Here is a 56,160-nt window from a genome sequence, read left to right on the forward strand (position 1 = left end):
GACGATCAGATCGCGTTCCTGGTAGACCATCTGCCCCAGCAGGAGGACCACGCCGAGAAAGGCGAGCAGCGCCATCAGCCCCCGCACTGCGGGACGCTGCCAGAAGCTCTTCGCAGCTTCGGCGCCGAAGAATGGCGGCATCTCGGCAACCATGGGCTCGGTCGAGGGTTCGGGCTCGCTGGCGGACAGCACCACGGGCGCAGTCTCGACAGTCGCGACCTTCTGCCCGCGGGCCTTGGCCTTCGCGATCTTTGCGGACTTGGCGCGCGCGCGGCGCAGCGCCTTCTGCAACTGGACATTGCTCCCATCGTCCGGTATGGATCCGGCGTCGGTCGGCACCACTGCCGATACAGGCGCGGGCACCGCGGCTGCGGGAAGGGATGAAGGCAGCGAAAGATCGATATCGGGAAAGGACAAAGGAGGCGGCACGGGCGGACGCACCGCAAGGCGCCCTTCGTCTCCGAGCGACAGCATGTCCGCGTCGGGCCACGCCACATCGGGAACCATCTCGCGAGCAGGCGTGTGAGCGCGATCCGCATCATCGTCATAGGCGGCCAGCGGGGCCGCCGACACCGACTCGGGCGCTGGAAGCGCCTGGACTGCAGTCAGCGCCTCGTGCAGATCGTCGTAGAAGTCCGTCTCGGCATCGGCCGAGATGGATTCGCCCTCCGGCTGCTGCGCCCCGGCAGGCGGCTCAAAGGCTTCTGCAGACTCAATGGGGGCCGCCACATCGCCAGGAATCGCCTCGACAACCTCATCGGGCATCGGCGCATCGAGCGCGGATGAAATCGGCGGCGCGGGGGTCTCCACATGGAATTCGGCCGCATCCTGCAGATCCACAGTCGCGTCGAAGACCTGGCTGCAGCGCCCGCATCTCACCCATCCGTCAGAGATGCGAAGCTGGTCCCTGACCACCTTGAACGGGGTGGCGCACGCGGGGCAGCGGGTGACCAGACTCATGAGGCGCAGATTGTAGGGTCGCCTCCTCGTGAGGCACGGCGAGACCAGGGCCGGCTAGAGCCGCGCCGTCATCAGGATCCAGCCGTCCTCGCTGTCCGAGACTTCGAGCGATGCATAGGGTGCGTAGGCCTGCTTCAGTTCGTCGGCCTGCCGCTCGAGGATGCCGGCCAGCACCAATGACCCGCCCGGCGCCACATAGCCGCACAGCAGCGGCGCAAGCACCTTGAGCGGCGTCGCGAGAATGTTTGCCAGCACGACACCATAGCGGCCGCTCGCGGCCTCCGGCAATCCGGCATTCAGGCGGACGTCGTTTGCTTCGGCATTGAGCCGCGTCGAATCGACCGCGGCCTCGTCGATGTCGACCGCATCGATGTCCCTTGCGCCGAACTTCGCAGCGCCGATCGCCAGGATGCCGGAGCCGCATCCGTAGTCGAGCACGCGCTGTCCGGCGAGATCTCCGCGCGAAGCGGTCCAGCGCAGGCACATGCGCGTGGTCGGGTGCGTTCCCGTTCCGAACGCCAGGCCCGGATCCAGACGGATGACCTGTCGGGCTTGCGCGGGCGGCTCATGCCAGGTCGGAACGATCCAGAACTCGGGCGTGATCTCGACCGGCGCGAACTGCGACTGCGTCAGCCGCACCCAGTCCTGCTCGGGCACGTCGACCACGCCGGTCACGCTGCACCCGTCGAAGAAATCCTGCGCGGACAGCACTGACGCGGCCTCCCGCGCCTGTGCCTCGGTCGAGAACAGCGCGATCACCCGCGAACGCTGCCAGCCCTCCTTGGGCGGCGGCATGCCAGGTTCGCCGAACAACGCCTGCTCCGCATCGGTCTGTGCATCGGCATCCTCAACGGAAACGCTCAGCGCGTCGAGCGCGTCGAGTGCGTCGCTGATGATTTCGACACTGTCTTCCGGCGCAAGCAGACGAAGTTCGAACACTGAAGACTCCGGCCTGGGCGTGCTCAGCGCTTGTGCGCGGCCAGCCACTCTTCCAAATAATGGATGTTGGTGCCGCCATTCATGAAGTTGGCGTCCACCATCAGTTCGCGGTGCAGCGGCATATTGGTCAGGATGCCTTCAATCACCGTTTCGTTGAGTGCCGTGCGCATGCGCGCCATGGCCTGCTCGCGCGTATCGCCGTAGACGATGATCTTGCCGATCATCGAGTCGTAGTTCGGCGGCACGAAGTAGTTCGTGTAGGCATGCGAATCCACGCGCACGCCGGGCCCCCCGGGCGGATGCCACATCGTGATGCGGCCCGGCGAAGGCGTGAACTTGTATGGGTCTTCGGCGTTGATGCGGCACTCGATCGCGTGGCCGCGCATCTCGATCTGGCGCTGCGTGAACGGGAGCTTCTCGCCCGCCGCCACCATGATCTGCGTCTTCACGATGTCGATGCCGGTGGTGAACTCGGTGACCGGGTGCTCCACCTGGACACGCGTGTTCATCTCGATGAAATAGAACTCGCCGTTCTCGTAGAGAAACTCGAAGGTGCCGGCGCCGCGGTAGCCGATCTTCTTGCAGGCCATCGCGCAGCGCTCGCCGATCTTCTCGATCAGCTTGCGCGGAATGCCCGGCGCGGGCGATTCCTCGATGACCTTTTGGTGGCGGCGCTGCATCGAACAGTCGCGTTCTCCCAGATACACCGCGTTCTTGTGCTTGTCGGCCAGCACCTGGATTTCGATGTGGCGCGGATTCTGGAGGAACTTCTCCATGTACACGGACGGGTTGTTGAACGCCGCGCCGGCTTCCGCCTTGGTCATCTGGATCGCATTGATCAGCGCCGCCTCGGTGTGAACGACGCGCATGCCGCGCCCGCCACCACCGCCGGCGGCCTTGATGATCACCGGATAGCCGATGGCGCGCGCGATGCGCTTGTTGGCCGTGGCATCGTCTGACAGTTCGCCGTCGGACCCCGGCACGCAGGGCACGCCGGCCTTGATCATGGCCTGCTTGGCGGACACCTTGTCGCCCATGATGCGGATCGACTCGGGCGAGGGGCCGATGAACTGGAAGCCGCTCTGCTCCACCCGCTCGGCGAAGTTCGCGTTCTCGCTCAGGAAGCCGTAGCCGGGGTGGATGGCCTCGGAATCCGTCACCTCGGCAGCCGAGATGATGGCGGGCATGTTCAGGTAGCTTTGCGAGGAAGGCGCAGGGCCGATGCACACTGCTTCTTCGGCCAGCTTGACGTATTTGGCTTCGCGGTCGGCCTCCGAATAGACCATGACCGCCTTGATGCCGAGCTCGCTGCAAGCGCGCTGGATTCTTAAGGCGATCTCACCGCGGTTGGCGACCAGGATCTTCTTGAACATGGTCACTCGATGATGAACAGCGGTTGGCCGTATTCGACCGCCTGGCCGTTCTCGCCGAGGATCTGGGTGATGGTGCCCGACTTGTCGGCCTCGATCTCGTTGAGGATCTTCATCGCTTCGATGATGCAGAGGGTGTCGCCCTCCTTCACCTGGCTGCCGATTTCAACGAATGCAGGGGCTCCCGGGCTGGACGAGCGGTAGAAGGTGCCGACCATCGGCGACTTGACTGCATGTCCGGTGATTGCCGGTGCGGCGGCCGGCGCGGGCGCGGGCACACCGGCGAGGGCGGGCGCGGCGGCCGGCGCAGCAGCGACGGTCTGCACGTACTGGACCGGTGCGGCGGGTCCACCCTTGACGATCCGGACCTTCCCTTCGGTTTCGGTGATTTCCAACTCGGAAATATTGGATTCAGACACCAGATCGATCAGTGTCTTGAGCTTGCGTAGATCCATGGGACTCCAGCCTCGGCCTTGCCGGTTATTAGAACGTAACTCGCCTGAATTTCGGCTTATTTCGGCGTTTTACCGCCATCTGCCAAATTGGTCGGGCCGGATTCTAGCCGCGAACTCAAGCGCGGCGCCACGTTTGCAGGTCGCTCGGGTCGAGCCTGCCCATTTTACGCGCCGCCACCGAACCCGCACCGTCGACGACGATGGTGAACGGCAGGCCACCCGAGGTGTTGCCGAGATTCTTGACCAGTTCGGTGCCCTGCAAGCCCGCCAGGCCGATGGGATAGGCCACCGGCGTCTTCTCGAGGAACTTGCGCACGGCACTGGGTTGGTCGATGGCCAATCCGATAACTTGCCAACCGTTGCCGCCGTTTTCTCGCGAGAAGGCGTCGATCATCGGCATTTCCTCGACACACGGCGGACACCACGTGGCCCAGAAATTGATCAGCAGGGGCTTGCCGCGCAAACTGGCCAGCGCGAGTTCGCCGCCCTCCGGCCGATCGAAGCGCTGCGACCAGAATGCATCATCCAGGCGCTCGGCGCCCTGTCGCGAAGCCCTGCTTCGCCACCAGGCGCCACCGACGCCCGCAGCCGCCGCAATCACCGCGATCCCGCCGTAAAGCAGGCCGCGCCGCGTCGATCCTCTGCTCATCCATTTTCCTTTTCAATCAGCCGCCGAAGCGCTGCGAGGTTGCCACGCGGCGCGCGACCCTGCGAATCGGGCTTGAGCGCGCCCCTCAGGTCGTCGAGGTCGTAGACCATCAGATGCACGCCGACCTCTTCGCCGAGCGCACGGCTGGCCGCATGGAGACTGAGCGCCTCCACCTGCTCGCCGTGAAAGCCCGTGACCATGCGCGGCTCGTAGTCCACGTGGTGATCGATCAGGGCAATTTCGGCTGATTTCGAGTCGTCGCAGAAGAGCTGGATATAGATGTCGGACAGCCGCGTCGCGGTGCCGTGCCAGACAGCGCCACCGATATGCGGACGAAACTCCGCCATGTGCTCCATCCATTCGAGCGCGAGCACGCGCAAGGCATGCAATTCCTTCGGCTGCGTGTCGGCGCAATAGAGCCGAATGTAGTCGCGCACCTCCGCCTCGATCTCGTCGTTGTTCGGCAGCGCGGTGCGCGCAGGCAGGCCCAAGTCGCGCAGCGCACGGCGTTTCGCTGGGCCGTACTCCAACCCTTCCTCGACAACGAGGCGAGCCGCAGTCGCGGCGATTTCCTGTTTGGAATCGTCCATCGGGTCATTTTGCCCTCAGTAGCGCGCAGGCAGAAGGCCAGGGGCCCGCGCCCCTACCGCATCCCTAGAATTGGCCGATGCATATTCACATTCTCGGCATCTGCGGCACTTTCATGGGCGGCGTTGCCGCGCTGGCGCGCGAGGCCGGCCACAAGGTGACCGGCTGCGACGCCGGCGTCTATCCGCCGATGAGCGATCAGTTGCGCGCGCTCGGGATCGACCTCATCGAAGGCTTCGGCGCGGACCAGATGGCTTTGAAGCCCGATGTTTTCGTGATCGGCAACGTGGTTTCCCGTACGCGGCTGGCGGACGGATCGGCCAAGTTCCCGCTGATGGAAGCCATCCTCGACGCAGGCGCGAACTACACCAGCGGCCCCCAATGGCTGGCAGAGCATGTGCTGCAGGGCCGCCACGTGCTGGCCGTTGCCGGCACACACGGAAAGACCACCACGACGTCCATGCTGTCCTGGATCCTCGAGCGTGCCGGACTGGCGCCGGGCTTCCTGGTGGGCGGGGTGCCACTGGACTTCGGGGTCTCCGCCCGCCTCGGTCGCGGCGAGAAATCCACCTTCGTGATCGAAGCCGACGAGTACGACACCGCCTTCTTCGACAAGCGCAGCAAGTTCGTCCACTACCGTCCGCGCACCGCGATCCTGAACAACCTCGAATTCGACCACGCGGACATCTTCGACGACCTCGCAGCGATCGAACGGCAGTTCCACCATCTCGTGCGAACCGTCCCGGGCAGCGGCCGGCTCGTCGTCAACGCGACCGAGGAAAGCCTGCGCCGCGTTCTGGCCCAAGGATGCTGGAGCCAGCTCGCGCGTTTCGGCGCCGGCGGCGAATGGCAGGCGCAGGGTGCGCACGACGCTTTTGAAGTGCTGCGCGGAGGTGCCCCCGTCGGCCGCGTCCGGTGGGCGCTCACCGGACAGCACAACCAGATGAACGCGCTCGCGGCGATCGCCGCTGCAGAGCATGTCGGCGTCTCGCCCGCCGCCGCCGCGGACGCGCTGGACAGCTTTCGCAACGTGCGTCGCCGCATGGAGCTGCGCGGCGTGGCGGATCGCCCGGAAGGCGCGATCGCGGTGTATGACGATTTCGCCCATCACCCGACCGCGATCCGCACGACCCTCGACGGCCTGCGTCAGAAGCTGGTCGCGGACGGACGGAAGGCAGACCGCATCCTCGCTGTCTTCGAGCCCCGCAGCAACACGATGAAGCTGGGCACGATGGCAGCGCAGCTGCCCTGGAGCCTGGAATCGGCCGATCTGTCGTTCTGCCACAGCGGCGGACTGGACTGGGATGCCGCGGCGGCACTCGCGCCGTTGGGCAAGCGTTCGATCGTCGCTGGCAGCATCGAGGCGCTGGTCCCGCAGGTGGTTGCCGCCGCCCGCCCTGGCGACCACATCGTCTGCATGAGCAATGGCGGCTTCGGCGGTGTGCACGACAAGCTGCTTTCCGCACTGCGCGCATCGCAGTGAATGACCCGCAGGACTAACATCCGCAACATGCGCGCCCAAGAGCTCATCAAGACCCTGAACCTGCAGCCCCACCCGGAGGGCGGCTGGTACCGCGAGATCTACCGCTCATCGGCGCGGGTCCAGCCCAATGACGGCCGGCCTTCGCGCGACGCGCTGACGACCATCTATTTCCTCCTTGAGGCGCACCAGCATTCGCGCTGGCATCGCGTGCAGTCCGACGAGGTGTGGATTCATCTCGAAGGCGCGCCGCTCGCCCTCTGGACCAGCGACGCCGCCTTGCGCACGCCACCGGCGCACGTGCGGCTGGGGCCGGTCGACGTCCACGGCACGCGACCCCAGCACACCGTTCCGGCCGGTCAATGGCAGGCCGCGCAGCCGATCAAGTCCCAGGGCGACGACGACTACACGCTGGTGAGTTGCACCGTCGGCCCGGGTTTCGATTTCGATGATTTCTCTTTCATGCGCCCCGACGGCGATGAAGCCGCCCTGCTGCGGCATCACTGGCCGGAGCTGGCTGCGCTGATCTGAAGCGCAGCCGCCCGATTCACCCGCGGCGGCGTTTGACCGCCTGCGACAGCACTTCGAGCACCTGGGTCGAATCTTCCCACCCCAGGCACGCATCGGTGATGCTCTTGCCGTATTCGAGCCCGGCGATGGGATCCTTGCCCGGCGTGAACTTCTGCGCGCCGGCGTTCAGATGGCTTTCGATCATCAGCCCGAAGATGCTGCGGCTGCCGCCCGCAATCTGCCCGGCGATGTCCTTCGCGACGTCGATCTGCTTCTGGTGCTGCTTGCTGCTGTTGGCATGGCTGCAGTCGACCATCAGCGTCGGATGCAGCTTGGCGGCCTCGAGGTCCTTGCACGCGGCCGCCACGCTCGCGGCGTCGTAGTTGGGCGCCTTGCCGCCGCGCAGGATGACATGGCAGTCCTTGTTGCCGTTGGTCTGCACGATCGCGACCTGGCCGTTCTTGTGCACCGACAGGAAGTGATGGCCGCGCGCCGCCGCCTGGATCGCATCGGTGGCGATGCGGATGTTGCCGTCGGTGCCGTTCTTGAAGCCGATCGGCGCCGACAGGCCCGAGGCAAGCTCGCGATGCACCTGGCTTTCGGTCGTGCGTGCGCCGATCGCGCCCCACGAGATCAGGTCGCCGATGTACTGCGGCGAGATCACGTCGAGGAATTCGCTGCCCGCCGGCAGGCCCATGCGGTTGATCTCGATCAGCAGCTGGCGCGCGATGCGCAGGCCTTCGTCGATGCGGTAGCTCTCGTCGAGGTACGGGTCGTTGATCAGGCCCTTCCAGCCCACCGTGGTGCGCGGCTTCTCGAAGTACACGCGCATGACGATCTCGAGCGTGCCGGCGTACTTGTCGCGCTCGGCCCTCAGGCGCCGCGCGTACTCGAGCGCCGCCGCCGGATCATGGATGGAGCACGGCCCCATCACGATCAGCAGCCGGTCATCCTTGCCGGCCATGATGTTGTGAATGGACCGGCGGGTGCCGGTGATGAGGGTTTCGACCTGCGTCCCCCGGATCGGGAAGAAGCGGATCAGGTGTTCTGGAGGGGGCAACACAGTGATGTCCTTGATGCGTTCGTCGTCGGTCCGGCTGGTCTTTTCGACGTTCGCATACCAGGTGTCGCTAGCGGCGGCTTTGGAGCTCATGTGTTGTTCCTTCGGGTGTGTCGTGAATCGTGAGGGCAATAAAAAACCGCCGGGCTTTTGGCACCGGCGGTTTGGGGAGGTTCTGTCTGTCTGCTTGCTTTACGCGCGCGCCTCTCGTCCGCCGATATTCGGGAACCAAAAGTAGGCAAAGTAATAAGCGCGGGCTGCGGACATGGGAAAAGAATGTAGCACAGGCAAGAAAGAAACGGTGAACTCGTTCACGCCGTCCCGCCGACCGTGAGGCCATCGATGCGCAAGGTGGGCTGGCCGACACCGACCGGCACGCTCTGGCCTTCCTTGCCGCAGGTGCCCACGCCCGAGTCGAGCGCCATGTCGTTGCCGATCATCTTGACGCGCGTGAGTGCGTCGGGGCCGTTGCCCACCAGCGTCGCGCCCTTCACCGGGTACTGGATCTTGCCGTTCTCCACCCAGTACGCTTCGCTGGCCGAGAACACGAACTTGCCACTGGTGATGTCGACCTGACCGCCGCCGAAGTTGACCGCGTACAGCCCCTTCTTGATGCTCGCGACGATTTCATCCGGCGCGTGGCTGCCGCCCAGCATGTAGGTGTTCGTCATGCGCGGCATCGGCGAGTGCGCATAGCTTTCGCGCCGGCCGTTGCCGGTGGGCGCGGTCTTCATCAAGCGAGCATTGAGCGAATCCTGGATGTAGCCCTTGAGGATGCCGTCCTCGATCAGCACGTTGCGCTGCGTCGGATTGCCTTCGTCGTCGACATTGAGCGAGCCGCGGCGGTCGGCGATGGTGCCGTCGTCGAGCACCGTCACGCCCTTGGCGGCGACCCGCTCGCCGATCCGGCCCGAGAAGGCGCTGGAGCCCTTGCGGTTGAAGTCGCCCTCCAGCCCGTGGCCGATGGCTTCGTGCAATAGGATGCCGGGCCAGCCGGGGCCGAGCACGACGGTCATTTCGCCGGCCGGCGCGGGGCGCGAATCCAGATTGGTGAGCGCGGACTTGACCGCCTGGTCGACGTACTCGGCGATGTGCTCGTCATCGAAATAGGCCAGCCCGAACCGGCCGCCGCCGCCGCCCGATCCGACTTCGCGCCGCCCGTTCTGCTCGGCAATCACCGTCACCGAGAGACGCACCAGCGGACGCACATCCGCCGCCAGCGTGCCATCGGCGCGCGCCATTAGCACCACGTCGTATTCGCTCGCGAGCCCGGCCATGACCTGCGAGACGCGCGGATCGCGCGAGCGCGCCAGCTTCTCGACCTTTTCGAGCAGTTGGACCTTGCCGGTGCTGTCGAGCGTGGCGATCGGGTCGATGCCGCCGTAGAGCGAGCGGCTGCCCGCGATCTTGCGTGCCGGCGCCTTGACGCGCGCCGAGCGCCCGGCGGCCGAGATGCTGCGCACCGTGCGTGCCGCATCGAGCAGCGAGGCTTCCGAGATGTCGTCCGAATAGGCAAAGGCGGTCTTTTCGCCGCTGACCGCGCGCACGCCGACGCCCTGGTCGATGCTGAAGCTGCCGGTCTTGACGATGCCTTCCTCGAGGCTCCAGCCTTCGCTGCGCGTGTACTGGAAGTAGAGATCGGCGTCATCCACCTTGTGCGCGGCGATCTCGGCGAGCGCACGCGAGAGGTGCGATTCGTCGAGACCGAATGGCGTGAGCAGGAGTTGCTGCGCCGTGGCGAGGCGCTCGATGGTGGGTTCGCGGGAAATCATCAAGGGATTCTAGGCTCGCCCCCAGGCTGCGCGCACTTCGTGTCGCTTCGCCATCCCCCGACCGGGGGCAACACCGGCGGCCCGGCGGAGCCGGTTCCGCGGTATTCCACGAACGGGCCGGGCTTCGCCGGCCGGCTTCAGGTCTGGACCAAGCGCTTGGCGCGGGCGATGGACATCAGGATGCCGAGCCCCAGGCCCAGCGTGACCATCGCGGTGCCGCCGTAGCTGATGAAGGGCAGCGGCACGCCGACGACGGGCAGGATGCCGCTCACCATGCCCATGTTCACGAAGGCATAGGTGAAGAAGATCATGGTGACCGCGCCGCCCAGCAGGCGCGAGAAGAGCGTCGGCGCGTCGAGCGCGATGATCAGGCCGCGGAAGATCAGGAAGATGAACGAGGCGATCAGGAACAGGTTGCCGACGAGACCGAACTCCTCGGAGTACGCCGCGAAGATGAAGTCGGTCGTGCGCTCGGGGATGAACTCGAGGTGCGTCTGCGTGCCCTGCATGAATCCCTTGCCGGGCACGCCACCGGAGCCGATCGCGATCATCCCCTGGATGATGTGGAAGCCCTTGCCGAGCGGATCCTTGGTCGGGTCGAGCAGCGTGCAGACGCGCTGCTTCTGGTAGTCGTGAAGGATTCGCCAGTCGAAGCCGTCGGCACACAACTGCGATTCGAACCCGACGATCAGCGCCACCGCGATCAGTCCGAGCACCACCGGGGGCACGATGAGCTTCCAGGGCAGCCCCGCAAAGAAGATCACCGACAGCCCGGTCGCCAGCACCAGCAGTGCGGTCCCGAGATCAGGCTGCTTCATGATGAGCCCGACCGGCACCGCGAGCAGCACCGTCGCCACCACGAAGTCCAGCGCGCGCAACTGGCCCTCGCGACGCTGGAACCACCAGGCCAGCATCAGCGGCATCGCGATCTTGAGGATTTCGCTCGGCTGGATCACGACACCCACGTTGATCCAGCGCTGCGCGCCCTTCTTGGTGATTCCGAAAAGCGCGACCGCCACCAGCAGCGCCACGCCAAATACATAGAGGGGCGCCGCGAATTTCATCAGCCGCTGCGGCGGCACCTGAGCCACCACGAACATGATGCCGGCCGCGAGCAGCATGTTCCGGCCATGGTCCATGAACCGGGTGCCATGGTCGTAGCCGGACGAATACATCGTCAGCAAGCCGGCACCGGCGAGCAGGAGAACGGCAAAAAGGAGATACCCATCGAAACCCTGGAACACCGGCAAGAGGCGGCGTGCGAGCGAGGGCTGATGGAGGACGGCTGACATAGCCTTCGATTATCCCCCGCGCCAGCACCGAGCCCCACGGGCAGTGGGGCCGGCGACCGTTCGATGCACTCGGTCTTCGGGGTCATTCAGGGTGCGTTCGGATAATGGCCCTATGAATTCCGACCTGCCCATCACCCACCTGCTCTATCTGCACGGCTTCCGGTCCTCGCCGCAGTCCACCAAAGCCCGGCTGATGGCGCAGCACGTCGCCCGGCAGCACCCCGGAACGACGTGGTGGTGCCCCCAGCTCCCGCCATCGCCGAAGGCCGCGATCGACCTCGTGATGTCCGGGATCGCCGGCTGGCCGCGCGAATCGATGGGCGTGGTGGGCTCGTCGCTCGGTGGGTTCTATGCCACCTGCGTCGCAGAGAAGACCGGATGCCGCGCCGTATTGCTCAATCCGGCCGTCCACCCGGCCCGCGACCTGGCCAACCACATCGGCGAGCAGGTGGCTTGGCACGACCCCAGCGAGCACTTCTATTTCCGGCCTGAATACATCGACGAGCTGCGCGCGCTCGATGTCGGCCCGCTCACGCACCCGGAGCGCGTCTTCGCGGTCATCGCCAAGGGCGACGAGGTGCTGGATTGGCGGGAAATGTCCGGGCGCTATCCCGGAAGCCGGCAGAAGGTCATCGAGGGCGAGGACCACGCGCTGAGCGATTTCGAGCGCAGCCATCTGGGCGAAGTGCTGGCCTTCCTGAACCCCTCCTGAGCGCCCCGGGGGCCGGAAGCCGGTGCGCTGCGTGGGACAATCCGCGCCATGTTTGTATTGTTCGAAGAAGCCGGAAAGTACCTCGGCGGCCGCGTCCTCTCGGAGGCCGAAGCATCGGCCCAGGTCGAGCTCGAGACCGGCAAGCGCGTCAAGGTCAAGGGCGCCAACATCGTGCTGCGCTTCGAGAAGCCGGCCCCGGCCGACCTGCTGGCCGAAGCGCGCGCGCTGGCCGCCGGTGTCGATCTCGATCTGGCGTGGGAATTCGCGCCCGAAGGCGAATTCGGATTTGCGGACCTCGCCGCCGAGTACTTCCAGGCCCAGCCCACGTTGACCCAGCAGGCCGCGGCGCTGCTCGCACTCTTCGACGCGCCGCATTACTTCCGGCGCGCCGGCAAGGGCCGCTTCAAGAAGGCGCCGGCGGAAATCCTGCAGCAGGCGCTCGCCGCCATCGAGAAGAAGAAGGCCATCCAGGCGCAGATCGCCGAATGGTCGGCGCAGCTCGCCGCGGGCCAGTGTCCCGCCCCCGTGCGGGAACAGCTCTTCAAGATCCTCTTCAAGCCCGACAAGAACGCGCCCGAATACAAGGCCGTGGTCGAAGCGGCGCGCGCCACGCAGCGTCCGCCGCTCGAACTGCTGAAGCAGGCCGGCGCGATCGATTCGTCCTACCAGTTTCACTGGCACCGCTTCCTGTTCGAGAACTTTCCGAAGGGCACCGGCTTTCCCGCGCTCGACGCGCCCGCGATCGCGGACCAATTGCCGGTGGCAAAGGTCGAGGCGTTCTCCATCGACGACTCGCACACCACCGAGATCGACGATGCCCTGTCGGTGCAGGGCCTGGGCAGCGGCACCGTCGTGGTCGGCATCCACATCGCCGCGCCGGGCCTCGCGCTGGCGCCCGGCAGTGCGATCGACCAGGTCGCGCGCGCTCGCATGTCCACGGTCTACATGCCGGGCCACAAGATCACGATGCTCCCCGACCACGTGGTCGATGCCTACACGCTGCAGGAAGGCCGCGACTGCCCCGCCGTGTCGCTCTACGCCACCTTCGACGAAGCGACGCTCGAGCTGAAATCGAGCGAAACCCGCCTCGAGCGCGTGCCGATCGTCGCCAACCTGCGCCATGACCAGCTGGACACCGTGATCTCGAAGGAATGGCTCGAGGATGCGTCGGTACAGACCGGGAACACGCCCGAGATCGCCACGCGCGTTCGCGAACCGCTGACCTTTCTCTTCCGCCTTGCGAAGCATCTGAAATCGCAACGCGAGGTGGTTCGCGGCAAACCGGAGACCTTCACCCGCCCCGACTACACCTTCCGGCTCGTCGGCAACGAAGGCGAACCCACCGGCACGGAACAGGTGCAGATCTCCACGCGCCAGCGCGGCGCACCGCTCGACCTGATCGTTTCCGAGGCCATGATCCTCGCCAACAGCAGTTGGGGCGGCTGGCTCGCCGAACTGAGCGTGCCCGCCCTCTACCGCAGCCAGGCCAGCCTTCTGCCCGGCATCAAGGTCCGGATGGGCACGCGCGCCCTGCCGCACGCGGGCCTGGGCGTGAAGAGCTATGCGTGGAGCACCTCGCCGCTGCGCCGCTACACGGACCTCGTGAACCAGTGGCAGATCATTGCCGCCGCGCGGCACGGCAAGACCGCGGCGCTCGCCGCACCCTTCAAGCCCAAGGACGCTGACCTGTTCTCGATCCTTTCCGGCTTCGATGCCGCCTACAGCGCCTACAACGCGCACCAGGGCGGCATGGAACGCTTCTGGACGCTCAAGTACCTCGAGCAGGAAGGCATCACCGAGCTCGACGCCACGCTCATCAAGGACGTGCCGAACGGCGCGATGGTGCGCGCCGACACCCTGCCGCTCGTGTTCCAGGTGACCGGCACGCAGGGCCTGCAGCGCGGCGCGCGGGTGCGCGTCAAGCTGGGCGAAGTCGACGAGATCGCTCTGGATGTGCACGGCACCGTCATCGCGCGGCTCGACACTGCTGCGGCCGAGGCAGCACCCGAGGAAGAAGGCGGCGAAGACGAGGAAGAAGTCGCCGGCCCGATCGCGATCGCGGTGGACCTGACCGACAGCGAACCTTCACCGGAGGGAGCGCCCGCCTGAGGGCATCGTTCGACATGGCCAGCCCAGGAGAAGCCACCCCATGAAATTGCGTGATTTCAGCACGCTGCAGATCGCTCTGGGCTTGTCCGTTGTCGCCCACGCGGCCTTGCTGACCGTCCGCTTCGTGGACCCCGAGTCGTTCAACCGCGTCTTCAAGGAAACGCCGCTGGAGGTCATCCTGGTCAACGCCAAGACCAACGAGCGCCCCGACAAGGCGCGGGCGATCGCGCAGACCTCGCTGGCCGGCGGCGGCGATCTCGACAAGGGCCGCGCCACCAGTCCGCTGCCGCCCTCGACGTTCACCACCATCGGCGATTCGATGGAAGACGCGCAGCGCCAGGTCGAGACGATGCAGCAGCAGCAGATGCTGCTGCTGGCGCAGCTCAAGCAGCAGCTCGCCGCGATGCCGGCGACGACCGATCCGCGCAGCTCGGGCGACCCGAGCGAGGCCGCCGCGCGCGAAGAAAAGCGCCGCCAGCTGATCGAGCTGCTTGCGGAGATCGAACGCCGCGTCAACGAAGAAAACGCCCGGCCCAAGAAGCGCTACCTCAGCCCCGCGACGCGCGAAGCCGCCTATGCGGCCTACGTCGATGCGCTGCGCCGCAGGATCGAGGTGCGCGGCACCGAGAACTTCCCCGAAAACGCCGGCAAGAAGCTGTATGGCGAGCTCACGATGATGGTGACGGTCAATTTCGACGGCTCGATCCTCGCGACCGACATCGTCGAAAGCTCCGGCAACAAGATGCTGGACCGTCGCGCGCAGGCCATCGTCCGCAGCATCGGCAACTTCGGCAAGTTCACCGACGCCATGCGGCGGCAGACCGACCAGATCGTGCTGCCGTCACGCTTCAAGTTCACCCACGACGAGACGCTGGAGACCCAGCTCTCGTCCAGATGACGACGAACAAGGGAGACACCGTGGACCTTTACTGTGTGATGGGCAACCCGGTCGAGCACAGCCGCTCGCCGTGGATTCATGCGCGCTTTGCCGAACTGACCGGCCAGCAGCTCGACTACGGCCGGCGCCTCGTGCCGCTCGGCGGTTTCGAGGCTGGGGTTGAAGCCTTCCGCAAGGAGACTTCCGGCACCGCGCGGGGCTGCAATGTCACCGTGCCCTTCAAGTTCGACGCCGCGGCGCTGTCGCAGCACCTGACGCCGCGCGCCGCACTCGCCCGCGCTGTCAATGTGCTGAGCTTTCGCGAAGACGGCATCCATGGCGACAACAGCGACGGCGTCGGTATCGTCAACGACATCACGCTGCATGCGGGCGTCGCGATTTCGGGCGGCGATCTGCTGCTGCTCGGTGCAGGCGGCGCTGCGGCCGGCGTGCTCGGGCCGTTGATCGAAGCCGGGCCGCGCCGCCTGGTCGTGGCCAATCGCACGCTCGAGAAGGCCATCGCGCTCGTCCAGCGGCACGCGGCACTGGCACTGCAGCACCACGTGGTGCTCGAAGCGCAAGCGCTGGATGCCGTTCCCGGCTCGTTCGACGTGCTGGTGAACGCCACCGCCTCCAGCCTCGCCGGCGGCGAAGTGCCGGTGGCCGCCAGCGTGCTCAAGCGTGGCACGCTGGCCGTCGACATGATGTACGGGCCCGCCGCGGCCGGGTTCATGGGCTGGGCGCGCGAGCACGGCGCGGTGCCGCGCGACGGTCTCGGCATGCTGGTGGAGCAGGCGGCCGAAGCCTTCGAGACCTGGCGCGGCGTGCGGCCGCCGACGGCCGCGGTGCTCGCCGAGCTGCGCGCGATCGTCGAAGCCAAGTGAAGCCGGTCCTGCGCTGGCTCGGCTGCCTGCTGATCGCGGCCTTCGCGCTGCAACTCTTCTTCATCCTGCGCATCGCCGCGATGGCGGCGATCGATCCCGAATCGACCGCGTTCCAGCGTTCAGAAGCCTGGCGCGTTGCCGCGCAGGGCCGCGCCAACGGCGATCGCGAATGGCGGCAGCGCTGGGTGCCCTATGCGCAGATCTCCGATTCGCTCAAGCGCGCGGTGATCGCGAGCGAAGACAGCGAATTCATCTACCACCAGGGCGTGGAGTGGGAAGCCATCGAGCGCGCCCGCCAGCGCAACGCCAAGGCCGAGGAGATCGCCGCCAGGCGCGCTGCACAGATGCGCGCACGCGGCAAGGAACCGCGCCCGACGCAACTGCGCGGCGGATCGACCATCACCCAGCAGCTCGCGAAGAACCTGCTGCTGTCGAGCGAACGCACCATGCTGCGCAAGGCGCAGGAGCTGGTGCTCGCGACCACGCTCGAAATCCTGCTGAGCAAGCAGCGCATCCTCGAGATCTATCTCAACAACGTGGAATGGGGCGAAGGCATCTTCGGGGCCGAAGCCGCATCCCAGTACTACTTCCGCAAGCCCGCCGCGCGCCTCACCGCGAGCGAAGCGGCACGCCTTGCCGTCATGCTCCCGAGCCCGAAGTTCTTCGAACGCCGACAGGGCTCGGGCTACCTCGCGGGCCGCACCGCATCGATCGTCGCACGGATGCCGGCCGCCGAGTTGCCCTGAGCATCGGCGGGCAAGCCAAGCTTCCGCCCGCCCTTCAGGAACCGGCCCGTCCTGCCACGGGCCCGGACAGGACACCGCAGGGAGCAACATATGATCAGCCATGCTTGCCGCAAAGTTCATGGGATGGGGGTTGCTGTCCGCCATCCGCCTGCTCACGGGCGCCCAGGCGCGCTGGTGGGGTTGTCCGCCGAAAGCCGAGCAGCGCATCTACTTCGCCAACCATCAAAGCCATCTCGACCTCGTGATGATCTGGGCCGCGTTGCCACAGGAACTGCGCAGCATCACGCGGCCGATCGCCGCGCGCGACTACTGGGCGACCACACCGTTCAAGCGCTGGATCACGACGGAGGTGTTCAACGCCATCTACGTGGAGCGCGGCGGAAGCGCAGCCGTGGCGCCGCAGGCCGAACAGGCGACCCAGCAGGCCATCGAACAAGCCGTGAAACCATGGACCGTGCAAGGCGAACTGCCGCTCGCACAGGCCGAGGCGCCACCGGCCATTCCCGGAAGCGCCGAGGCGCTCGCCCCGCTTCAGCCGCTGATCGAAGCCCTGCGAAGCGGCGACTCGATCATCATCTTTCCTGAAGGCACGCGCGGCAACACCGGCGAACCGCAGAAGTTCAAGTCGGGCCTCTTCACGCTGGCGCAGATGTTTCCCGAGGTCGTGCTGGTGCCGGCCTGGATCGACAACGTGCAGCGCGTGATGCCCAAGGGCGAAGTGGTGCCGGTGCCGATCCTGTGCTCGGTGACCTTCGGCGCGCCGATCCGGCTCGAAGCGGGCGAGGAACGCCGCCCGTTCCTCGATCGGGCCCGCGAGGCGGTGATCGCATTGCGCGATGTCTAGGCCGGTCTCCACATGAACGAATTCCTGCGCAATCTCACGCCGACCCAGCAGGTCGCGATGCTCTTCTTCATCGTCTTCGGCATCCTGTTCGTCGTCAGCGCAGCCACCTTCCTGCTGGGCCTGAGGGAAAGGCGCAACCCGGTTCACGACGAGATCTGGCAGCGCGAGCTGCAGCATTTCCGTTCACTGCTGCGCACGAGCTGGGTGATGGCAGTGATTTTCTGGATCGGCTGGGCGCTCGGCCCAACGGTCGCGACAGTACTCTTCGCGCTCATTTCCTTCTTCGCGCTGCGCGAGTTCATCACGCTGTCACCCACGCGGCGCGGGGACCATCGCAGCCTGATCCTGGCCTTCTTCGTCGTGCTGCCGATCCAGTTCTGGCTGGTCGCCACCGCGCACTTCGACCTCTTCACCGTGTTCATCCCGGTGTACGTGTTTCTGGCGATCCCGGTCGTGAGCGCGCTGGCGGACGACCCCAGCCACTTCCTCGAACGCAACGCCAAGCTGCAATGGGGCATCATGGTCTGCGTCTACGGGCTCAGCCATGTGCCGGCGCTGCTGCTGCTTTCCTTTCCGCGCTACGAGGGCAAGAGTGCGTTCCTGGTGTTCTATCTGGTGGTCGTCGTGCAGACCTGCATGCTGGTGCAGCACCTCGTCTCGCGCCGGAAGTCGATGCCGGCTACTGGCGCGCCGTCGAACGAAATGCCCAAGGGCTGGCTGGGGCCGCTCAGGCATCGCCTCTTCATGCAGCCGCCCTTCGCGCCCAACGTGAGCCGCAGCTTCAACTGGACGAGCTGGGCGCTCGGGATGGTGATCGCGAGCCTGTTCGGCGCGCTGCTCTCGTTCATCACGCCGTTCAAGTACGGGCAGGCGCTCGCGATGTCGCTGATCGCCTGCGCGGCGGGCTCGATGGGCCACCTGGTGATGAAGGCGCTCAAGCGCGATCGCGGCATTCCCAACTGGGGCCAGCGCGGCGTGGGTGTAACCGGCGCCAATGGCCTGCTCGACCGCGTGGATGCGCTGTGCTTCGCCGCACCCGTGTTCTTCCACGCAGTACGTTGGTACTTCAACGCATAAGGATCCGATGCGCATCCTCGGTATCGATCCCGGCCTGCAGACCACCGGCTTCGGCGTGGTGGACGTCGATGGCCATTCGCTGAGCTACGTGGCGAGCGGCACCATCAGCACTCGCCACATCGGCAAGGGCCAGTTGCCGACGCGGCTCAAGGTGCTGTTCGACGGCATCGGCGAGATCAACGAACGCTACAAGCCCGACGCGGCGGCGGTGGAGATCGTGTTCGTCAACGTCAATCCGCAGTCCACCCTGCTGCTCGGGCAGGCGCGCGGCGCGTGCCTCACCGCGCTGGTCGCGTGCAACCTGAGCGTGGCGGAATACACCGCGCTGCAGATGAAGCAGGCCGTCGCGGGACACGGCAGCGCCGCCAAGGCGCAGGTGCAGGAGATGGTGAAGCGCCTGCTCCACCTGCCCGGCGTGCCCGGCAGCGATGCGGCGGATGCGCTGGGCATCGCGATCACGCACGCGCACGTCGGCAGTTCGATGGCGCGCCTGGAGACGGCGGCGACGCTGGAAAAGGGAATTGCCGGACGGTACCGGCAGGGGCGCACGCGCTAGAAGGCGCGCTCCGCGATCAGCACCGCAAAGAACCCGAAGGCCGCCAGCAGCGTCCACTTGAGGACGATCCAGCCGAAGCGCCGGTACTTGACCTGCCCCGTACCCGCGTAGAACGCGAACGAAGCGCCGGCCACCAGCAGAAGAAGCAGGATGGCCCAGCGAAAAAGCAGCATCGTCTTGGCGCGTTACCAGGCGCGAGCGACCTCGGCGAAGCCGGCAGGCGCGCGGCGCTCGTCGTCGAAGGTGACGATCTCGTGCGCATCCTCGTGCGCGAGCAGCTCGCGCAGCAGCTTGTTGTTGAGCGCATGGCCCGAGCGGAACGCGCTGTAGGCCGCCAGCAGCGGCTGGCCGATGACGTAGAGGTCGCCCATGGCGTCAAGGATCTTGTGCTTGACGAACTCGTCGTCGTAGCGCAGGCCGCCCGCATTGAGCACCTTGGTGTCGTCCATGACGATCGCGTTGTCGAGACCGCCGCCGAGGGCCAGTCCCTTGGAGCGCATGTATTCGACTTCCTTGGTGAAGCCGAAGGTGCGCGCACGCGCGATATCCTGGCTGTAGGAGCCGCTGCCGAGATCAAACTCGAAGCGCTGCCCGGTCGAATTGACCACGCGATGGTCGAAGTCGATCTCGAAGCTGAGCTTGAAGCCGTGGTACGGCTCGAGCCGGGCCCACTTCTCGTCGGCGCCCTGGCCTTCGCGCACTTCCACCGGCCGTGTCACGCGGATGAAGCGGCGTGGCGCGTTCTGCAGCTCGATGCCTGCACTTTGCAAAAGGAAGACGAACGACGACGCTGATCCGTCGAGGATCGGCACTTCGTCCGCCGTGATGTCGATCACGAGGTTGTCGATGCCGAGGCCGGCGCAGGCCGACATCAGGTGTTCGACGGTCTGCACCTTCGCGCCGCGCGAGGACACGGTCGACGCGAGCCGCGTGTCAGTGACCGCTTCGGCGGTCATCGGGATCTCGACAGGCTCCGGCAGGTCCACGCGCCGGAACACGATGCCGTGGTTCACGGGCGCAGGACGCAGCGTGAGCTCCACGCGCTGGCCGCTGTGGAGCCCCACGCCCACGGCGCGGGTGATCGATTTGAGGGTACGTTGTGGAAGCACGGGCGCAATTTTAGAAGCGCGAGGCGTCCGGCGTACCGCCCGCCTCGCTATGTCCGCGATAGCTTCCACAGCGTACCCATCAGTCGGCTTGACGCCGGAGGAACGCGGGGATCTCGAAATCGTCCATCCCGCCCGACGACAGCGCATCCACCTTCGCGGCGGCCATCGTGCGGTTGGTACGCCACACGCTGGGCACTGCCATGCCGTCGTAGTTCGGCTGGCTGGCGGCATGGCCGACACCCGCGCCGAGCGTCGGAACGGTGAACGGGATGTTGTCGGTACCGGTGCGGATCACTTCGAGCGTCGGCGCCTGACGACGGGCATCCTGGCGCGAGAGGCCGGTCGCGACCACGGTCACGCGCATTTCGTCGCCGAGGTTCTCGTCGTAGGCCGCGCCGTAGATGACATGCGCATCGGGCGACGCGTAGGCGCGGATGGTGTTCATCGCGAGCTTCGATTCGCTCAGCTTCAGGGAAGCCTTCGATGCGGTCACCAGCACCAGCACACCCTTCGCGCCCGAGAGGTCGATGCCTTCGAGCAGCGGGCAAGCCACAGCCTGTTCGGCGGCGATACGGGCGCGATCCGGACCGCTCGCGGCGGCCGTGCCCATCATGGCCTTGCCGGGCTCGCCCATCACCGTGCGCACGTCTTCGAAGTCGACGTTCACGCCGCCGTACTCGTTGATGATTTCCGAGATACCGCCCACCGCGTTCTTCAACACGTCGTTGGCATGCCCGAAAGCCTCTTCCTGCGTGACGTCTTCGCCCAGCACGTCGAGCAGCTTCTCGTTGAGCACCACGATGAGCGAATCGACGTTGGCTTCGAGCTCGTTCAGGCCGGTTTCGGCATTGGTCATGCGGCGGCCGCCTTCCCAGTCGAAAGGCTTGGTCACCACGCCCACGGTGAGGATGCCCATTTCCTTCGCGACGCGCGCGATCACAGGTGCTGCGCCGGTGCCGGTGCCGCCGCCCATGCCGGCCGTGATGAACAGCATGTGCGCGCCGGCGATGGCTTCGCGAATGTCGTCCACCGCGGCTTCGGCGGCATCACGCCCCTTCTCGGGCTTGCTGCCCGCGCCCAGTCCGTTGGTGCCGAGCTGGATGGTCTTGTGCGCGTTGCTGCGCGAGAGCGCCTGCGCATCGGTATTGGCGGAGATGAACTGAACACCTTGCACGCCACGATCGATCATGTGCGCGACCGCGTTGCCGCCGCCGCCCCCGACGCCGATCACCTTGATCTGGGTTCCCTGATTGAACTCCTCGATCTCGATCATTTCGATTGCCATGTTCTGACTCCTTGAATATGCAGTTGCCATGTTTGTGAATGAATTTGTTGTTGGAACCGTTGACGTCTTCCTCAGCGCGGTGGTCCGGTTCTTCGCCATCGCTCGTTGAAGTGCCGCGGCGGCCCTGCGCGCGCCAGCCAGAGTGCACAACGATTCATGGACGCACTCCCATGCCAGAGACACCGCGGAACCGGCTTTGCCGGGCCGCTGGTGTCGCCCCCTGGAAGGGGGTGGAGAGCGACACGAAGTGCGCGAGCCTGGGGGTCATCAAAAATTCCCCACGATGAAGTCCTTGAAACGGCCGAAGGCCGTCTTCACGGAACCATTCTTCTGTGCCACCTTGAAGCCGCGAAGGCGCGCATAGCGCGCTTCCTCGAGCAGGCCCATCACGGTCGCGGCCCTCGGCTGCGCCACCATATCGGACAGCGCACTCGAATATTTAGGAATGCCCCGGCGCACCGGCTTCAGGAAGATGTCTTCGCCGAGTTCCACCATGCCCGGCATCACCGCGCTGCCACCGGTGAGGACCACGCCGGACGAGAGCACTTCTTCGTAGCCCGACTCGCGGATCACCTGCTGCACCAGCGAGAAGATCTCCTCGATGCGCGGCTCGATCACGCCCGCGAGCGCCTGCTTGCTCAAGAGGCGCGGACCGCGATCACCAAGACCCGGCACTTCGACCTGCGTTTCCGGATCGGCGAGCAGCTGCTTGGCGAATCCATTCTCGACCTTGATGTCCTCGGCATCCTTGGTCGGCGTGCGCAGCGCCATCGCGATGTCGCTGGTGATGAGATCGCCCGCGATCGGGATCACCGCCGTGTGCCGGATCGCACCGTTGGTGAAGATCGCCACGTCGGTCGTGCCTGCGCCGATGTCGACCAGCACCACGCCGAGTTCGCGCTCGTCCTCGGTCAGCACCGCCTGGCTCGATGCGAGCGGGTTGAGCATCAGCTGATCGACTTCGAGGCCGCAGCGGCGCACGCACTTGATGATGTTCTCGGCCGCGCTCTGCGCACCGGTCACGATGTGCACCTTGGCTTCGAGCCGCATGCCGCTCATGCCGATCGGCTCCTTCACGTCCTGGCCGTCGATCACGAACTCCTGCGGCTCGACGAGCAGCAGGCGCTGGTCGCTGGAGATGTTGATCGCGCGCGCCGTCTCGACCACGCGCGCCACATCGGCGGGCGTCACTTCCTTGTCCTTCACCGCCACCATGCCGCTCGAATTGATGCCGCGGATGTGGCTGCCGGTGATGCCGGTGTAGACGCGGCTGATCTTGCAGTCGGCCATCAGCTCGGCCTCCTTGAGCGCCTGCTGGATGCTCTGCACCGTCGCGTCGATGTTCACCACCACGCCGCGCTTGAGTCCATTGCTTGGCGAGATGCCCAACCCCGCCAGCTTGAGCTCGCCGTTGGGCAGCACTTCGGCAACCACCGCCATCACCTTGGCGGTGCCGATGTCGAGGCCGACAACGAGATCTTTGTAGTCTTTGGACATGAAGCTTCCTCTGTTCGCTTTCTCTCTTGTGCTTACTTTTTCTTCGGCTGGTCGGGCACGACCGTGGTTACGCCGCGCAGACGCAGCGCGTAGCCCTCGTTGTGCCGAAGATCGGCGCCCTCGACCGAGGCCACCGTTCGCCCGTACTGGCTCGCCACCGGCGTGACCGTGCGCAGGAATCGCTGCGTACGCGCCACCACTTCTTCGCCACGACCCCTGCCGAGTTCGAGCAGCGCGCCGCTATCGAGCATCGCGCGCCAGCTTCCACGGCTCGACAGCGTCAGCTCGTCGATGGCCAGGTCATAAGGCTTGAACAGCGGCGCCAGCACCCGGTACATGCCGAGCACCTGCCCGGCCTGCTCGACCGGCCCGTCGAGGCGAGGCAGGCTGTCGTCGACCTCGGCCACGTTGGCATCGAAGACCTCGCCGAATCCGTTGATGAGCCGCGAAGCTGCCTCGTCGCCCCAGTGCGCCACAGGCTGGTGCTCGGTGAGCGTGACACGCAGCTTGTTCGGGAACTCGCGTCGCACGACGGCCTTGCGCACCCACGGTACCGACTCGAAGGCCGTGCGTGCGCGCCCGAGATCGACCGTGAAGAAGTTGCCCGCAAGCTGCGGCGCCACGTTCGCGCGCAGGGTCACCGCGTTGTTGTGCGTGACCTCGCCGTCGACCTTGATGCCGGCGAGCGGGAAGAAGGGCTGACGCAGCACCCACCAGGCGCCCGCAGCCAGCATCATGAGCGCGAAGAGCGCGAACACCAGGGTCGCGGTCACGTTCATGAGCTTGACGTCGAAGGGCACGGGGATGCTGTCGGCCATCTTCATCCTTCCGCTCGCTCACCGCCCGAATCCAGCGTCGCAGAAGCGAGCACCCGCAGGCAGAGTTCTTCGTAGGCGATGCCCGCCGCGCGCGCCGACATGGGCACCAGCGAATGGCTCGTCATCCCCGGCGACGTGTTCATCTCCAGCAGGAAAGGCTTGCGGTCGCTGGCGCGGATCATCAGGTCGGCACGGCCCCAGCCACGGCAGCCGAGCTGGTGGTAGGCCGCGAGCGTGATGCGGCGGATCTCCGCCTCTTCCGCCGCCGGCAGGCCGCTCGGGCAGTGGTACTTCACGTCGTCGGTGAAGTACTTGTTCTGGTAGTCGTAGGCACCTTCGGGCGCGGCGATGCGCACCACCGGCAGTGCGACCGCATCGAGCCCGCTGCCGAGCACCGCGCAGGTGACTTCCTCGCCTTCGATGAACTCTTCGCAGAGCACGTCGGCGTCGTAGCGCACCGCGAGCGCGACCGCATCCTGCATCTGCGAATAGCCCTCCACCTTGGTCACGCCGATGGACGAACCCTCGCGCGGCGGCTTCACGATCAGCGGCAGGCCGAGCACATCGGGCACTGCGTTGATCTGCTCGCGGCTCTGCTGGTCGAAGGCAAGACGCACATAGTGCGGCGTCGGCAGCCCGTCGGCCTGCCAGATGCGCTTGGTCATGACCTTGTCCATCGCCACGCTCGAGGCCATCACGCCCGAGCCGGTGTAGGGGATGCCGAGCAGTTCGAGCGCCCCCTGCACCGTGCCGTCCTCGCCGTGGCGGCCGTGGAGCGCAACGAAGCAGCGCTGGAAGCCGTCGCGCCGCAGCTCGGCCAGATCACGCTCCGCCGGATCGAACGGATGCGCATCGACACCGCTCGCCCGCAGCGCGGCCAGCACGCCGTTGCCGGACATGATGGAGATTTCGCGTTCGGCCGACCTGCCGCCGAACAGGACGGCAACCTTGCCGAAGGACTTGGGATCGATCACGCTCACTGCGCACTCCCTTCGCGCACCATTTCAACGACCTTGGCGGGCACGGCCCCGATCGAGCCGGCCCCCATGCAAATGACCACGTCGCCGGCTTTCGCGTTGTCGAGGATCGCCTGCGGCATGGCCGCGATCTCGTCGACGAACACCGGCTCGACCTTGCCCGCGACGCGCAGTGCGCGCGCCAGGGAACGTCCGTCGGCCGCCACGATGGGCGCTTCTCCGGCGGCATAGACCTCGCCGAGCAGCACCGCATCGGCCTGGCCGATGACCTTGACGAAATCCTCGAAGCAGTCGCGTGTGCGGGTGAAGCGGTGCGGCTGAAAAGCCAGCACCAGACGGCGACCCGGGAATGCCCCGCGTGCGGCGGCGATGGTCGCGGCCATCTCGACCGGGTGGTGCCCGTAGTCGTCGATCAGCGTGAAACTGCCGGCCGCATCGTCCTTCGCAGCGACTTCGCCATAGCGCTGGAAGCGCCGGCCGACGCCCTTGAAGTCGGCGAGGCCGCGCTGCACCGCCTCGTCGGGAATGCCAAGCTCGACCGCGACCGCGATCACCGACAGCGCATTGCGCACGTTGTGCTCGCCGGGCAGGTTCAGCACGATGTCGAGGTCGGGCAGCGTCACGCCGTTGCGCCGCTGCGCCGTGAAGTGCATCTGGGCGCCCACCGCGCGGACATTGACTGCGCGTACCTGCGCGCCCTCGTCGAAGCCGTAGCTGGTGACGGGGCAGGACACCTCGGTCACGATCTGCCGGACGGCCGGGTCGTCGGTGCAAAGAATCGCGACGCCATAGAAAGGCATGCGGTGCAGGAAGTCGACGAAGGCCTTCTTGAGCTTCGCGAAGTCGTGCCCGTAGGTCTCCATGTGGTCGGCGTCGATGTTCGTGACCACTGCCATGATCGGCAGCAGGTTCAGGAACGACGCATCCGACTCGTCGGCCTCGACCACGATGTAGTCGCCGCTGCCGAGCTGCGCATTCGCACCCGCGCTGTTGAGCCGGCCGCCGATCACGAAGGTCGGGTCCAGCCCCGCGGCCGCAAGCACGCTCGCGACGAGGCTCGTGGTGGTGGTCTTGCCGTGCGTGCCGGCGATCGCGATGCCCTGCTTGAGCCGCATGAGTTCGGCCAGCATGAGCGCGCGCGGCACCACGGGAATGCGCTTCTCGCGCGCCGCAACCACCTCGGGGTTGTCGGCGTTCACCGCGGTCGAGGTGACGACCGCATCGGCGCCCGCGATATGCGCCGCATCGTGGCCCACGAACGTGGCGATGCCCAGGCCCGCGAGCCGCCGCAGCGTTGCGCTGTCGGCCAGGTCCGAGCCCGAGATCTTGTAGCCCAGGTTGAGCAGCACTTCGGCGATGCCGCTCATGCCCGAGCCGCCGATGCCCACGAAGTGAATGTGATGGATTGCGTGCTTCATGAGCGGCCTCCACGTCCAGGTTCGGCGAGTTCCTCGCAGGCGCGGACCACGGCGTCCACCGCCTCGGTTTTTCGCATCGTCCGGGCCTTCAGGGCCCGGTCCAGGAGCGCATCGCGCCCCGTTTTCTGTAAGAGATCAGCCAGCAATTCGGGTGTCAGTTCAGTCTGCTGGACGAGCCAGCCACCGCCCGCATCGACGAGGAAGCGCGCGTTGGTGGTCTGGTGGTCGTCCACCGCGGAAGGGAAAGGCACGAACAGCGCTGCTGCGCCGACGGCCGCGATTTCGGTGACGGTGCTCGCGCCGGCGCGCGCGACGATGAGGTCGGCGTCGGCGTAGGCGCGTGCGGTGTCGTCGATGAAAGGAGTGAGCTCGCCCTCGACGCCCGCCTGGGCGTAGTTGGCGCGGAGCTCGTCGATCTGCTTGGCGCCGCTCTGGTGCGTGACGCTTGGGCGCTGCGAGGGCGCGATCATCGCGAGCGCCTTGGGCACCACCGCGTTGAGCGCCTTCGCGCCGAGGCTGCCGCCGACCACCAGCAGCTTGAGCGGCCCGCTGCGACCGGCGAAACGGGCGGATGGCTCAGCTTGCGAGGTGAAGGCCGCGCGCAACGGGTTGCCGACCCATTGCGCCTTCTTCAGCACATTCGGGAACGCGCTGAACACACGGTCCGCCACGCCCGCGAGGATCTTGTTGGCCAGGCCCGCGACCGAGTTCTGCTCGTGCAGAACCAGCGGCTTGCCCAGCAGCACGCTCATCATGCCGCCAGGAAAAGTGATGTAGCCCCCAAGGCCCACCACCACATCGGGCTTGACGCGGCGCACCACGCCCAGGCTCTGCCAGAAGGCGCGCAGCAGGCGCACCGGCAGCAGCGCGAGCGTGAGCGGGCCCTTGCCGCGCACGCCGCCGAACTGCACCGGCTCGAAGTCGAAGCCGCGCGGCGGCACGAGCTGGTGCTCCATGCTGTCGGGCGCGCCCAGCCAGTGCACGCGCCAGCCGCGATCGCGCAGCGCCTCGGCCACGGCCAGGCCCGGGAAGATGTGACCGCCCGTGCCGCCCGCCATGACGAGTGCGGTCCGGGTCATACGCGTCCCCCTCTCATGAGGACGCGGTTTTCGTAATCGATGCGCAGCACCACGGCCAGCGCAATCACGTTCATCAGGATGGCCGAGCCGCCGAAGCTCATCAGCGGCAGCGTGAGCCCCTTGGTCGGCAGCGCGCCAAGGTTCACCCCCATGTTGATGAAGGCCTGGAAGCCGATCCAGATGCCCACGCCCTGCGCCACGAGGCCCGAGAACACGCGGTCGAGCGCGATGGCCTGCCGGCCGATGTGCATGATGCGCCGCGTGAGCCAGAGGAAGAGGCCGATGGCAAGCAGCACGCCCACGAGCCCGAATTCCTCACCGATCACCGCCATCAGGAAGTCGGTGTGCGCCTCGGGCAGCCAGTGCAGCTTCTCGACGCTGCCGCCGAGGCCGACGCCGAAGACTTCGCCGCGGCCGATCGCGATCAGCGAGTGCGAAAGCTGATAGCCCTTGCCGAGCGCGTGCTCTTCGCTCCAAGGATCGAGATAGGCAAAGATCCGCTCGCGCCGCCACGGGCTGGTCGCCACGATGGTGCCGAAGGCCACCACCACGAGCGCGGCGATCACGAAGAACATGCGCGCGTTCACGCCGCCGAGGAAGAGGATGCCCATCGCGATCACGGCGATCACCATGAAGGCGCCCATGTCAGGCTCGGCCATCACCAGCATGCCGACCACGACCACCGCGACGCCCATCGGCAGCACCGCGCGGAAGAAGCGCTCCTTGATCTCCATCTTGCGGACCATGTAGCTGGCCGCGTAGAGGATCATCGCGAACTTGGCCAGCTCCGACGGCTGGAAGCGCATGAAGCCCATCGGCAGCCAGCGCCGTGCGCCATTGACGTTGATGCCGATGTGCGGGATCAGCACCACCACCAGCAGCAGCAGCGACACGACGAAGAGCCACGGCGCAGCGCGCTCCCAGGTTCGCATCGGCACCTGGAAGGCCAGCATGCCGCCGAGGAAGGCGATCACCAGCGACGCGGCATGGCGCGTGAGGAAGAAGGTCGCGCTGTAGCCGGCGCGCGCGAAGCGCGGGTTGTCAGGCATCGCGATCGAGGCCGAATAGACCATCACCAGCCCCCAGGCCAGCAGCGCGACCGTGACCCAGACCAGCGCCTGGTCGAAGCCCAGCACCCGCACCGGCGCGGCCTTGGTCTGCGTCATGCCGGCGCTGCCCAGGCGCACCGGCAGGTGGATCGGCAAGGCATCCATGCTGCTCTTGGCGCGGCTGAACCAGCCGGCGAAGCGGCTGGTCTTTGCTGTGGAGGTGGATGCCGCGCTCATGCGAGCCCTCCGTCGGCCGCGAGGTCCTGCACCGTCTCGCAGAACACGGCCGCGCGATGCGCGTAGTCCTTGAACATGTCGAAGCTCGCGCAGGCCGGCGACAGCAGCACCGCATCGCCGGGTTGCGCGCGCTCGGACGCGAGCTTGACCGCTTCGGGCAACGACGCGGCTTTCTGCATCGAGATGCCGGTGGATTCGAGGGCCGCCTCGATCTGCGGCGCATCGCGCCCGATCAGCACGACGGCGCGTGCGTACTGATGCACCGGGGCTGCGAGCGGCGTGAAATCCTGGCCCTTGCCATCGCCGCCGAGGATCACGACCACGCGGCGGTCCTCGCCAAGGCCGATCAGCGCGGCGACCGTCGCGCCGACGTTGGTGCCCTTGCTGTCGTCGAAGTACTCGACGCTGTCGATGATCGCGACCGGCTCGACGCGATGCGGCTCGCCCTGGTACTCGCGCAAGCCGTAGAGCATGGGCGCGAGCTGACAGCCCGCCGCCGTCGCGAGCGCGAGCGCAGCCAGCGCGTTGAGCGCGTTGTGCCGGCCCCGGATGCGCAACGCATCCGCAGGCATCAGGCGCTGGATGTGGAGCTCTTCCTCAAGGGCCGGCGCACCGCGCTTGCGCTTCTGCGTCTCGTCGGCTTCGAGTGCGCGGACAAGCCACGCCATGCCGTGCAGGCGCTCGATGCCGTAGTCGCCCGGGCGTTTGGGCATGCCCGAGCCGAAGGTGATCACGCTGCGGGGCACCTGCCCCTTGGCAAGCTTGACCGGCGCCGGACGCATCGCCATCACCGTCTCGTCGTCACGGTTGAGCACCATCGCGCCCTGCTTGCCGAAGATGCGTGCCTTGGCAGCCGCATAGGCCGCCATGTCGCCGTGCCAGTCGAGATGGTCCTGCGTCACGTTCAGCACCGTGGCCGCGGTGGGCTCGAAGCCCTGCACGCCGTCGAGCTGGAAGCTCGACAGTTCGAGCACCCAGACATCGGGCAATGCGCCGGTATCCATGCGCGAAGAGAGCGTGTCCAGCAACGTCGGGCCGATGTTGCCGGCCACGGCGACTGTCTTGCCGGCGCGCTCCACGAGCTGGCCGGTGAGCGAAGTGACCGTCGTCTTGCCGTTGGTTCCCGTGATCGCGAGAACGGCCGGCGTGTAGCCCTTGGGCTTGGGCGGGGGCGCAATGACTTCGGGCGTCGGCGTGAACGAGTCGTCGTCGTCGTCCGAAAGCTCAGGCGCGGATTCGGCTGCGGGCTCGATCGCCTCCGCCTCGCCGGATGCCTGCGGTTCCGGTGCCACCTGCGCCTCGCCCGCGTCGGCGGTTTCGGGCGGTTCGGCTTCCTCGACCCGTTCCATCGTCCGCAGATCGGCCAGCGCCTGCGCGAACAGATCCAGTTCGCCGCCCACCGGCAAGCCGACCGCGCGCGCCGCTTCGACCACTGCCGCGACAGTGGCGGGCGACAGCCCAGGCGAGCGGTACACCGCACGCACCGGCGTGCCTTCGACCAGCGATGCCGCGAACGGCCCGCCGACGAAGCTCGCGCCCGGGAGTTCCTCGCGCAGGACCGCCAATTGCGGCGGCGCCTCGCGCGTGTCGGCCACGGTGACATGCGCGCCGTGACGAGCGCACCAGCGCGCCATCGCGAGCCCGGACGCCCCGAGGCCGAGGATCAGAACATGGAGGTCCTTGAGATGCTGCATCGCCCGCCTACCGCAGCTTCAAGGTGGAAAGACCCACGAGGCACAGCAGCATCGTGATGATCCAGAAGCGCACGACGACCTGCGTCTCGCGCCAGCCGCTCTTCTCGAAGTGGTGATGCAGCGGAGCCATCTTGAGGACGCGCCGCCCTTCGCCGAAGCGCTTCTTGGTGTATTTGAAATAGGTGACCTGCGCCATCACCGAGATCGCCTCGACCACGAAGATGCCGCCCATCACGAAGAACACGATTTCCTGCCGCACGATCACCGCGATGGTGCCGAGTGCACCGCCGAGCGCGAGCGCGCCCACGTCGCCCATGAACACCTGCGCCGGATGCGTGTTGAACCACAGGAAGGCAAGCCCCGCGCCGGCCATGGCGGAACAGAACACCAGCAGTTCGCCCGAACCGGGAATGTGCGGGAACAGCAGGTAGCGCGAATACACCGCGCTGCCGGTGACGTATGCGAACACGCCCAGCGCCGAGCCGACCATCACCACCGGCATGATCGCGAGCCCGTCGAGACCATCGGTGAGATTTACCGCGTTGCTCGCGCCGACGATCACCAGGTAGGTCAGGATCACGAAGCCGATGCCGCCCAGCGGGTAGCTCACTTCCTTGAAGAAGGGCACCAGCAGGTTGATCTTGGGCGGGAAGTTCAGGTCGAAGCCGGAGCGAACCCACGAGAAGAACAGTTCGAGCACACGCCAGTTGGAGCTCTCGGAAATGCTGAAGAGCAGGTAGAAGCCCGCGACCAGGCCGACCACCGACTGCCAGAAGTACTTTTCGCGCGAGCGCATGCCTTCGGGGTCCTTGTTGACCACCTTGCGCCAGTCATCGACCCAGCCGATCGCGCCGAAGCCGAGCGTGACCCACAGCACGATCCACACGAACCGGTTCGACAGATCGAACCAGAGCAGCGTCGCAAGCGCGATCGAGAACAGCACCAGAACGCCGCCCATGGTGGGTGTCCCGCTCTTGGTGAGATGCGTTTCCATCGCATAGCCGCGCACCGGCTGGCCGATCTTGAGCGCGGTGAGCCGACGGATCACGTAGGGGCCTGCGGCCAGGCCGAGCAGCAGCGCGGTCAGCGCAGCCATCATCGCGCGGAAGGTGAGGTACTGGAACACGCGCAGGAAACCGAACTCCGGCGAGGTCGCCTGCAGCCATTGGGCCAATGTCATCAGCATGATGTGAACGCGCGCGGTTCATGCAGCATGACCGGCCTCCCTGTCTTGTTGTTGTTGTGGCACCGAGGCGATGACGGCCTGGACCACGCGCTCCATCTGCATGAAGCGCGAACCCTTCACCAGAACGCTCGCGGTGCCCGGCAACTGCGCGAGCACGGCGGCGTTGAGCGAATCGATGTCACCGAAGTGCCGGGCCTCGCCGTTGGCGGGCGAGCCGTAGGCCGAGACGCTGTGCACGGTCTCGTTGCCGAGCGCGAACACGGTCTCGATGCCGCGCTCGCGCGCCCAGGCGCCGATTTCGGAATGGAATTGAGGACCCTGGTCGCCCACCTCGCCCATGTCGCCGATGACCAGCACGCGCGGGCCGGGCAGGCTCGCGAGCACGTCGATCGCGGCGCGCATCGAATCGGGGTTGGCGTTGTAGGTGTCGTCGATGAGCGTGATCGTGCGGCCGTCGCCCAGCCGCAGTTCGGCGGCCTTGGAGCGGCCCTTGACCGGCTCGAATGCCGCCAGCCCTTCGCCGATCTTGTCGGGCGAGACGCCGCTGGCGAGCGAGCACGCGATGGCGGCGAGCGCATTGACCACGTTGTGGCGACCCGCGATGCGGAGCAGGCAGCGCACTTCGCCCACCGGCGTGCGCGCCTCGAACTGCCAGGCGCCGCGCCGCCACTCGGCCGCCACCAAAGCGATGTCGGCATCGTGATGCACCCCGAAGGTCAGCGTGCGCCGCACCGCGCCTTCGCGCGCGATGGCCTGCCACAGCGGCGTGAACTCGTCCCCGAAGGGGAACACCGCCGTGCCGCCGTCAGGCAGCGCGGAGAACACCGAAGCGTTCTCGCGCGCCACCGCCTCGACGGTGGCCATGAATTCCTGGTGCTCGCGCTGCGCGTTGTTGACCAGCGCGATGGTGGGCTTCGCGATGGCACCGAGCCGCGCGATCTCGCCCGGATGATTCATTCCGAGCTCGACCACCGCGCGCTGGTGCCGCTCCCGAAGCCGCAGCAGCGTCAGCGGCACGCCGATCTCGTTGTTGAAGTTGCCGGCAGTCGCGAGCGCGCCCTCGCCGCTGGCGACGCGCAGGATCGAGGCGATCATCTGCGTCACCGTGGTCTTGCCGTTGCTGCCGGTGACCGCGATCAGCGGCAGATCGAACTGGCTGCGCCAACCGGCCGCCAGCGCGCCGAGCGCGACGAGCGTGTCCGGCACTTCGAGGCCCGGCAGGCCCGCGGCTTCGAGGCCGCCGTGCGCAATGGCCGCGACGGCGCCGCGCGCCTTCGCATCGGCGAGGAATTGGTTCGCGTCGAAGCGCTCGCCCTTCAGCGCGACGAACAGATCGCCGGCGGCGAGCGTGCGCGTGTCGGTGTGCACGCGCAGGATCGGCGTCGCGGGGTCGCCGACGAGGCGCGAGCCCGGGATCCAGGCACGCGCCTGACCGAGGGTCATCATGGGAGCCATCGCGTTTGCCTCGGTCATGCGCCGCTCCTCAGTGTGAGCGCATCGATGGCGTGCGCTCGGTCGGAGAACGCGATGCGCTCGCCGGCGATTTCCTGCCATGCCTCGTGGCCCTTGCCTGCGATCAGCACCACGTCCTCGGGACGGGCCTGGGCCAGTGTGTCGGCGATGGCCTTGGCGCGATCGGGTTCGACCTGCGCAGCCTCCGGGCTCGCCAGCCCCAGCAGGATCTGGCTGATGATCGCCGCGGGCTTTTCGCTGCGTGGGTTGTCGCTGGTCACGACCACGCGGTCGGCCTGCTTCTCGGCGACGGCGGCCATCATCGGGCGCTTGGCGGAATCGCGATCTCCGCCGCAGCCGAACACGCACCACAGCTTGCCGCCGCGCTGCTGGACGAGTGGATGCAGTCCTGCAAGGGCCTTGTCGAGCGCGTCGGGCGTGTGCGCATAGTCGACCACCACGAGCGGATGGCCCGGAACGCTCACTCGCTCCATGCGCCCCGGAACACTGTCGAGCCCGGTGCACGCGGCCACCGCGTCTTCGAGCGACAGCCCCACCGCACGCAGCGTGCCGATCACGCCGAGCAGGTTCGACACGTTGTACTGGCCGATGAGTTGCGTGGACAGACGCACCGGCGGCACACCCTGCTCCAGGACGGTGAAGCCGAGGCCCTCCGCGTCATAGCCGATGTCCTCGGCCACGAGCCGCGCGGCCGCACCGGCGGCCGACACGGTCCAGACGTCGAGCGTGCCAACACCGGTCTCGATCAGATTGCCGACCAGCGCGGCGCCGTGCACGTCGTCGATGTTGACCACCGCCGCACGAAGCCCGGGCCAGCGGAACAGCTCGGCCTTGGCCTGCCAGTAGGCATCCATGCTGCCGTGGTAGTCCAGATGGTCCTGCGTGAAATTGGTGAACACCGCCACCGCGATCCGCGTGCCGTCGAGCCGTCGCTCGACGATGCCGATGGACGAAGCCTCGATTGCGCAGGCGCCGAAGCCGCGATCGGCGAAGGCGCGCAGCTCACGCTGCAGCAGCACCGGGTCGGGCGTGGTGAGCCCCGTGTAGGTGAGCTCGGGCGGAACGCCGACGCCCAGCGTGCCGACGACTGCGCACGGCGGACGGCCGGCGCGCGACAGCGCCTGCGCCAGCCACCAAGCGGTGGAGGTCTTGCCGTTGGTGCCGGTGACCGCGAGAACGTCGAGCCGCTCGGACGGGTTGTCGTAGTAAGCGGCGGCGATCGGCCCCGTCGCGGCCTTGAGGCCCGGATAGGTCGCGACCGCTTCGCCTTCGAAGCCGAAGGCCTCGCTGCCTTCCGCCTCCACCAGGCAGGCGACCGCGCCCTGCGCCAGCGCGGACGGCACGAAGCGCCGGCCATCGGTGGCCGCGCCGGGCCAGGCGATGAAGCCGTCGCCGAGACCGATCGAGCGACTGTCCGCATGCAGCGCCCCGCGCACGCGCGACCGCAGCCAGCGCGCGGCTTCCTCGGGGGTACGAAGCATCGTCGTGGCCATCAGAAGCTCTCTTCCACGCCCTTGGTGATCACCAGGGGTTTGACCGCGAGGTCCGGTGCCACGTTCATCATGCGCAGCGTCTGCTGGACGACTTCGCTGAAGACCGGGGCGGCCACGATGCCGCCGAAATACGAGCCGTTGCTCGGCTCGTCGATCATCACCGCCACGATGATCCGCGGCTTCTCGATCGGCGCCAGGCCGGTGAACCACGAGCGGTATTGCTTGCTGGCGTAGCCCCGCCCGACCTGCTTGTGCGCCGTGCCGGACTTGCCGCCCACCGAGTAGCCGATGGTCTGCGCGAGCGGGCCGGTGCCGCCGGGGCCGGCCGCCATCTGCAGCATCCTGCGCACCGACGCGGCGGTCTGCGGCGAGAACACCTTCACGCCGACGGCCGGATCGGGGCTCTTGAGAATGGTCGCGGGGATCACATCGCCGTCGTGCGCGAAGGCGGTGTACGAATGCGCCATCTGGAACAGCGACGCCGACAGGCCGTAGCCGTACGCCATCGTGGCCTGCTCGACCGGCTTCCACGACTTCCACGGGCGCAGCCGGCCGGTGACCGCGCCGGGGAACTGGATCTGCGGCTTCTGGCCGTAGCCGAGCGCGGTGTAGCTGTCCCACATCTCGTGGGGCGTCATCTTCTGCGAGATCTTCAGCGCGCCGATGTTGCTCGACTTCTGGATCACGCCTTCGACCGTGAGCGAGCCGTAGTTGTGGGTGTCGCTGATCGTGAAACCGCCGAGGCTGTAGCGCCCCGGCGAAGTCTCGATGATGGTCTGCGGCTTGATTCGGCCCGCCTCGAGCGCGGTCGCGACCGTGATCGGCTTCATCGTCGAACCGGGCTCGAACACGTCGGTCAGCGCGCGATTGCGAAGCTGCTCGCCGGTGAGGTTCTGGCGCTTGTCCGGCACGTAGCTTGGGTAGTTGGCCAGCGCGAGCACCTCGCCCGTGACCGCGTCGAGCACGACCACGCTGCCGGCCTTGGCCTTGTGGAAAGTGACCGCGTCGCGCAGCTTCTGATAGGCGAAGAACTGCACCTTGCTGTCGATGCTCAGCTGGATGTCCTTGCCCTCGGAGGGCGGCACCTGCTCGCCCACGCCCTCGACCACGCGGCCGAGGCGGTCCTTGATGACGCGGCGCGAACCCGGCTTGCCCGCCAGCTCCTTGTTGAACGCGAGCTCGATGCCTTCCTGGCCGTTGTCCTCGACGTTGGTGAAGCCCACCACGTGCGCAGCCGATTCGCCTTCGGGGTACTGGCGCTTGTATTCCTTGCGCTGGTAGATGCCCTTGATGTTGAGCGCCGCAATTTCCTTCGCGATCGGCTCGTCGACCTGGCGCTTGACCCAGACGAAGGTCTTGTCCTCGTCCTCGAGCTTCTTGTCGAAATCCTTCTGCGGCATGCCGAGCAGCTTGGCGACCTGCCGCAGCTTGGCCTTGACCTCGGGGTCATCGCGCTCGATGTCCTCCGGGATCGCCCAGATGCTCGGCGCGACCACGCTCTGCGCAAGCAGCAGGCCGTTGCGGTCGAGGATACGGCCGCGATTCGCCGGCAGCTCGAGCGTGCGGGTGAAGCGCACCTCGCCCTGGCGCTGGAAGAAGGCGTTGTCGATCACCTGCACATAGGCTGCGCGCGCGGCGAGCACGATGAAGCCGAGCGCGATGCCCGCGACGATGAACTTGCTCCGCCAGACCGGGGTCTTGCTCGCGAGCAGGGGGCTCGTCGTGTACTGGACGCTGCGGCGGGGCATCTCAGTGCGCTCCTCGCGTCGAGACGGGGCGCTGCGCGGGCAGCGTGGCCGAAGGCGCGGGTGCGGCGACGGCCGGGATCACGGTGCCGTCCTGACGGACGTACTGGGTGATCGCGGGCGTGGCCGTGCGCATCTTGAGCTGCTCCTTCGCGAGCTTCTCGATGCGCAGGGGCGTGGCCTGCGCGCGCTTCTCGACCTGCAGGCGGTCCTGGTCGAGTTCGAGACGCCGGGTTTCGAGTTCCACCCGGTGCAGTTCGGTGAAGAGCTGCCGCGACATGTACTGCGTGTGCACGAGGTACATGGCCGAGCCGAGCACGGCGATCAGCAGGAGCAGGTTGAGACGGGCCATGGCTCAATTCCCGTCCGCGGTGCGCTCCGCCACGCGCAGGATCGCACTGCGCGCGCGTGGATTGCCGTCCACTTCGGCTTGCGACGGCTTCACGCGGCCCAGGGACTTCAGCTTCATCGCCTTCGGCGCAGCAAAGGGCGCGCGGCGGTCGTAGACCTCGCGCGAATGCTTGGCGATGAATTGCTTCACGATGCGGTCTTCCAGCGAATGGAAGCTGATCACCGCGAGCCGACCCTGGGGCTTGAGCACGACGAGACTCGCTTCTAGCGCCTGTTGCAGCTCTTCAAGCTCGGCGTTGATGAAAATCCGAAGAGCCTGAAATGTGCGCGTTGCAGGGTTCTGGCCCGGCTCGCGGGTTTTGACCGTGCCAGCCACGAGCTGGGCCAGCTCGGTGGTGGTTGAAATTGGGCCCCGTTCTTGTCGGCGAGCAACAATCGCCTTTGCAATCTGAACAGCAAACCGTTCTTCGCCATAGTCACGAATCACCTCCGCAATCTGCTGCTGGTCGGCCGTTGCCAGCCATTCGGCCACGCTCTCTCCGCGCGTGGTGTCCATGCGCATGTCGAGCGGGCCCTCGAAACGAAAAGAAAAACCCCGCGCGGGGTTGTCGATCTGGGGAGAGCTGATTCCGAGGTCCAGCAGCACGCCTGACACGCTGGCCGGCGGGAGCTCTCCCAGGTCCTTGAATCCCTGGTGACGGATGGAAAAACGCGCATCCTGGATGCGCGCTGCTTCGGCCACCGCTTCCGCGTCCTTGTCGAACGCGATGAGGCGGCCCTGCGGCCCCAGCCTCGCAAGGATCGCGCGGCTGTGCCCGCCGCGGCCGAAAGTGGCATCCACGTAGGTGCCCGAAGGCGACGGCGCGTCCGGACCGTCGAGGAAGAGGGCATCCACCGCTTCCTTCAACATGACGGTCGTGTGGGTCCATGGCTCGTCCACTTCGCGCCTCAGAACGAAAAGTCCTGGAATACGTCCGGCATCTGGCCTTGGGTGGCTTCGGCCTCCTTGGCATCGTAGGTCGCCTTGTCCCAGAGCTCGAAGTGGTTGCCCATGCCGAGGAGCAGGGCATCGCGCGTGATGCCGGCGGCGGCGCGCAGTTCGGGCGACACGAGCACCCGGCCGGTGCCGTCCATTTCGACGTCCATCGCGTTGCCGAGGAAGACGCGCTTCCACCACTGGGCCGACATCGGCAGGGCAGCGATGCGCTCGCGGAACTTCTCCCACTCGGGCCGCGGGAACACCATGAGGCAGCCGTGGGGGTGCTTGGTGATCGTGAGTTGGCCGCCCGCGGTCGCGCTCAGGACGTCACGATGCCGGGTCGGCACCGAGAGCCGCCCCTTGGCATCGAGACTGAGCGATGAAGCGCCTTGAAACACGACCTGAAGAACCCCGTTGGGAGAGCCGCCGCATGAGTCTTTGCGGCAGTTCTCGACACTTTTTCCCACTTAACTGCACTTTTTTGCACTGTAGCAGGAAACGTCTACTGCGCAACGGGAGGTCGCCGGAATTTTTTGTAATGGAATCAACGACTTAGCGGTGTTTTTGCAAGCACCGAAAAGCGAATTCCGTTGCAAATGAAGTACTTAGCTCACGCAATGAATGTGTTGCGTGAAGCGTCCGTTACACAGCGCGGGAGTCAGAGAATGAATCGAGAGAGATCTTCGTCGTGACTTAGTGCCGAAAGCCGCGCATCCACATAGGCGGCATCGATGCGCACCGACTCGCCGCCCAGGCGGGTGGCGTCGAAGCTGACCTCGTCGAGCAGGCGCTCCATGACCGTCGAGAGACGGCGCGCGCCGATGTTCTCCGTGCGCTCGTTCACCTCGAAGGCGATGCTCGCCAGGCGGGTGATCCCGTCGGGGGTGAATTCGAGGGTCACGCCCTCGGTCGCCAGCAGCGCCTGGTATTGCTTCACAAGGGAAGCCTGCGTCTGCGTCAGGATGCTTTCGAAATCCGACACCGAAAGCGATTGGAGCTCGACCCGGATCGGAAACCGGCCCTGCAGTTCGGGGATCAGGTCGCTCGGCTTGCTGAGGTGGAAGGCGCCGCTCGCGATGAAGAGGATGTGGTCGGTGCGCACCACGCCGTACTTGGTGCTCACGGCCGTACCCTCGACCAGCGGCAGCAGGTCACGCTGAACGCCTTGGCGGGAGACATCCGCGCCCTGCCCCTCGGCGCGCGAGGCGACCTTGTCGATCTCGTCGATGAAGACGATGCCGTTCTGCTCGGCATTCTGGATCGCCTGGCTGCGAATCTCATCCTCGTTGACCAGCTTGGTCGATTCCTCGTCGATCAGGAGGCGCATCGCCTCGGAGATCTTGAGCTTGCGCGTCTTGCGCTTGCCGCCGCCGAGCTGGCCGAACATGCCGCGAAGCTGCTCGGTCATTTCTTCCATGCCGGCCGGGCCCATGATCTCGAGCGGCATCTTGGCGTCGGCCAGCTCGATCTCGATTTCCTTGTCGTCCAGCTCGTGCTGGCGCAACTTCTTGCGGAAAGCCTGCCGCGTGGCGTTGCCGGTGTCGGAGGTGCTGCCGCCGTCCGGCAGGCGAGCGGGCGGCAGAAGCACGTCGAGGATGCGTTCTTCCGCCCCATCTTCCGCGCGCATGCGGACCTTGGCACTCTCGGCCTCGCGCGTCTGCTTGACCGCGATTTCGGCGAGGTCGCGGACGATCGAATCGACGTCCTTGCCGACGTAGCCCACCTCGGTGAACTTGGTCGCCTCGACCTTGATGAACGGCGCATCGGCCAGCCGCGCGAGCCGGCGCGCAATCTCGGTCTTGCCGACGCCCGTCGGGCCGATCATGAGGATGTTCTTGGGCGTGATCTCCGCGCGCAGCTTTTCCTCGACCTGCTGCCGGCGCCAGCGATTGCGCAGCGCGATTGCCACGGCGCGCTTGGCCTCGGGCTGACCGACGATGTGGTTGTCGAGTTCGGAAACGATTTCCTGTGGCGTCATTGACATGGGAGGTCTCACAGGCTTTCGATGGTGTGGTGCATGTTGGTGTAGATGCAGAGCTCGCCGGCAATTTCGAGCGATTTGCGGACGATCTGCTCGGCAGTCAGCTCCGTGCTGTCGAGGAGCGCCTTGGCGGCGGCCTGCGCGTAGGCACCGCCAGAGCCGATTGCGACGATTCCGTTCTCGGGCTCCAGCACGTCACCGTTGCCGGTGATGATCAGCGAGGTGGTCGCATCGGCCACCGCCAGCATGGCTTCGAGGCGGCGCAGCACGCGGTCGGTGCGCCAGTCCTTGGTGAGCTCGATCGCGGCGCGGGCCAGATGCCCCTGGTGCTTCTCGAGCTTGGCCTCGAAGCGCTCGAACAGGGTGAACGCGTCGGCGGTCGCGCCGGCGAATCCGGCGAGCACCTTGCCGTGATAGAGCCGGCGAACCTTGCGCGCGCTGCCCTTGATGACGATGTTGCCGAGAGTGACCTGGCCGTCACCGCCGATGGCCACCTGATCGCCGCCAGCGGTCTTGCGACGGACGCTGACGATCGTGGTTCCGTGAAATTGTTCCATGCGACATTATCTTTGGTCGCCCCCCGCCCTGCCGCGCTGCGGGTGGGCACCCACCTCCGGCACGGGGCGATCAGGGCGGGCCCGGGCGGGCGACACCGGGCTCAGTCGCGCGTCTTGACGCTCGCGTGATCCGCGATGCCGATCACGCCGAAAAACGCCGCGATGAGGCGATGTGCGTCGGTGAACTGGACGCTCTGCCCACGTGCATGACGCGCCGTCACCCAGTTGAGCAACGTGCCCGCGGCAGTGAAGTCCATGCGGACCAGGGCCGCACAGGAGATGCTGGGCGCAGCCGTATCGCCGAGTTCGCCGTCGAGCCGCTGCCAGGTGGAAACGGACTCGCCGACGAGGTCGCCACTCAACGTCGCGCTGGCCGCCAACGGGGCCGGGCTCGACACGCCGTCCGACGCGAGCGCGAAGCCGCTGTTCGCCGGCCTTGCGGCCCTCGGGAGGTCGAGCAGCGGGGCGTAGTCGCCCTTGGGATCCTCCCAGGGCGGCGGCGACACCTCGTAGGTGATGCAGTAGTTGAGGGCAAGCAGTTCGAACTCGTCGGCCCGGTGCATCACGCGCAGGGCGGCCATGTGGAGCTGCCACCAGACCGCATCGACGCTGCGCTCGTTGGCCGGCGTCGCTTCAGCCAGGACCAGAAGAAGCTGGTCCGACCCAGCAAAGCGCAGCTGGACCGTCGAATCCGCCCAGTGATTGAACAAGGCGCGCAACGGCCCGGCCGCGTCGGCCTCGATGGTGTCGAGGGCTCTCCAGTCGAGCTTCCATGACGGGCCGGCCGCACCGAGCGCGCGCGTGAGGCCGATCAGCGCTTCGCGCGTGAGACGCGGCGGGCTGGCCCAATCCGCGCCGGCCGGCTTCGGCGCATCGGACGGCGGCTGCACCGGCATGGCCGCGCGCACGGAATTCGCGAGCGCACGGAACGAGATCCAGTCGGGCGGCGTGCGCTTCATGCGCTGCGCGTAGCGGGTGCTCGTGGCGACGAACTTTTCGGCGTCGCCGGTGGCGCGGTAGAAGTCGAGCAGCGTGCGCCACGTGTCATCGTGGTCCCCCGTGGGACTGTCGGGCGCCAGCGCCTGAAGAAGGATCGCCTCGGCGCCGGCGTCATCGCCGTGGGCGAAGCGGATGGAGGCCTCCTCGATGCTGCCGTCGTGGGTCGGCACATCGGCGGTCGCCTGTGCGCCGGCAGCGCCGCCCTGCGGCACGCCCGGCACCGTGTCGGCGTAGGCGCGCGAGTGCTGCACGGCCATCGGCGCGGCGGTCGCCTCTTCGGGGTTTTCCTCGGAGCGGCCGTTGCGCGCCTTCCACCACTGCTGCGACATCTGCTCTTCGATCTCGTCGATCTTCTTGAGCGTGAGCGCCCTGCCCTCGGACTTGCCCGAGGTGCTGCTGACATTGAAGGAGGATGGCGTGGCTGCCGCATCGCGGCCACCCGCGGCCTCGCGCTGCCGCAGCTTGCGAAGCATGTCGAACTCGCGGCGGCGCACGAAGTCGTTGCGCTGCCGCCGCTCGATCATCTCCTTGAGCATTTCACGGCTGTAGCCGTTCTCGAGCGACGCCGAATCGTCGGCGTCGAGTTCCGACCAGTCCTTCAGCGGATTGCGTACGAACTTCGCGACCTTGGATAGCAGGCGGCCGGTTTCTTCCTTGCCCATGCGCTTTGTCTCCGTCCGGCTCCCGCGGGATCAGTCTCCGAACATCTTCTGCTTGAGCTCGCGGCGCTGCTGCGCCTCGAGGGACAGCGTCGCGGTCGGACGGGCCAGGAGGCGGCCGACGCCGATGGGCTCGCCGGTTTCGTCGCAGTAGCCGTAGTCGCCCGCGTCGATGCGCTGGATCGACTGCTCGATCTTCTTGAGGAGCTTGCGTTCGCGGTCGCGGGTGCGGAGCTCGAGCGCATGCTCTTCCTCGATCGTCGCGCGATCGGCCGGATCGGGCACGACCACGGTGTCTTCACGCAGATGCTCGGTCGTCTCGCCGGCGTTTTCTAGGATGCCGCGCTTGAGTTCCTGCAGCTTCAGGCGGAAGAACGCCATCTGCTTGTCGTTCATGTATTCCGAATCCGGCATCGCGATGACTTCGGCGTCGGTCAGTTCCTCGGCGGACTTGGCCTTCCAGTTGTTCGCGAGCTTGGGGTCCTTCTTGATCGCGACCGGCGGCGGCGGGACCAGCGGGTTGGACGAGGTCTGCACGAAGCTCGATTTCGCGGCGGTCGACGCGACCGCCTGCGGCATGGAGGGCACGGTCACCTGCGACAGCCGGGACGAAGGGCGCGCGCTGCGGGCGGGCACGGATGTGGCGGTTGCGGCAGGAGTCACCGTGGCGGTAGAGGATTCGGAGGCAGCCGTTTTTTTCATGGGAGTCGGTGGTGCAGATGGCACGGCGTGGAAACCGGCCGGTTTGGAGGACGAGGCGCCGGCAGTCGCCGCCTTGACCTTGCTCGTGGCGGAGGCCGTGGATGCGGCGGCGGGCTGGGCGGGCTTGGCAACTGAAGCCTTCTTCGCCGCGGGCACAGCCTGCTGGGCAACCGCCGTCTTCTTGACGGCAGGCTTCGACGCTGGCTTGGCGTTGGCGACAGGCTTCTTCACAGTGACTGGCTCCTTCGACGAACTCGAAACGCACATTCAATGGATGTCTCCCCCGTGAATTTCACGGGTGCTCGCCTACGGCGAACCCAAGGGTTATACCCCTGAAAACGACCCAAAAACGCACGCAGTCTTGTGCCGGAAGTCACACACCGCCCTAAAAGAAGGGCGGGGTGGCTCCCGTAACAGGCGCGCGATTGTATAGAGAAGTGAAGCAGGCCGGTGGGACAGCCCCCACGCCCCGCACTGCGTGTCGTCGCGGCCCCCCAAGGGGGCCCCAAGCCGGCCTGGGGCGGCCCGGCGCCGGCCTCAGACCAGACACTGCTCCAGGCCCTGCTCCAGGATCTCGCGCGGCAGGTCGATGCCGATGAAGACCATTCGGCTGTTGCGCTTTTCGTCGGCCCCCCAGGCGGGGCCGAGATCGCTGCCCATGAGCTGGTGCACGCCCTGGAAGATCACCTTGCGCTCGGTGCCCTGCATGTGCAGCACGCCCTTGTAGCGCAGCATCCGCGGGCCATAGATGTTGACCACCGCGCCGAGGAAATCCTCCAGCCGCGCCGGGTCGAACGGCCGGTCGGCGCGATAGACGAAGCTCTTCACGTCGTCGTCATGGTGATGGTGATGGCCGTGCCCCTCGTGCTCGTGCGAGGGATGGTCGCAGTGCTCGCCATGCGCGTGGTCATGGTCGTGCTCGTCCTCTTCCTTGAGGAAGTCCGGATCGATATCCAGCTTGGCGTTGAGGTTGAAGCCCCGCAGGTCGAACACATCCTTGAGCGGCACTTCGCCGAAATGCACCTTCTGTTGCGGCGCGCGCGGGTTCATGTGCTTGAGGCGATGGATCAGCGCATCGGTTTCGTCCGCGGCGACGAGGTCGGTCTTGCTGATGAAGATCTGGTCGGCAAAGCCCACCTGCCGGCGCGCTTCCTGGCGATCGTTGAGCTGCTGGGGCGCGTGCTTGGCGTCCACCAGGGTCAGGATCGAATCGAGCAGGTAGCTCTCGGCGATCTCGTCGTCCATGAAGAAGGTTTGCGCGACCGGGCCCGGGTCGGCCAGGCCGGTGGTCTCGATCACGACGCGGTCGAAGTCGAGCAGCCCCTTGCGCTTCTTGGCGGCCAGCAGCTGGAGCGCTTCCCGCAGGTCCTCGCGGATGGTGCAACAAATGCAACCGTTGCTCATCTGGACGATCTGCTCCTTGGATTCGGTCACCAGGATGTCGTTGTCGATGTTCTCCTCGCCGAACTCGTTTTCGATGACGGCGATCTTCTGCCCGTGCGCCTCGGTCAGGATGCGCTTGAGCAGCGTGGTTTTGCCGGAGCCAAGGAAGCCGGTGAGGATGGTGGCGGGAATGAGGGCCATGAGTATGAAATCTCCCCCAGCCTCGCCCACTTCGTGTGGCTCTGCACCCCCTCTCCGGGGGCGCACCCGGCGGACCAGCAAAGCCGGTTCCGCGGGTGCCCTGGCCTGGGTTGGGCCAGTTTCAGACGTTGTGGCGTAGCGGGTGGTTGTGAAAAATCGGAAGTTTAGCGATGCCTGTCGGGCGCGCTGGGGCCAGGGTCAAAGCTATTTGCGCACGACGACCAAGCCTTTCAAGTACTCCCCCTCGGGGAACTCGATGGTCATGGGGTGGTCGGGCGCGGCGCCGAGCCGTTCGGTGATGTAGCCGTCCACGCCGGCATCGATGCCGGCCGAGGCCACGATCTTGTGGAAAAGATCCGCCCCGATGCCGCCGGAGCACGAGAAGGTCAGCAGATGCCCGCCCGGCGCGAGCAGCTTGAAGGCCTGGCGGTTCAGGTCCTTGTAGGCGCGCGCGGCCCGTTCGGCGTGCGCGACGGTCGGCGCAAACTTCGGCGGGTCGAGCACGATGGCATCGAACGTCCGGCCTTCGTCGACGAACCGGCGCAGCGAGGCATTGACGTCCGCATCGAGGAACTCTGCCTGGGCATCGTCGAACCCGTTGAGCGCCAGATGGGCGCGTGCACGATCCAGCGCTGGCAGCGACGAATCGATCGAGATGAGCTCGGCCCCGGAGACCGCGCCCGCCGATTTCAGCCCCGCCAGCGCGGCGACCGTGAAACCGCCCGTGTAGCAGAAGCAGTTGAGCACGCGCCGGAACCGGCGCCTCGCCGCCAGTTCGGCGAAGCGCTTGCGGCTGTCGCGCTGGTCCAGGTAGAAGCCGGTCTTGTGGCCGGTCGCGACGTCGAGGCCCAGGCGCCATTCGTGCTCGCGGATCGTCAGCTCGGTCTCGCCATGGCCGCGCAGCCAGCCGGTGACCGGAGGAAGTCCTTCGCGCTCGCGACCGCTGGCGTCGGAGCGCTCGTAGAGCTTCTGCAGGCCGGTGGCCGCCAGCAGCGCATCCGCCAGAGCGCCCTTCCAGCGCTCGACCCCGGCCGAGAGAAACTGCGCGACCAGCGTATCCCCGTAGCGGTCGACGATCAGCCCCGGCAGCCCGTCGGCCTCGCCATGGATCAGCCGCACGCCGTCGCTCTGCAGGTCGAACAAGCCACGCGCCCGGGCCGCACTGGCCACCCGGGCCGTGAAGAAGGCGGAATCGATGCGCTGCTTCTCGTCGAAGCTCCAGGCCCGCGCTCGAATCTTGGAATTGGGGCTGAACGCAGCCCAGGCGAGGAACTTGCCGTCGCCCGATTCGATGCGCACGGTCTCGCCCGCATCGGCGCCGCCCTTGGCGATGGCGGATTCAAAGACCCATGGATGGCGCCGCAGCAGCGAGCGCTCCTTGCCCGGTCGAAGACGGAGGACTTTCATGATTTGCTGCTCTTGATCTTTCTTTCGGCCGCGAGCGGCTTTTGCTCGTCCCGGGCGCGCGCGCGCGGATGGGCGGCGTCGTAGGCTCGCGCGAGATGCTGGAAATCCAGCCGCGTGTAGACCTGCGTGGTGGAGATGTTCGCGTGGCCCAGGAGCTCCTGCACGGCGCGCAGGTCGCTGCTCGATTGCAGCACATGGCTCGCAAAGGAATGGCGCAGCATGTGCGGATGCACCGGCACGGCGAGGCCAGCTTTCAGGCTGCGCTGCCGCAGCTGCTTCCACGCCGACTGCGCCGAGAAGCGCAGGCCGTTGCGGCCGATGAACAGCGCCGCCGCATGGTCAGGGTCGCGCAGCCGCGCCGCCTCGATGGCCGGACAGTCGTCCCGCACCGCGAGCCAGGCATGCAGGGCTTCGGCCGCCTTGCGACCCACGGGCACGATGCGGCGCTTGCTGCCCTTTCCGAGGACGTTGGCTTCGGCCGCATCGAGGTCGACCCAGCCACGTGCCGTGGGGCTCGGACGCACGTCCAGCCCGGTCAACTCGCTGACGCGCAGGCCGCAGCCGTAGAGCAGCTCGACGATGGCGCGGTCGCGCGCCTCGGTCCATGGGTCGGCTTCCGGATCGTGGAGATCGGCGAGCTGGACCGCGTCATCGACCGCGAGCGCCTTGGGCAATGGCCGATCCGCCTTCGGCGCGTGAACGTCCTGCACCGGGTTCGATCCCACGAGCCCTTCATGGCCGAGCCAGCGATAGAAACTCCGCCAGCACGACAGCACCAGCGCGATGCCGCGCGACTCGCGCCCGGCACCGTGGAGCTGGGCCATCCAGCGCCGCACATGCGCGGTCTGGACCTTGTCGAGCGCGACCCCGGCGGCCTCCGCCTTCTCGGCAAGCGTTTTCAGATGGATGCTGTAGAGCTCCACGGTGCGAGCAGCGAGCCGGCGCTCGACACGCACGTATTCGAGGTATTTCTCAATCGACTCGGGCAACGGATATCTCCGAGCTAGAAGTGCACAGCATTCTTCACGATCGCGAAGGGCTCGCGCAATGCGCCCTTGAACACCATGCCCCAGCGCTGCCAGCAGGACGTCGGCGCGGCAGCGTACTGCACGTCGAATATCCGGTCGAAACCGGACCCGCGGACCAGACGCTCGGCACGCCACAAGTGATAGGGCTCGGAGACGATGATCACGCTACTCACCCCGCCCGCCTGCATCAGAGGCCCGGACATCGAGAGATTCTCGAGCGTGGTCTGCGAGCGCGGCTCCAGGAGCAGCGGGCCGGCATAGCCGGAGGCACGGGCATGCCGCTCCATCACCTCGGCCTCGATGCGGCCGTCTTCGCTGTCCACGCCGCCGCTGAAGACCAGTTTCTGCACCAGCCCCGCCTTCGCAAGCGCGATGCCGGCATCGACACGGCCGGTCAGGCAGGGATTGGGCTTGCCGTCGCGATAGGCCCGATTGCCGAGCACCAGCGCCACGTCCGCCGCGCGCTGCGGCGGATGCGCGAGCACCTCGCGCGCATGGCGCCACACTGTGAAGGAAATCGAGAGATAGCCGAGCAGGAAGACCAGCAGCGCGCCCCACAGGCCGCGCCGGAGCGCAGGACTCAAGACCGCAGCCGCGACAGCGCGCTCGAGGCGAGCTCGGCGATGCGCTCCAGGAAGTCGGTGCCCATCTCCGCGTTGTAGCGCTGCGCATCGGGCGACGCGAGCACCAGCAGGCCGAACGCCGGCGACTCGGCCGAATCGCGCAGCGGGATCAGCGCGATCGACACCGCGGCTTGCGGTTCGGCCAGCCAGTTGGCCGCCTCGAAACCGGAATTCAGCCCGCAGTAAGGCGCGGTCAGCGAAGTGACGAGCGTCTTCACATCGTCGCTCACCGATTGCGTATAGGGCTCGCCCTGGTAGGCGCTGTCGCAGTCCCAGACCTTGATGACGGCCTGCGGCACCAAGAAGAGATCCTGCAACTGCGCGGCGATCTCAGTCGGGAGCCGGCGCGGATCGCGGGTGGTCAGCAGCGCACGGGTCCAGCGCTGGAGCCGGTCGGCCGTCACGCCGTTCTCGGTGCCGTGGCGCACCATGTCCATGATGCGGTGCTCCAGCGCCTTGATCTTCTCGCGCAGCATCTCGGCCTGCCGCTCCTGCAGGCTGACCGCGCGGTTGCCGTGCGGGCTGGTGAGCTGCACCTGCCCGAGCAACTGCGCGTGGCGCTCGAAGAAATCGGGGGTGTTCGACAGGTAGTTGGCGATGTCGTCTTCGGTGATCGGGTTCATGACGTCTTGGTTGAAATTCTTCATGGCAGGTCCGGGACTTCGATGTCGCCTTCGAATACGGTCACGGCCGGTCCGGTCATGAGGACCGGCGCGCCGTCGCCGGCCCATTCAATGGTGAGGAGGCCGCCGCGCGTTTCCACATCGACGCGCGATTCGAGCAGGCCGAGCCGGATGCCTGCGACCACCGCCGCGCAGGCGCCCGTGCCGCAGGCCAGAGTTTCGCCGGCGCCGCGCTCGAAGACGCGCAGCCGCACATGCGAACGATCGACCACCTGCATGAAGCCGGCGTTGACCCGCTGCGGAAAGCGCGGATGGTGCTCGATCAGCGGACCCTGCTTCGCGACCGGCGCGGTGTCGACGTTGTCGACCAGTTGCACTGCGTGCGGGTTGCCCATCGACAGCACCGCGACCGAGACGATCGCGCTCTCGGCGTGCGTGTCGAGCGCCAGATGCCACTTGTGCCAGCCGTTCTCGTGCAGCGGGGCGAGCCCCGCCGTGTCGAAGGGAACGCGCGCGGGTTCGAAGATCGGGGCGCCCATGTCCACGGTCACGCGGCCGTCGGCGCCCATGCGCGGCTCGATGACGCCGGAGAGCGTCTGCACCCGCACCGCGCGCTTGGGCGTGAGGCCGTGCTCGTGCACGAAGCGCATGAAGCAGCGCGCGCCGTTGCCGCACTGCTCAACCTCGCCGCCGTCGGCGTTGTGGATCACGTACTGGAAGTCGACGCCTTCGCCCGGCGACGGCCGCACCGACAGGATCTGGTCGGCGCCGACGCCGAAATGGCGGTCGGCCAGGAAGCGGTATTGCGCAGGCCCGAGGCCGAGCGGGCCGCGTGTTTCGTCCAGCACGACGAAGTCGTTGCCGGCGCCCTGCATCTTGGTGAAGCGGATTCGCATCGCGGAATTATCCGCTGCCGTAAGCGCCGCGCGCCGCCCGGAGCCGGTCGATCGCGCGGTCGAGGAACACCAGCCGGTCCTGGCCCCAGAAGCGTTCGCCGTCGAGGATGTAGATCGGCGCGCCGAACACCCCCTTGTCCACCGCCTCGGCGGTGTAGGCGCGATAGACGGCCTGCGTCTGGGCCTTCTGCTCCATCGCCTGCAGCGCCGCGCCGTCGTAGCCGTTCTCGTCGGCGACCGCGATGCGCACCGCGGCGTCGGAGGTGTCGCGCTCCTCCGCCCAGAGGGCACGAAGCAGCGCATGGGACAGCGGTTGGGCGTCGAGCCCCTGCAACTGGGCGGCGATCACCATCCAGCCGGCGTACTTGTTCCAGTTGGGATCGCTCGGCGCCCCCTTCGGATAGTGCGCGGGCTCCAGCGCGAGCGGCATGCCGAGATAGTCGCGCCAGCGCTCGAGTTCGAGCGCGTGGTAGGTCCGGCGCGCCTCGGGCCGGGTCTTGAGAGGAATCCCGCCGGTCTGCGGCACCACCGCCTGGAAGTCGTAGGGCTTGAGCGTGAGCTTCACATGGTGACGCCGCACGATGTCCTGGAGTTGCGGGCCGCCGAGGTAGGCCCACGGAGAAGACAGGCTGTAGTAGCAGTCGAGCGCGATCATGATCTGGATTATCTTCACGCGATGGCTTCTCAAGACCCCATGCCCACGCCCGCTGACCAGGCGCTTCCTGCGGTGCCTTTGCAATTCGTTGCAAGCCCGCGCCACACCGAGGCGCTCGACCGGCTGACCGCGCAGGCGCGTGCCGACCTCGAACGCGTCAACGTGCCACCGCCCGCCTGGGTGCTGCCGGCCGAATCGTCCACCGCCGAGTCGCCGGTGCTCGACGTGCTCGTGGCCGGCGCGGGCATGTGCGGCCAGACGGCCGCCTTCGCGCTGCGCCGCGAAGGTGTCACCAACGTCCGCGTCATCGACCGCGCCGCCCGCGGCGAGGAAGGCCCGTGGGGCACCTATGCACGCATGCTCACGCTGCGCAGCCCCAAGCACATCGGCGGCCCCGAACTCGGCGTGCCGTCGCTGAGTTTTCGCGCGTGGTACGAGGCGCAGCACGGCGAGGGTGCGGACCTGTCCGGATTGGGCGCACCCGGCTGGCAGGCGCTGCACAAGATCGGTCGCGTGGACTGGCGCGACTACCTGCTGTGGGTACGCGACACGGTCGGGCTGCCGGTCGAGAACGGCGTGGCGCTGAATTCGGTCTCGCATTCGGACGACGGCCGGCTGCTGCACATCGCGCTCGAACACGCGGACGGCCGCCAGGAGACAGTGCGCGCGCGCCAATTGGTGCTCGCGCTGGGTCGGGACGGAAGCGGCGCGCCACGATGGCCGGACTTTCCGTCGCTGCGCCGAGACGATCCACTGGCGGCCGGGCGCGTGTTCCATTCCGCCGACCCGATCGACTTCCAGAGCTGGGAAGGCTGCCGCATCGGCGTGCTCGGCGCCGGCGCCTCGGCCTTCGACAACGCGGCCTGCGCGCTCGAAGCGGGCGCTGCCAACGTCACGCTGTTCGCGCGCCGCGCGCACCTGCCGCAGATCAACAAGAGCAAGGCCGCGTCGAACCACGGCTTCCTGCGCGGCTTCGAAGGCCTCGACGACCCGCGCAAGTGGCGCGTCTACACGTACATCTTCGACGAGCAGGTGCCGCCGCCGTGGGAGACGGTGCGTCGCTGCGATGCGCACGATGCCTTCGAGCTGCAGCTCGGCACGCCCTGGGTCGATGTCGCGCCCGACGAGGACGGCGTGACCGTCACGCTGCCCAACGGCGGCATGGAGCGCTTCGACGCGGTGGTCTTTGGCACCGGGTTCGACGTCGATCTGCTCGACCGGCCCGAGATCGCGGCCTACACGGCGCAGATCGACACCTGGGCCAAGCACGTTTCCGCGACCGAGGCCGAGCGACACCCGGAACCTGCGCGCTTCCCTTATCTGGGCGCGGGCTTCGAGCTGCGGAGTGCCGACGCAGCGCACCCGCAAGCGGCGGCGCTGGCGCGCATGCGGCTCTTCAACTGGGGCGCGACCATGAGCCATGGCGCCTTGGCGGGCGACATACCAGGTCTCGCGATCGGCGCCACGCGGCTCGCGCAAGGCATTGCACGCGACCTCTTCGTCGAAGACGCGGACCGCCACTGGGACCGGCTGCAGGCGCACGACGAGCCGGAACTCATCGCCACCCGCTGGTACGTGCCGCCGTCTTCCGACGCGTGAGCCGCGCGGCTCAGGCGGCCGTGGCCTGTCGCGCCTCGATCAGCTTGACGAGCGCGAAAAGCGTGCGGTTGACCGGCGTCGGCACGCCGAGCGCCTCGCCCTTGCGCATCACATGGCCGTTGAGATGGTCGATCTCGCTGCGCTTGCCGCGCGCGAGGTCCTGCGCGGTGGACGAATACTGCGTCGGCATCGTCTGCACGAGACCGGCGACCGCCTGCCACGCATCGCCGGGCAGCCTGACGCCGCCGGCCTGCGCGACAGCGACGCATTCCTGCACCACGTCGCGCATCACGCCTTCCACGCCCTCGCCGGCCACCACGCGGCCGTAGGGAAGCTGCGCGATGGCCGAGAGCGCGTTGTAGGCGCAGTTCAGGATGAGCTTCATCCACAGCGCACCGATCACGTTGTCGGACACCTGCGTCGGGATGCCGGCCTCTGCGAAGGTCTTCGCGATGCCATCGCTCGCCGCCGTCGTCGCGATCACCAGTTCGCCGCGCCCGTGGTGCTTGAGATGACCCGGGCCGGCCATCTCGGTGGCCACATACACCACGGTGGGCGCGACGACCTGCGACAGACGCGCCTGCAAGCGCTCGGCGTTGTCGACGCCGTTCTGCAGCGTGAGCACCAGCGCCTGCGGCTTCAGGTGAGGCTTCATCTCGTCGGCGGCGCTCTCGGTGCCGGTCGACTTGACGCAGAAGAGGATCAGATCCGCGTCCCGGACCGCGTTGACGTCGGTGCTCGCATCGAGCCGCACGTGTTCCTTGAAGGTGCGGGTGTCGAGCAGCAGCCCGTCACGCCGGATCGCCTCCACATGCTGCGGCCTGCCGATCAGCGTCACCGCGTGCCCGGCGCGCGCGAGCATGCCGCCGTAGTAGCAGCCGACCGCGCCGGCGCCCATCACTGCAATCTTCATTCGATGTCCTGGCTTTCAAGCGCGGCGACCAGCGGCCCAGGCCTCGAGCACCGCCACGGCTTCGCGATCCATCTTCTGCTCGGACGGCATGGCGCGCGCTTCGAGCGGGGCGCCGGCTTCCGCGCGCAGCGCGTCCACGTCGATCGGGTGCCGCGCCGCGACCGGCACGCCCTCGAAGGCCTCACCCGACTGCGCGAGCGACGCCGCGTAGTAGAGCTTGCGGATGCCCGCGATGCGCATCGCGGCCACGCACAATGCACAAGGCTCGCACGAGGTGTAGAGTTCGCATCCGCCGAGGTCCACGGTCTTCAGATTGCGGCACGCATCACGGATCGCCTCGACCTCGCCATGCGACGTGGGATCGAAGTGCGCCACGGAATGGTTGAAGCCCTCGCCCACCACCGCGCCGTCGCGGACGATCACCGCGCCAAAGGGCTCCGTGCCCGGTGTGCCCAGCGCCTGCGCCGACAGCGCAATCGCGCGCTGCATGAACCTCTCTTCGTACATCGTCTTTTCCTTCTATGAACCGGGATTGAGGAGACATCTTGAAGGCCGGTCGTCCGGTCAGGGCGTTGTTGCGAAAAAGCCTTCGGCAGGCGTTAATCCGACGCATCGCAACAACAGTCGCACTGCATGAAAGCAGCCCAGATCAGCCTCGTCGTCTTCGTCGCCATCCTGCTCTATGCATTCTGGCGCATCCTTCCCCGACGAAGCGACGAACTCAGCCCGGCCGCATCTGCGCAGCGGGGCCGCATGGCGAGCCGGCCGGAACACGCCGCCGACATCCGCCAACTGCTCGGCCAGATGTCCGATTCACTGCGCGTCCGGCTCCATTCCGCCGGCATGGCGCTCGAGATGATGCTCCCGACCGACCCGCTCCCCGTACTGCTCGATCGTTCGGGCATGCAGGAGGTCTTCGCGCACATCGTCGATCTCGCGTGCCGCGCCATGCATACCGGCAGCACCTTGCGCGTCCTCGGCCGCGTCGAGGGCACGCATGCGGTGGTCAACTTCATGGATGCGGCCCCCGGCGCCGGCGAGCCGCGCCTCGCGCGTTGCTTCGATGCGGCAGGCGCGGCCACCGCGGCACGACGCGGCGACGGCGACACGGCCGCGAGCGTCGCGCTGTGTACGCAGATCGTGTCCGAACATCGGGGCCGTATCTACGCAGCCCCCTCTCCCCTGGGCAGCCTGGGCATCACCCTGCGGCTTCCGCTGCAGGACGCGATCGGGAGTGTTCATTGAGCTCCGTTTCTTCTCCCACGCCGCCAGCCGCGAACATGGTCCTGTCTTCATTCCAAAGGCCCGGGCTGGGCCATGCCCTCGGTGCGATCGGTGCGATCGGCATGTTGGGCCTGTTCGCGGCCACCGGCTTCACTTGCGGCAACGGCACGGTGCCGGCCAGTCCTTCGACGCTCGCGCCGATCATGGCCACCAACCCCGCAAACGCCCCGCTCGCCACCGCTGCGGCCGGCAAGAAGTGCGCCGCCAAGTGAAGCTCCAGGGCTGCGCGCGCACCAGTGCGTTCTGCCTCGTCGCAGCCTGAGCGCAAGTCGCCCGCAATCGATGCCGCACAATGCGGCGCCTCCCCGCATCCGCCGCCATGCCCCGCCTTACTCTCTTCCGGAAGATCTTTCTCACGCTGGTGCTGCTGCTTGCGGCATTGCTCGCGATCTTCACCACCTTCTCGTGGCTCGGCCTGCAGCGCGGCCTCGGCGCCTATGTGGCCGAGATCGAGATCCGCCGCATGGACTGGTTTGCGGAACTGCTCCGCAAGCACCACGCCGCGCACGGCAATTGGGACGACCTGCGCAGCAACGAGGCCGCATGGCTGCGCCTGCCGATGACCGCCTTCGGCGCGGTGGAGCACAACTCCGCCATCGGCGGCCCGCCCGGCGAGCCGCCGCGCCGAATCCCACCTTGGCCGCCGCACGACTTCCGCCCGCCGTCGTGGGAGATCGGCCCGTCCGGCGGCGATCCGCCCCCGCGCCCGCCGGGGCCACCCGAGCTGCTGCCGCCGCGGCAGTCATTTCCCCCACCGCCGGGCATGCTGGGCGCACTGCTGCGCAATCCGGACTCCGTCTACCGGCGGCTCGGGCTGCTCGACGCGAACGAGACGTGGGTGGTCGGCGCGAAGGTCGATCCATCGACCGCCGCGCGGCTGCCGCTGCGCGACGGCGACCACTTGATCGGCACGCTGGTGCTCGCGCCGCTGGAGGGGCTGGAAACCGATGCGGACCGCGCATTCGTCGCCCGCCAGTCCGGCTTCGTGATCTGGACCGGCGTCGCGGGTCTCGTGCTCGCGCTGCTGCTCGCGTGGCTGCTCGCGCGACGCTGGTTCGCGCCGATCGACGCCCTGACGCAGGCCGCACAACGCATTGCGCGGGGTCGGCTGGACACGCGCGTGCCGGTGCACGGAAGCGACGAGCTCGCGCTGCTCGGCCGCACCTTCAACGACATGGCCGAGCGGCTCGACAGCATCGAGGTCTCCCGCCGCGAATGGCTCGCCGACGTCGCGCACGAACTGCGCACGCCGCTGGCCGCCATGCGCGCAGAGATCGAGTCGCTGCAGGACGGCGTCCGCACTTTCGACCAGAAGACCGCCCTGCGCCTGCACCGGCAGGTCATGCGGCTGGGGCAACTGGTGGACGACCTGCGCAGCAGCATGCGCGAGCAAAACGAGACTTCACCGCCTCTCGTCACGGTCTATCCGCTGGCGATCCTGAAAGAGGCGCTCGCGCTCACCCGCGAACGCTTCGCCCAGCGCATGATCTCGCTCGATGCCGTCGCGCTCGACGCCCTTGCCGGAAGGCACCCGCCCGCGGCACGCGGCGATTCACGCCGGCTGCACCAGGCCTTCATGAATCTTCTGGAGAACACGCTCTCCTACACCGACACCGGCGGGCGGATGCGCATCGATGCGCAAGTCGAGAGCAGCGAAGGCAGGGACCGCCTCGTCCTTCGCTTCGACGACAGCCCGCCCGGCGTCCCGCCCGAGGAAATGCCGCGCCTCTTCGAGCGGCTCTTCCGCGGCGAGGCGTCACGCAGCCGCGCGCTCGGCGGTTCCGGGCTCGGGCTCGCGATCTGCCGCACCACCTTCGAAGCACACGGCGGATCGATCGACGCCGCGCCCTCGCCACTGGGCGGATTGCGCCTCACCGTCACCCTGCCCCTGGAGAATGCGGCATGACGACGCGCATCCTCGTGGTCGAAGACGAAGACGACATCGCTTCGGTGCTGGTGGACTACCTGCGCCACGCGGGTTACGAGCCGGAGCGCGTCGCCGATGGCGAGAGCGCGCTGCAACGCATGCTGACGGATCCGCCTGCGCTCACGTTGCTCGATGTGATGCTGCCGCGCCTGGACGGCATGGCAGTGCTGCGGGAGGTGCGCAAGCACAACGCGCGTCCGGTCATCATGCTCACCGCGCGCATCGAGGAGGTCGACCGGCTCGTCGGGCTCGAGCTCGGCGCGGACGACTACGTCTGCAAGCCCTTCTCTCCGCGCGAAGTCGTCGCGCGGGTGCGTGCGGTGCTCCGCCGCAGCGCCGCGCAGGACGAACCGGCCGCGCCGACCGATCGCCGCCTTGAGCTGGACGACGCGCTGTGGCGCGCTTCGCTCGACGGCGTGCCGCTCACGCTCACGCGACTCGAGTTCCGGCTGCTGCAGGCGCTTTCGCGGCAGCCCGGGCGGATCTTCTCGCGCTCGCAGCTGCTGGATCTGGCGTATGACGACGCTGCGGAGGTGACCGAGCGCGCCGTCGACAGTCACGTCAAGAACCTCCGGCGCAAGCTGGCCGCGACCGGCTCTGAGCACGACTGGATCCGGTCGGTCTACGGCGTCGGCTTCGCGTTCGAGGCGCCCGAGGACTGACCGCCCACCCCTCTGCTCCCAGATTCCTCCGAAGTTGCGGGCGAGCATCGAGGCCGCAAAAGGAAGGAAGGAATACTCCCGTGACTCGTACCTTTGGATGGAGCCTGCTCGGCCTCGCTGCCGTGCTGCAAGGCTGCGTGATGCCGCCACCCCCGCCTCCACCCCCGCCGCCGCCCCATCACCACGAACATCGCCCGCCGCCGGAATTCATGCGCGCCTGCGAGGGCCAGCAGGAAGGCGCGGTCGTCCAGCTCACCGGACGCAACGGCGAGTCATTCAAGGGCAGCTGCCAGCGCGCACCGGACGGGCGGCTGGTCTTCATGCCGCCGCCACCGCCGCAGCGCTGAGCACGAGGCGCCGGCTCAGACCCAGCCGGCGCGCCTGAACCGGTAGTACAGGTAGCCGCAGAACGCGGCGATGAGCCCCAGCGCGACGAGATAGCCGTAGCGCCATTCGAGCTCCGGCATGTTCTTGAAGTTCATGCCCCAGATGCCCGCGAACGAGGTGCACACCGCGAAGATCGCGGCCCAGGCGGCGAGCCGCTTGGTGACCTCGTTGTCCTCGATGGTCACCATCGAGAGGTTCACGCTGATCGCGGTGCCGATGGTGTCGCGGATCGTGTCGGTCGACGCATTGATGCGCCCGAGGTGGTCCACCACGTCGCGGAAGTAGGCCTGCGACCCCATGCAGATCTGCGGCACCCGGCCGCCATAGAGCTTGCCCGCGCCCTCCAGCAATGGCGCCACCGCATGCTTGAGCAGGGTGAGCCGCTGCTTCAGCTCGTACAGCCG

The 56,160-nt window shown here is 67.2% G+C and carries 56 protein-coding genes (2 of these 56 running past the window's edge); 16 read left to right on the top strand and 40 right to left on the bottom strand.

Translation table 11 applies throughout. The features are described from left to right. The 6 genes from BLW05_RS16610 to BLW05_RS16635 all read right to left on the bottom strand — a co-directional run. On the bottom strand, positions 1-960 hold the 5' portion of the coding sequence (locus BLW05_RS16610) for a zinc-ribbon and DUF3426 domain-containing protein (protein WP_093164237.1). It extends 387 nt beyond the left edge of the window; the window shows 960 of its 1,347 coding nt (coding positions 1-960); the start codon lies at positions 958-960; the stop codon falls past the left edge of the window. Between the two features lie 54 nt (positions 961-1,014). Continuing rightward, complete coding sequence (gene prmA, locus BLW05_RS16615; protein WP_093164239.1) at positions 1,015-1,899, bottom strand: 50S ribosomal protein L11 methyltransferase; 885 nt, start codon at positions 1,897-1,899, stop codon at positions 1,015-1,017. A gap of 23 nt (positions 1,900-1,922) precedes the next feature. After that, positions 1,923-3,272, bottom strand: coding sequence for an acetyl-CoA carboxylase biotin carboxylase subunit (gene accC / locus BLW05_RS16620; protein WP_093164241.1), 1,350 nt, complete (start codon positions 3,270-3,272; stop codon positions 1,923-1,925). A gap of 2 nt (positions 3,273-3,274) precedes the next feature. After that, positions 3,275-3,724, bottom strand: coding sequence for an acetyl-CoA carboxylase biotin carboxyl carrier protein (accB, locus tag BLW05_RS16625; protein WP_093164243.1), 450 nt, complete (start codon positions 3,722-3,724; stop codon positions 3,275-3,277). A gap of 115 nt (positions 3,725-3,839) precedes the next feature. Then, entirely contained in the window at positions 3,840-4,373 is a 534-nt protein-coding gene (locus tag BLW05_RS16630; protein WP_093164245.1) for a TlpA family protein disulfide reductase, read from the bottom strand. After that, complete coding sequence (locus tag BLW05_RS16635; protein ID WP_093164247.1) at positions 4,370-4,963, bottom strand: hypothetical protein; 594 nt, start codon at positions 4,961-4,963, stop codon at positions 4,370-4,372. The genes BLW05_RS16630 and BLW05_RS16635 overlap by 4 nt, the downstream gene beginning before the upstream one ends. Positions 4,964-5,040: 77 nt before the next feature. Between BLW05_RS16635 and mpl the strand changes: the two genes are divergently transcribed. Together mpl and BLW05_RS16645 are read left to right on the top strand one after the other, a co-directional pair. Then, positions 5,041-6,444 carry a UDP-N-acetylmuramate:L-alanyl-gamma-D-glutamyl-meso-diaminopimelate ligase gene (gene mpl, locus BLW05_RS16640; protein ID WP_093164249.1) on the top strand — a complete coding sequence of 468 codons (1,404 nt, stop codon included), beginning with the start codon at positions 5,041-5,043 and terminating at the stop codon, positions 6,442-6,444. Beyond that, a complete protein-coding gene (locus tag BLW05_RS16645; protein ID WP_256330349.1) occupies positions 6,445-6,972 on the top strand; it encodes a cupin domain-containing protein in 528 nt (175 codons plus the stop codon). A 16-nt stretch (positions 6,973-6,988) separates the two neighbouring features. Here the strand turns inward: BLW05_RS16645 and BLW05_RS16650 are convergent, their stop codons facing one another. The 3 genes from BLW05_RS16650 to rodA form a co-directional block, all read right to left on the bottom strand. Beyond that, positions 6,989-8,104 carry a 3-deoxy-7-phosphoheptulonate synthase gene (locus BLW05_RS16650; protein WP_093164251.1) on the bottom strand — a complete coding sequence of 372 codons (1,116 nt, stop codon included), beginning with the start codon at positions 8,102-8,104 and terminating at the stop codon, positions 6,989-6,991. Between the two features lie 218 nt (positions 8,105-8,322). Continuing rightward, positions 8,323-9,783: a metalloprotease TldD gene (gene tldD / locus BLW05_RS16655; protein WP_093164253.1), complete on the bottom strand. Its 1,461-nt coding sequence runs from the start codon at positions 9,781-9,783 to the stop codon at positions 8,323-8,325. Between the two features lie 137 nt (positions 9,784-9,920). Further along, the gene (gene rodA / locus BLW05_RS16660; RefSeq protein WP_093164255.1) at positions 9,921-11,075 is read right to left on the bottom strand and encodes a rod shape-determining protein RodA; all 1,155 of its coding nucleotides are present in this window, start codon (positions 11,073-11,075) and stop codon (positions 9,921-9,923) included. 112 nt (positions 11,076-11,187) lie between these two features. On the opposite strand from rodA, the gene BLW05_RS16665 reads away from it, so the two are divergent. The 8 genes from BLW05_RS16665 (at position 11,188) to ruvC (ending at position 18,880) form a co-directional block, all read left to right on the top strand. Further along, entirely contained in the window at positions 11,188-11,787 is a 600-nt protein-coding gene (locus BLW05_RS16665; protein WP_093164257.1) for a YqiA/YcfP family alpha/beta fold hydrolase, read from the top strand. 48 nt (positions 11,788-11,835) lie between these two features. Further along, entirely contained in the window at positions 11,836-13,896 is a 2,061-nt protein-coding gene (locus tag BLW05_RS16670; protein WP_093164259.1) for a ribonuclease catalytic domain-containing protein, read from the top strand. A gap of 40 nt (positions 13,897-13,936) precedes the next feature. Then, positions 13,937-14,794 carry an energy transducer TonB gene (locus tag BLW05_RS16675; protein ID WP_093164261.1) on the top strand — a complete coding sequence of 286 codons (858 nt, stop codon included), beginning with the start codon at positions 13,937-13,939 and terminating at the stop codon, positions 14,792-14,794. A 20-nt stretch (positions 14,795-14,814) separates the two neighbouring features. After that, the gene (gene aroE, locus BLW05_RS16680; protein ID WP_093164571.1) at positions 14,815-15,657 is read left to right on the top strand and encodes a shikimate dehydrogenase; all 843 of its coding nucleotides are present in this window, start codon (positions 14,815-14,817) and stop codon (positions 15,655-15,657) included. Next, positions 15,654-16,403, top strand: coding sequence for a monofunctional biosynthetic peptidoglycan transglycosylase (mtgA, locus tag BLW05_RS16685; RefSeq protein ID WP_093164263.1), 750 nt, complete (start codon positions 15,654-15,656; stop codon positions 16,401-16,403). Before aroE ends, mtgA begins: the two co-directional genes overlap by 4 nt. Before the next feature lie 100 nt (positions 16,404-16,503). Beyond that, complete coding sequence (locus tag BLW05_RS16690; protein ID WP_256330350.1) at positions 16,504-17,247, top strand: lysophospholipid acyltransferase family protein; 744 nt, start codon at positions 16,504-16,506, stop codon at positions 17,245-17,247. A 12-nt stretch (positions 17,248-17,259) separates the two neighbouring features. Next, entirely contained in the window at positions 17,260-18,324 is a 1,065-nt protein-coding gene (locus BLW05_RS16695; protein WP_093164265.1) for a phosphatidate cytidylyltransferase, read from the top strand. Between the two features lie 7 nt (positions 18,325-18,331). Then, positions 18,332-18,880 carry a crossover junction endodeoxyribonuclease RuvC gene (gene ruvC, locus BLW05_RS16700; RefSeq protein WP_093164267.1) on the top strand — a complete coding sequence of 183 codons (549 nt, stop codon included), beginning with the start codon at positions 18,332-18,334 and terminating at the stop codon, positions 18,878-18,880. Here ruvC and BLW05_RS35955 read toward each other — a convergent pair. The 28 genes from BLW05_RS35955 to BLW05_RS16840 all read right to left on the bottom strand — a co-directional run bounded on the left by BLW05_RS35955 (position 18,877) and on the right by BLW05_RS16840 (position 49,002). After that, entirely contained in the window at positions 18,877-19,053 is a 177-nt protein-coding gene (locus BLW05_RS35955) for a hypothetical protein (protein WP_177142683.1), read from the bottom strand. The two genes, ruvC and BLW05_RS35955, sit on opposite strands and share 4 nt — an antisense overlap. A gap of 12 nt (positions 19,054-19,065) precedes the next feature. Then, a complete protein-coding gene (gene lpxC, locus BLW05_RS16705) occupies positions 19,066-19,989 on the bottom strand; it encodes a UDP-3-O-acyl-N-acetylglucosamine deacetylase (protein ID WP_093164269.1) in 924 nt (307 codons plus the stop codon). Positions 19,990-20,068: 79 nt separating this feature from the next. After that, complete coding sequence (gene ftsZ, locus BLW05_RS16710; RefSeq protein ID WP_093164271.1) at positions 20,069-21,274, bottom strand: cell division protein FtsZ; 1,206 nt, start codon at positions 21,272-21,274, stop codon at positions 20,069-20,071. Between the two features lie 267 nt (positions 21,275-21,541). After that, a complete protein-coding gene (ftsA, locus tag BLW05_RS16715) occupies positions 21,542-22,771 on the bottom strand; it encodes a cell division protein FtsA (protein WP_093164273.1) in 1,230 nt (409 codons plus the stop codon). 32 nt (positions 22,772-22,803) lie between these two features. Next, positions 22,804-23,589, bottom strand: a complete 786-nt coding sequence (locus BLW05_RS16720; RefSeq protein ID WP_093164275.1) for a cell division protein FtsQ/DivIB — start codon at positions 23,587-23,589, stop codon at positions 22,804-22,806. 2 nt (positions 23,590-23,591) lie between these two features. After that, on the bottom strand, positions 23,592-24,569 hold the full coding sequence (locus tag BLW05_RS16725) for a D-alanine--D-alanine ligase (RefSeq protein ID WP_093164277.1): 978 nt from the start codon (positions 24,567-24,569) through the stop codon (positions 23,592-23,594). Continuing rightward, positions 24,566-25,984, bottom strand: a complete 1,419-nt coding sequence (gene murC, locus BLW05_RS16730) for a UDP-N-acetylmuramate--L-alanine ligase (protein WP_093164279.1) — start codon at positions 25,982-25,984, stop codon at positions 24,566-24,568. Before murC ends, BLW05_RS16725 begins: the two co-directional genes overlap by 4 nt. Beyond that, positions 25,981-27,063 carry an undecaprenyldiphospho-muramoylpentapeptide beta-N-acetylglucosaminyltransferase gene (gene murG, locus BLW05_RS16735; protein WP_093164281.1) on the bottom strand — a complete coding sequence of 361 codons (1,083 nt, stop codon included), beginning with the start codon at positions 27,061-27,063 and terminating at the stop codon, positions 25,981-25,983. The genes murC and murG overlap by 4 nt, the downstream gene beginning before the upstream one ends. Continuing rightward, the gene (gene ftsW, locus BLW05_RS16740; protein WP_093164283.1) at positions 27,060-28,349 is read right to left on the bottom strand and encodes a putative lipid II flippase FtsW; all 1,290 of its coding nucleotides are present in this window, start codon (positions 28,347-28,349) and stop codon (positions 27,060-27,062) included. The genes murG and ftsW overlap by 4 nt, the downstream gene beginning before the upstream one ends. Further along, positions 28,346-30,043: a UDP-N-acetylmuramoyl-L-alanine--D-glutamate ligase gene (gene murD / locus BLW05_RS16745; protein WP_093164285.1), complete on the bottom strand. Its 1,698-nt coding sequence runs from the start codon at positions 30,041-30,043 to the stop codon at positions 28,346-28,348. The genes ftsW and murD overlap by 4 nt, the downstream gene beginning before the upstream one ends. Positions 30,044-30,050: 7 nt before the next feature. Then, a complete protein-coding gene (gene mraY, locus BLW05_RS16750; protein ID WP_093164287.1) occupies positions 30,051-31,229 on the bottom strand; it encodes a phospho-N-acetylmuramoyl-pentapeptide-transferase in 1,179 nt (392 codons plus the stop codon). Positions 31,230-31,247: 18 nt separating this feature from the next. Further along, entirely contained in the window at positions 31,248-32,702 is a 1,455-nt protein-coding gene (gene murF, locus BLW05_RS16755; RefSeq protein WP_093164289.1) for a UDP-N-acetylmuramoyl-tripeptide--D-alanyl-D-alanine ligase, read from the bottom strand. Next, entirely contained in the window at positions 32,699-34,195 is a 1,497-nt protein-coding gene (locus BLW05_RS16760; RefSeq protein WP_093164291.1) for a UDP-N-acetylmuramoyl-L-alanyl-D-glutamate--2,6-diaminopimelate ligase, read from the bottom strand. Before BLW05_RS16760 ends, murF begins: the two co-directional genes overlap by 4 nt. Next, complete coding sequence (locus tag BLW05_RS16765; protein ID WP_093164293.1) at positions 34,195-35,943, bottom strand: peptidoglycan D,D-transpeptidase FtsI family protein; 1,749 nt, start codon at positions 35,941-35,943, stop codon at positions 34,195-34,197. Before BLW05_RS16765 ends, BLW05_RS16760 begins: the two co-directional genes overlap by 1 nt. 1 nt (position 35,944) lies before the next feature. Next, on the bottom strand, positions 35,945-36,292 hold the full coding sequence (ftsL, locus tag BLW05_RS16770) for a cell division protein FtsL (protein ID WP_093164294.1): 348 nt from the start codon (positions 36,290-36,292) through the stop codon (positions 35,945-35,947). A gap of 3 nt (positions 36,293-36,295) precedes the next feature. Further along, entirely contained in the window at positions 36,296-37,231 is a 936-nt protein-coding gene (rsmH, locus tag BLW05_RS16775) for a 16S rRNA (cytosine(1402)-N(4))-methyltransferase RsmH (RefSeq protein WP_177142684.1), read from the bottom strand. An 8-nt stretch (positions 37,232-37,239) separates the two neighbouring features. Continuing rightward, positions 37,240-37,668, bottom strand: coding sequence for a division/cell wall cluster transcriptional repressor MraZ (gene mraZ / locus BLW05_RS16780; protein ID WP_093164298.1), 429 nt, complete (start codon positions 37,666-37,668; stop codon positions 37,240-37,242). A 260-nt stretch (positions 37,669-37,928) separates the two neighbouring features. Beyond that, on the bottom strand, positions 37,929-39,254 hold the full coding sequence (gene hslU, locus BLW05_RS16785) for an ATP-dependent protease ATPase subunit HslU (RefSeq protein ID WP_093164300.1): 1,326 nt from the start codon (positions 39,252-39,254) through the stop codon (positions 37,929-37,931). Positions 39,255-39,262: 8 nt separating this feature from the next. Beyond that, complete coding sequence (gene hslV, locus BLW05_RS16790) at positions 39,263-39,808, bottom strand: ATP-dependent protease subunit HslV (RefSeq protein ID WP_093164302.1); 546 nt, start codon at positions 39,806-39,808, stop codon at positions 39,263-39,265. 101 nt (positions 39,809-39,909) lie between these two features. Beyond that, complete coding sequence (locus BLW05_RS16795; RefSeq protein WP_093164304.1) at positions 39,910-41,469, bottom strand: STAS domain-containing protein; 1,560 nt, start codon at positions 41,467-41,469, stop codon at positions 39,910-39,912. A gap of 30 nt (positions 41,470-41,499) precedes the next feature. Next, the gene (dksA, locus tag BLW05_RS36430) at positions 41,500-42,435 is read right to left on the bottom strand and encodes an RNA polymerase-binding protein DksA (protein WP_256330351.1); all 936 of its coding nucleotides are present in this window, start codon (positions 42,433-42,435) and stop codon (positions 41,500-41,502) included. Between the two features lie 270 nt (positions 42,436-42,705). After that, complete coding sequence (locus tag BLW05_RS16810) at positions 42,706-43,752, bottom strand: CobW family GTP-binding protein (RefSeq protein ID WP_093164308.1); 1,047 nt, start codon at positions 43,750-43,752, stop codon at positions 42,706-42,708. Positions 43,753-43,956: 204 nt separating this feature from the next. Beyond that, positions 43,957-45,159, bottom strand: a complete 1,203-nt coding sequence (locus BLW05_RS16815; RefSeq protein ID WP_093164310.1) for a class I SAM-dependent rRNA methyltransferase — start codon at positions 45,157-45,159, stop codon at positions 43,957-43,959. Next, the gene (locus BLW05_RS16820) at positions 45,156-46,148 is read right to left on the bottom strand and encodes a tyrosine recombinase XerC (RefSeq protein WP_093164312.1); all 993 of its coding nucleotides are present in this window, start codon (positions 46,146-46,148) and stop codon (positions 45,156-45,158) included. The genes BLW05_RS16815 and BLW05_RS16820 overlap by 4 nt, the downstream gene beginning before the upstream one ends. Positions 46,149-46,162: 14 nt before the next feature. Beyond that, the gene (locus BLW05_RS16825) at positions 46,163-46,771 is read right to left on the bottom strand and encodes a YdcF family protein (protein WP_093164314.1); all 609 of its coding nucleotides are present in this window, start codon (positions 46,769-46,771) and stop codon (positions 46,163-46,165) included. After that, the gene (locus BLW05_RS16830; protein ID WP_093164316.1) at positions 46,768-47,457 is read right to left on the bottom strand and encodes a DUF484 family protein; all 690 of its coding nucleotides are present in this window, start codon (positions 47,455-47,457) and stop codon (positions 46,768-46,770) included. Before BLW05_RS16830 ends, BLW05_RS16825 begins: the two co-directional genes overlap by 4 nt. Beyond that, the gene (dapF, locus tag BLW05_RS16835) at positions 47,454-48,329 is read right to left on the bottom strand and encodes a diaminopimelate epimerase (RefSeq protein ID WP_093164318.1); all 876 of its coding nucleotides are present in this window, start codon (positions 48,327-48,329) and stop codon (positions 47,454-47,456) included. The genes BLW05_RS16830 and dapF overlap by 4 nt, the downstream gene beginning before the upstream one ends. Positions 48,330-48,336: 7 nt before the next feature. Next, positions 48,337-49,002 carry a 2-hydroxychromene-2-carboxylate isomerase gene (locus BLW05_RS16840; RefSeq protein WP_256330352.1) on the bottom strand — a complete coding sequence of 222 codons (666 nt, stop codon included), beginning with the start codon at positions 49,000-49,002 and terminating at the stop codon, positions 48,337-48,339. A gap of 21 nt (positions 49,003-49,023) precedes the next feature. On the opposite strand from BLW05_RS16840, the gene BLW05_RS16845 reads away from it, so the two are divergent. Continuing rightward, positions 49,024-50,583, top strand: a complete 1,560-nt coding sequence (locus BLW05_RS16845; protein WP_177142685.1) for a SidA/IucD/PvdA family monooxygenase — start codon at positions 49,024-49,026, stop codon at positions 50,581-50,583. 10 nt (positions 50,584-50,593) lie between these two features. Here the strand turns inward: BLW05_RS16845 and BLW05_RS16850 are convergent, their stop codons facing one another. Together BLW05_RS16850 and BLW05_RS16855 are read right to left on the bottom strand one after the other, a co-directional pair. Further along, positions 50,594-51,496: a ketopantoate reductase family protein gene (locus tag BLW05_RS16850; RefSeq protein ID WP_093164324.1), complete on the bottom strand. Its 903-nt coding sequence runs from the start codon at positions 51,494-51,496 to the stop codon at positions 50,594-50,596. Positions 51,497-51,511: 15 nt separating this feature from the next. Continuing rightward, complete coding sequence (locus tag BLW05_RS16855) at positions 51,512-52,003, bottom strand: nucleoside deaminase (RefSeq protein WP_093164326.1); 492 nt, start codon at positions 52,001-52,003, stop codon at positions 51,512-51,514. Between the two features lie 126 nt (positions 52,004-52,129). Here BLW05_RS16855 and BLW05_RS16860 point away from each other — a divergent pair, with 126 nt between their 5' ends. The 5 genes from BLW05_RS16860 (at position 52,130) to BLW05_RS35410 (ending at position 55,716) form a co-directional block, all read left to right on the top strand. After that, positions 52,130-52,741, top strand: coding sequence for an ATP-binding protein (locus BLW05_RS16860; protein ID WP_093164328.1), 612 nt, complete (start codon positions 52,130-52,132; stop codon positions 52,739-52,741). Beyond that, positions 52,738-52,992, top strand: a complete 255-nt coding sequence (locus BLW05_RS16865) for a hypothetical protein (protein WP_143044841.1) — start codon at positions 52,738-52,740, stop codon at positions 52,990-52,992. The genes BLW05_RS16860 and BLW05_RS16865 overlap by 4 nt, the downstream gene beginning before the upstream one ends. Positions 52,993-53,099: 107 nt before the next feature. Further along, the gene (locus BLW05_RS16870) at positions 53,100-54,686 is read left to right on the top strand and encodes an ATP-binding protein (protein ID WP_093164332.1); all 1,587 of its coding nucleotides are present in this window, start codon (positions 53,100-53,102) and stop codon (positions 54,684-54,686) included. After that, complete coding sequence (locus BLW05_RS16875; protein WP_093164334.1) at positions 54,683-55,369, top strand: response regulator; 687 nt, start codon at positions 54,683-54,685, stop codon at positions 55,367-55,369. The genes BLW05_RS16870 and BLW05_RS16875 overlap by 4 nt, the downstream gene beginning before the upstream one ends. Positions 55,370-55,449: 80 nt before the next feature. Further along, complete coding sequence (locus tag BLW05_RS35410) at positions 55,450-55,716, top strand: hypothetical protein (protein WP_143044842.1); 267 nt, start codon at positions 55,450-55,452, stop codon at positions 55,714-55,716. Between the two features lie 15 nt (positions 55,717-55,731). Here the strand turns inward: BLW05_RS35410 and corA are convergent, their stop codons facing one another. Further along, on the bottom strand, positions 55,732-56,160 hold the end of the coding sequence (gene corA / locus BLW05_RS16880) for a magnesium/cobalt transporter CorA (RefSeq protein WP_093164336.1). 546 nt of this gene lie beyond the right edge of the window; 429 of the gene's 975 nt are visible here — the last part of the coding sequence; its start codon lies off the right edge, out of view; its stop codon occupies positions 55,732-55,734.

Origin of the sequence: Variovorax sp. YR216, from assembly GCF_900107745.1 — a bacterium.
Taxonomy (GTDB): Bacteria; Pseudomonadota; Gammaproteobacteria; order Burkholderiales; family Burkholderiaceae_C; genus Variovorax.

Excerpts from the sequence above, each read along its gene's own strand:
- BLW05_RS16860 (WP_093164328.1), top strand. The coding sequence starts at position 52,130 with ATGAAAGCAGCCCAGATCAGCCTCGTCGTCTTCGTCGCCATCCTGCTC.
- ruvC (WP_093164267.1), top strand. The coding sequence starts at position 18,332 with ATGCGCATCCTCGGTATCGATCCCGGCCTGCAGACCACCGGCTTCGGC.
- BLW05_RS16630 (WP_093164245.1), bottom strand. The coding sequence starts at position 4,373 with ATGAGCAGAGGATCGACGCGGCGCGGCCTGCTTTACGGCGGGATCGCG.
- BLW05_RS16690 (WP_256330350.1), top strand. The coding sequence starts at position 16,504 with ATGCTTGCCGCAAAGTTCATGGGATGGGGGTTGCTGTCCGCCATCCGC.
- BLW05_RS16795 (WP_093164304.1), bottom strand. The coding sequence starts at position 41,469 with ATGGGCAAGGAAGAAACCGGCCGCCTGCTATCCAAGGTCGCGAAGTTC.
- BLW05_RS16645 (WP_256330349.1), top strand. The coding sequence starts at position 6,445 with ATGACCCGCAGGACTAACATCCGCAACATGCGCGCCCAAGAGCTCATC.
- hslU (WP_093164300.1), bottom strand. The coding sequence starts at position 39,254 with ATGTCAATGACGCCACAGGAAATCGTTTCCGAACTCGACAACCACATC.
- accB (WP_093164243.1), bottom strand. The coding sequence starts at position 3,724 with ATGGATCTACGCAAGCTCAAGACACTGATCGATCTGGTGTCTGAATCC.
- murG (WP_093164281.1), bottom strand. The coding sequence starts at position 27,063 with ATGACCCGGACCGCACTCGTCATGGCGGGCGGCACGGGCGGTCACATC.
- BLW05_RS16815 (WP_093164310.1), bottom strand. The coding sequence starts at position 45,159 with ATGAAAGTCCTCCGTCTTCGACCGGGCAAGGAGCGCTCGCTGCTGCGG.
- BLW05_RS16665 (WP_093164257.1), top strand. The coding sequence starts at position 11,188 with ATGAATTCCGACCTGCCCATCACCCACCTGCTCTATCTGCACGGCTTC.
- ftsW (WP_093164283.1), bottom strand. The coding sequence starts at position 28,349 with ATGAGCGCGGCATCCACCTCCACAGCAAAGACCAGCCGCTTCGCCGGC.
- BLW05_RS35955 (WP_177142683.1), bottom strand. The coding sequence starts at position 19,053 with ATGCTGCTTTTTCGCTGGGCCATCCTGCTTCTTCTGCTGGTGGCCGGC.
- ftsA (WP_093164273.1), bottom strand. The coding sequence starts at position 22,771 with ATGTCCAAAGACTACAAAGATCTCGTTGTCGGCCTCGACATCGGCACC.
- BLW05_RS16850 (WP_093164324.1), bottom strand. The coding sequence starts at position 51,496 with ATGAAGATTGCAGTGATGGGCGCCGGCGCGGTCGGCTGCTACTACGGC.
- mraY (WP_093164287.1), bottom strand. The coding sequence starts at position 31,229 with ATGCTGATGACATTGGCCCAATGGCTGCAGGCGACCTCGCCGGAGTTC.
- murC (WP_093164279.1), bottom strand. The coding sequence starts at position 25,984 with ATGAAGCACGCAATCCATCACATTCACTTCGTGGGCATCGGCGGCTCG.
- BLW05_RS16830 (WP_093164316.1), bottom strand. The coding sequence starts at position 47,457 with ATGAAGAATTTCAACCAAGACGTCATGAACCCGATCACCGAAGACGAC.
- murF (WP_093164289.1), bottom strand. The coding sequence starts at position 32,702 with ATGACCGAGGCAAACGCGATGGCTCCCATGATGACCCTCGGTCAGGCG.
- ftsZ (WP_093164271.1), bottom strand. The coding sequence starts at position 21,274 with ATGGCAATCGAAATGATCGAGATCGAGGAGTTCAATCAGGGAACCCAG.
- BLW05_RS16695 (WP_093164265.1), top strand. The coding sequence starts at position 17,260 with ATGAACGAATTCCTGCGCAATCTCACGCCGACCCAGCAGGTCGCGATG.
- BLW05_RS16635 (WP_093164247.1), bottom strand. The coding sequence starts at position 4,963 with ATGGACGATTCCAAACAGGAAATCGCCGCGACTGCGGCTCGCCTCGTT.
- dksA (WP_256330351.1), bottom strand. The coding sequence starts at position 42,435 with ATGTGCGTTTCGAGTTCGTCGAAGGAGCCAGTCACTGTGAAGAAGCCT.
- BLW05_RS16760 (WP_093164291.1), bottom strand. The coding sequence starts at position 34,195 with ATGGCCACGACGATGCTTCGTACCCCCGAGGAAGCCGCGCGCTGGCTG.
- BLW05_RS16720 (WP_093164275.1), bottom strand. The coding sequence starts at position 23,589 with ATGGCCGACAGCATCCCCGTGCCCTTCGACGTCAAGCTCATGAACGTG.
- BLW05_RS16875 (WP_093164334.1), top strand. The coding sequence starts at position 54,683 with ATGACGACGCGCATCCTCGTGGTCGAAGACGAAGACGACATCGCTTCG.
- ftsL (WP_093164294.1), bottom strand. The coding sequence starts at position 36,292 with ATGGCCCGTCTCAACCTGCTCCTGCTGATCGCCGTGCTCGGCTCGGCC.
- dapF (WP_093164318.1), bottom strand. The coding sequence starts at position 48,329 with ATGCGAATCCGCTTCACCAAGATGCAGGGCGCCGGCAACGACTTCGTC.
- BLW05_RS16650 (WP_093164251.1), bottom strand. The coding sequence starts at position 8,104 with ATGAGCTCCAAAGCCGCCGCTAGCGACACCTGGTATGCGAACGTCGAA.
- BLW05_RS16855 (WP_093164326.1), bottom strand. The coding sequence starts at position 52,003 with ATGTACGAAGAGAGGTTCATGCAGCGCGCGATTGCGCTGTCGGCGCAG.
- BLW05_RS16675 (WP_093164261.1), top strand. The coding sequence starts at position 13,937 with ATGAAATTGCGTGATTTCAGCACGCTGCAGATCGCTCTGGGCTTGTCC.
- BLW05_RS16810 (WP_093164308.1), bottom strand. The coding sequence starts at position 43,752 with ATGGCCCTCATTCCCGCCACCATCCTCACCGGCTTCCTTGGCTCCGGC.
- BLW05_RS16870 (WP_093164332.1), top strand. The coding sequence starts at position 53,100 with ATGCCCCGCCTTACTCTCTTCCGGAAGATCTTTCTCACGCTGGTGCTG.
- hslV (WP_093164302.1), bottom strand. The coding sequence starts at position 39,808 with ATGGAACAATTTCACGGAACCACGATCGTCAGCGTCCGTCGCAAGACC.
- BLW05_RS16670 (WP_093164259.1), top strand. The coding sequence starts at position 11,836 with ATGTTTGTATTGTTCGAAGAAGCCGGAAAGTACCTCGGCGGCCGCGTC.
- rodA (WP_093164255.1), bottom strand. The coding sequence starts at position 11,075 with ATGTCAGCCGTCCTCCATCAGCCCTCGCTCGCACGCCGCCTCTTGCCG.
- mpl (WP_093164249.1), top strand. The coding sequence starts at position 5,041 with ATGCATATTCACATTCTCGGCATCTGCGGCACTTTCATGGGCGGCGTT.
- murD (WP_093164285.1), bottom strand. The coding sequence starts at position 30,043 with ATGCAGCATCTCAAGGACCTCCATGTTCTGATCCTCGGCCTCGGGGCG.
- BLW05_RS16845 (WP_177142685.1), top strand. The coding sequence starts at position 49,024 with ATGCCCACGCCCGCTGACCAGGCGCTTCCTGCGGTGCCTTTGCAATTC.
- BLW05_RS16765 (WP_093164293.1), bottom strand. The coding sequence starts at position 35,943 with ATGCCCCGCCGCAGCGTCCAGTACACGACGAGCCCCCTGCTCGCGAGC.
- tldD (WP_093164253.1), bottom strand. The coding sequence starts at position 9,783 with ATGATTTCCCGCGAACCCACCATCGAGCGCCTCGCCACGGCGCAGCAA.
- accC (WP_093164241.1), bottom strand. The coding sequence starts at position 3,272 with ATGTTCAAGAAGATCCTGGTCGCCAACCGCGGTGAGATCGCCTTAAGA.